Origin of the sequence: Aequorivita vladivostokensis, assembly GCF_000952855.1 — a bacterium.
Lineage (GTDB): Bacteria > Bacteroidota > Bacteroidia > Flavobacteriales > Flavobacteriaceae > Aequorivita > Aequorivita vladivostokensis.
The window spans coordinates 1-57,671 of record NZ_JSVU01000012.1; the positions used below are offsets into that span (position 1 = coordinate 1).

Genomic DNA, 57,671 nt, shown 5'->3' on the forward strand with positions numbered 1-57,671 from the left:
TTTAATTTGCGGGAACGAAAAAGCGGTCTATATTTGCACCCGCTTAGCAGGACAGATAGAGAAGTCCGGAAAGGCAAAAGCGACGCTCTTAAAAATTTTTGAAATATTTTTTTAAAAAAGTATTGCGGGATTAAAAAAGAGTTGTACATTTGCACCCGCTTAGACAATGAGTGACTACAGAACACGATCTGTCGGCGAGCAAAAGAGAGACAAAAAGTTCATTGAGATATTGAAATTGACAGCGTAGGTCGCCACCTGGAGAGGTGGTCGACCGACAGAGAAAACTAAACTAAGTGAGAATTCCTGAATTTTTTTGAGAGTCGGGCTCTTTTGGTGTATGGTCGCAATATTATTGAAGATTATACGATGAAGAGTTTGATCCTGGCTCAGGATGAACGCTAGCGGCAGGCCTAACACATGCAAGTCGAGGGGTAGAGGGTGCTTGCACCCTTGAGACCGGCGCACGGGTGCGTAACGCGTATGCAACCTACCTATTGCAGGGGAATAGCCCAGGGAAACTTGGATTAATGCCCCATAGTCCATATTGAGAGCATTTGAGATATGGTAAAGATTTATCGGCAATAGATGGGCATGCGTCCCATTAGCTAGTTGGTATGGTAACGGCATACCAAGGCTACGATGGGTAGGGGCCCTGAGAGGGGGATCCCCCACACTGGTACTGAGACACGGACCAGACTCCTACGGGAGGCAGCAGTGAGGAATATTGGACAATGGGCGGGAGCCTGATCCAGCCATGCCGCGTGCAGGAAGACTGCCCTATGGGTTGTAAACTGCTTTTTTACGGGAAGAAACACCCCCACGTGTGGGGGCTTGACGGTACCGTACGAATAAGGACCGGCTAACTCCGTGCCAGCAGCCGCGGTAATACGGAGGGTCCGAGCGTTATCCGGAATCATTGGGTTTAAAGGGTCCGTAGGCGGGCGTCTAAGTCAGTGGTGAAATCTCGCGGCTCAACCGTGAAATTGCCATTGATACTGGTCGCCTTGAATTAGTGTGAAGTGGCTAGAATATGTAGTGTAGCGGTGAAATGCTTAGATATTACATAGAATACCGATTGCGAAGGCAGGTCACTAACACTATATTGACGCTGATGGACGAAAGCGTGGGGAGCGAACAGGATTAGATACCCTGGTAGTCCACGCCGTAAACGATGGATACTAGCTGTCCGGCCTGCATTGGTAGGCTGGGTGGCCAAGCGAAAGTGATAAGTATCCCACCTGGGGAGTACGTTCGCAAGAATGAAACTCAAAGGAATTGACGGGGGCCCGCACAAGCGGTGGAGCATGTGGTTTAATTCGATGATACGCGAGGAACCTTACCAGGGCTTAAATGTAGTCTGACAGGGGTGGAAACACCCCCTTCTTCGGACAGACTGCAAGGTGCTGCATGGTTGTCGTCAGCTCGTGCCGTGAGGTGTCAGGTTAAGTCCTATAACGAGCGCAACCCCTGTCGTTAGTTGCCAGCATGTAAAGATGGGAACTCTAACGAGACTGCCGGTGCAAACCGTGAGGAAGGTGGGGATGACGTCAAATCATCACGGCCCTTACGTCCTGGGCCACACACGTGCTACAATGGCAGGTACAATGGGCAGCCACGCCGCAAGGCGGAGCGAATCCACAAAACCTGTCTCAGTTCGGATCGGGGTCTGCAACTCGACCCCGTGAAGCTGGAATCGCTAGTAATCGGATATCAGCCATGATCCGGTGAATACGTTCCCGGGCCTTGTACACACCGCCCGTCAAGCCATGGAAGCTGGAAGCACCTGAAGTCCGTCACCGCGAGGAGCGGCCTAGGGTGAAGCTGGTAACTGGGGCTAAGTCGTAACAAGGTAGCCGTACCGGAAGGTGCGGCTGGAACACCTCCTTTCTAGAGAAAGACGACCGAAATTCAACAAGAGAAGGCTCTTAGTATGAAAAAAGAAGGGGTCTTGCTTGGTTTAGCTGTCAATTTTATAATACTATGGTCAACAGGTTAAGTCTCAGTACATCAAAACTGAATGCTGAACACTGAACATTGGGGCCAATTACAGAGTCCCATAGCTCAGCTGGTTAGAGCGCTACACTGATAATGTAGAGGTCGGCAGTTCGAGTCTGCCTGGGACTACGATCGAAATCGATGCAGATCCCGATAGCTATCGGGGCGAAATCAAAGTTTGAAAAAAATATTTCTTCGGGAATATAAGTTCATAAACACATATTGAAAGGAAATTTTAGAAGTTGGGTATCCCAAGTTGACGTATAAGTCATCAATTAACTGATAACTGTTAACTGATAACTGGCAACTGAAACAAATGGGGGATTAGCTCAGCTGGCTAGAGCGCCTGCCTTGCACGCAGGAGGTCATCGGTTCGACTCCGATATTCTCCACCAGGGACAACAACCGTCGTCCTCCATTAGCTGCCCGTTATCCGGGCCTGGGGGGTGCGGGGATCCGGACAGTTCATTGACATATTGGAAACAAAGAATACGAGAAAAGTAATAATTAAAGAAGTTTGCAGTCTCAGTATACAGTTCGCAGTTTTGCTGCCTACTGGCACTGGACACTGTTTACTTAAATTTTGAACAACTCATTAAAAGAGCAAAAAGTACAATAAGCAAAATAAGGGCGTATGGGGAATGCCTAGGCTCTCAGAGGCGAAGAAGGACGTGATAAGCTGCGAAAAGCTGCGGGGATTGGCACATACAAGTTGATCCGCAGGTATCCGAATGGGGCAACCCAGTACATTGAAGATGTACTACCGCGCAAGCGGGGCAAACCCGGGGAACTGAAACATCTAAGTACCCGGAGGAAGAGAAAACAATAGTGATTCCGATAGTAGCGGCGAGCGAAATCGGATTAGCCCAAACCGTACAGTTCACGGACTGTGCGGGGTTGTAGGACCACGATATTTGGTGCTTTATGAATAAGAACACGTTGGAAAGCGTGGCCATAGACGGTGATAGCCCGGTATTAGTAAAGACAGTTACCGATAGTGGTATCCTGAGTAGTGCGGGGCACGTGAAACCCTGTATGAATCCGGCGGGACCATCCGCCAAGGCTAAATACTCCTGAGAGACCGATAGTGAACCAGTACCGTGAGGGAAAGGTGAAAAGAACCGTGAACAACGGAGTGAAATAGAACCTGAAACCATACGCCTACAAGCGGTCGGAGCCAGTTTACTGGTGACGGCGTGCCTTTTGCATAATGAGCCTACGAGTTACTGTTGCCAGCGAGGTTAAGGTCCTTAGGACCGGAGCCGCAGCGAAAGCGAGTCTGAATAGGGCGCCATAGTTGGTAGTAGTAGACGCGAAACCGTGTGATCTACCCTTGGGCAGGCTGAAGTTTGGGTAACACCAAATGGAGGGCCGAACCCGTTGACGTTGAAAAGTCTTGGGATGACCTGAGGGTAGGGGTGAAAGGCCAATCAAACTCGGAAATAGCTCGTACTCCCCGAAATGCATTTAGGTGCAGCGTTGACATATAGTTTTATAGAGGTAGAGCTACTGATTGGATGCGGGGGCTTCACCGCCTACCAATTCCTGACAAACTCCGAATGCTATAAAATGTTGGTCAGCAGTGAGGGCATGGGTGCTAAGGTCCATGTCCGAGAGGGAAAGAACCCAGACCATCAGCTAAGGTCCCCAAATGATAGTTAAGTTGAAAAAACGAGGTTGGACTGCACAGACAGCTAGGATGTTGGCTTGGAAGCAGCCATTCATTTAAAGAGTGCGTAACAGCTCACTAGTCGAGCGGTCCGGCATGGATAATAATCGGGCATAAACTATCTACCGAAGCTATGGACTTGAATTTATTCAAGTGGTAGGGGAGCATTCTGTTTGCGTCGAAGGTGTACCGCGAGGTATGCTGGAGCGTACAGAAAAGAAAATGTAGGCATAAGTAACGATAATGCGGGCGAGAAACCCGCACTCCGAAAGACTAAGGTTTCCCCAGCTATGCTAATCAGCTGGGGGTTAGTCGGGACCTAACGCGAACCCGAAAGGGGTAGTGGATGGACAACGGGTTAATATTCCCGTACCTGCCCGCGCCAAAAGCGACGGAGGCGTAAATTTGGTGCGCACTGACGGAATAGTGCGTTGAAGCCAGTGGCAACACGGCGATAGTACACTGAGGCTCCGGCCAAGGTGATAATCCAGAGTAGCGACTTCCAAGAAAAGCGAGCGAGGCAGCCCGTACCCTAAACCGACACAGGTGGTTGGGATGAGAATTCTAAGGAGCTCGAGAGATTCATGGCTAAGGAACTAGGCAAAATGGACGCGTAACTTCGGGAGAAGCGTCGCCCCCCTCCGGGGGGGCCGCAGTGAAAGAGTCCAGGCGACTGTTTATCAAAAACACAGGGCTCTGCAAAATCGAAAGATGAAGTATAGGGCCTGACACCTGCCCGGTGCTGGAAGGTTAAGAGGAGATGTCATCCGCCTCGGCGGAGAAGCATTGAATTGAAGCCCCAGTAAACGGCGGCCGTAACTATAACGGTCCTAAGGTAGCGAAATTCCTTGTCGGGTAAGTTCCGACCTGCACGAATGGTGTAACGATCTGGACACTGTCTCAGCCATGAGCTCGGTGAAATTGTAGTATCGGTGAAGATGCCGATTACCCGCTGTGGGACGAAAAGACCCCGTGCACCTTTACTATAGCTTAGTATTGGTTTTGGACAAGTAATGTGTAGGATAGGTGGGAGACTTTGAAGCCGCGTCGCCAGGCGTGGTGGAGTCATTGTTGAAATACCACCCTTTGCTTGTCTAGAGTCTAACCCTTCACAAAAGGGGACAGTGCTTGGTGGGTAGTTTGACTGGGGTGGTCGCCTCCAAAAGAGTAACGGAGGCTTCTAAAGGTTCCCTCAATACGGTTGGCAATCGTGTGTAGAGTGCAATGGCATAAGGGAGCTTGACTGAGAGACCTACAAGTCGATCAGGTACGAAAGTAGAGCATAGTGATCCGGTGGTTCCGCATGGAAGGGCCATCGCTCAAAGGATAAAAGGTACGCCGGGGATAACAGGCTGATCTCCCCCAAGAGCTCACATCGACGGGGGGGTTTGGCACCTCGATGTCGGCTCGTCACATCCTGGGGCTGGAGAAGGTCCCAAGGGTTGGGCTGTTCGCCCATTAAAGTGGCACGCGAGCTGGGTTCAGAACGTCGTGAGACAGTTCGGTCTCTATCTACAGTGGGCGCAAGAAATTTGAGTGGATCTGATCCTAGTACGAGAGGACCGGATTGGACCGACCGCTGGTGCACCAGTTGTCCCGCCAGGGGCACCGCTGGGTAGCTACGTCGGGAAGGGATAAGCGCTGAAAGCATATAAGCGCGAAACCCACCACAAGATGAGATTTCTTTAAAGGGCCGTGGGAGACTACCACGTTGATAGGCCGTAGGTGCAGGGGCAGCAATGTCCGTAGCCGAGCGGTACTAATAGCCCGTAAGCTTATGTACGCCGCCTTCCCGCCCGCAAGGGCGGGAGCGCAACTCTTTTTTTAGGGAAGTCCGCTTTTCCCCTATACTTTGTTTCCCTTATGTCACGATATTAATCCCCGCGGGTGCGGGGATCTTTTCCCAGCTTAGGCTACGGATACTCAACAGAGATTCCCGCCTTCGCGGGAATTGAAAAATTAAGGTGGTTATAGCGACGGGGCTCACCTCTTACCATTCCGAACAGAGAAGTTAAGCCCGTTTGCGCCGATGGTACTGCAATCCTGTGGGAGAGTAGGTCGCCGCCTTCCTTTAAAGACCCGATCTTGCGATCGGGTCTTTTTTTTTGGGATAGATTGAATTCTCTCCCACTGCCGTTTTTACCTCTAAAGACGCCTTACTAAATCTTGTGATTTGGTCTTTTTTTTGGGACAAAATGAAAAAGAATGGATTCTTATACAAGCTGGTGTGTATAGATGACGAATATCTTCTAAATATTATCGGCATCTTTAATATCCTTTCTGTCACTTATCTCGCAAAAGTGGTTCTCTAAAATACCCAATCAATTTATAGTGTATATTTTTGGCTTAAGCTCCAATAATTTCTTGAATCCATAGCGCAGTAAGGGTGATCTGTAAAGAGAATTTTTCAGAAGTGGATGTATAAACTGCCATAACATATCTGGAATATTGGCCATCTTTCCTAAACCTTAGATCTGTCTGATAATTGGGAATTCATTTTTAAAGTGAGAGATCCCTTAATATGCATTCAATGCAAATCATAAAAGATAAGCAACTACAATTCCAATAATTACTGCGGTCATTTTAGACAATTGAAACTTATGATTTTTGGAACTTTCAAAAAGAATAGTCGTGGAAACGTGCAGAAAAATACCGATTACCACTGCTGTGAGTTGGGTTTCGTACCTATGGATTCCTTCATAATTGGAGGCGAGATAACTTCCCAAGGGTGTGAGTAGCGCAAAGAAAAACAGAAAGAGCAGGGTAGTAGTCCTCTTATAACCTGCCGTTATAAAAAAGAAAGAGAGAATAATGGCCACGGGTATTTTATGGATGATAATGGCCAACAACAGATTGTTTTCTTCTGAAATGGGAAAACCTTCCAAAAACGCATGGATACCCAAACTTAAAAAGAGAATCCACGGAAAATGCTTGTGCTGGGCATGCAAATGTACGTGCCCGTGTTCTGCTCCCTTTGAAAAGAATTCCAAAAATATTTGAAGCAAAATACCCAACATTATATAAACGCCAATACTTTTTGAAGGGGTTTCAAAAACGTGGGGAAGTAGTTCAAAAACGGTAATGGAGAGCAGGAAAGCGCCGCTGAATGCCAAAAAGACTTCCATATTGCGCAATTCTTTTTTCTTTAAGAACAACGCCACAAAATAGCCTATTGCCACTGCCAAAAAGAGCAATAAATAATTCATCACTTGAAAATTAATATAAGGCGTTCGGAATTATTTTTATCAAATCGGTTTAACTGATAATCGCCGAACGTATGTTTTAGTTCAACTTCTGCTGCTTCAAAATATGCGTTGAAATCTTCCAAAGTAAGGGCTTTTACCCTTTCCGTGAAAAAGTAGTCCTCACCTTCCTCCTTAAAACGGATGTTTTTGATGATGTATCCATCTTCCACATATTTTTCAAGGCGAAAAACGATATTGCCTATCTTTTTCCTTTCTGAGGGAATCATGTTTTTGATTGCGAGCTCAACATTTAGAAAATCTATCACACCGTGGCCCTCAGGTTTTAGTTCAGCTTTGATTGCCTTTATGGTGCGCAGGTTGTCTTCTTCATTTTCGAAATAGCCAAAACTGGTAAAAAGATTGAAGACTGCGTCAAACTGTTTTGGATAGGGCAAACACATATCGTGGACCTCAAAATGAAGCCCTGGCTTTTCGTATTGTTTTGCATATTGAATACTTTCCTCGGAAAGATCTACGCCAGTAACGTCAAAGCCCTGTTTGTAAAGATATTTGGAGTGGCGTCCGCGGCCACAGGCCAAATCCAATATGGAATCCTTCGGTTTCAGATTTAAAAATGCGGTAAGCTGATTCATAAAAAGTGCCGCTTCCCGGTGGTTTCGATCCTTGTAAAGAATGTGGTAATAAGGGGTGTTGAACCACGAAGCGTACCAATTGTCTTTTTCTTTTTGCATAGTTCTCGTTTCGCCCTGCTAAAATACTGTATTTTTGTGGCCTTATTAAACTGAAGTTTTTTAATTTCATCAAAATAGACAATTAATCAAAAATTACCTGCCTTTGCGGGCATCACTTATGACAAAGAATTTTAAAATGGTAGCGAAAACCCTTTTTGGGATGGAAGAACTGCTTGCGCAAGAACTTCGACAATTGGGCGCCTCGGCTATTGAAATAGGTACCCGAAATGTTTCCTTTGAAGGCGATACGGGATTTATGTACAAGGCCAATCTCTGCTGCCGGACGGCTATCAAAATACTTAAGCCCATTACCGCTTTCAATATTTTTACTGAAGAAGATCTTTATAAGAAAATTTATGAAATGCCCTGGGAAAATTATATGGACGTAAAAGGTACGCTGGCCGTTAATGCTACCGTCTTTTCTGATGTGTTCACGCATTCACAGTACATTGCTCTTAAAACGAAAGATGCAATTGTGGACAGGTTTCGCGATAGGGAAGGGGAGCGGCCCGATGTAGATTTGGACCATCCTACGCTTCGGATAAATATCCATATTGACAGAAACATTTGTACAGTTTCCTTGGATAGTTCTGGGGAATCGTTGCACAAACGGGGTTATAAGGTGGAAAGCACCCTTGCCCCCATAAATGAAGTACTTGCGGCAGGAATGCTAATGCTTGCGGGCTGGCAGGGGCAATGTGATTTTCTGGATCCGATGTGCGGCGGAGGAACCCTTCTAACGGAGGCAGCAATGATAGCCTGCAATATCCCGCCGAACCTGAACCGTGAGGAATTTGGTTTTGAAACCTGGCCTGACTTTGATGTTGACCTTTATGAAAAGATTGAAGAGGCGGCCCTGAAAAAAGTTCGCGACTTTCCGCATAAAATCTATGGTTTTGATACCGACCCGGCAGCAATACATAAGGCTAAGGAAAACATTAAAAGTGCCAATTTGCAGGATTTTATTGAAGTGAAACAACAGGATTTCTTTGAAAGTGAAAAGCAAAATGAAAAACCCTTGTATATCGTTTTTAATCCTCCGTATGACGAGCGAATCTCGGTGAAGGACGTGGAAGAATTTTACAGCGCCATCGGAAATACCTTGAAGCGCGGTTATCCGGGAACGCAGGCGTGGATGATTACTTCAAATATGGAAGCCTTGAAATTTGTAGGTCTTCGTCCTTCAAAGAAGATAAAACTCTTCAACGGAAAGCTGGAGTCTAAACTGGTGCGGTACGAAATGTATGAGGGGAGTAGAAAAGCGAGTAAGCAGTAGAACAGTATTCAGTCGCGGTTTTCAGTCGCAGTTTTCAGTTGCAGTTTTCAATTGCGGTTTTCAGTTGGAAGAAATTACTCCACCTTTGAGAGCTGTGGGGCTGTTTTCTTAAATATAGGAATCAAATAAGAAATGGAATACCCATACCCAACACCAAACTCACTATAATCATAGGTTCTGTTGAAACCGGGAATGTAAAGGTTTGCGAAGTTCTCGGGTTCGGTTTCTGAAATCTTCCTTTTTAGCTGCACGTTTATTGACAAATAAAGATTGTTCAGGATTTCAGTTTTTATTCCCAAGATAAATTCGGCCCAATGGGCGTTCAGGCCGCTGTATTCCTGGGGTGCAAAAATGGTTTCTGTTGGAAAGGCGGGATTGTCTGTGTAAATTCTATAACTGAGCAATTCCTGTTTAAAGGTTGAAAAACCATAACGTAAACCCAGCGTGATGGCGTTTTCCATACCGAGCCAGTTATCATAGGCATTGTAATCAAAACCAATTTTGGCATAGCTGCCGCTGGTCTTTGCGGAAATATAAGGTTCATTCCAGTTCTTTTTTTCATTGCCCAATTCCACGGCGGCGTAAAACTTTTTGGCAACCCGGAAATCGCCCATCACTTCAAATCCGGAATAGCCGTCTTCAATCAACGTTCGTAAAGGCTTGGCCAAATCAACACCAACCCGCAATCCAAATTTCTCAATTTTTGGAACGGTATCGGTCTTGGTATTTTCCTGCGCCACAAATTTTTGCGTGCCGCACAAAAGACTAATGCAGCACAGTAATATGGGCGCTATTTTCATCATTTACGGTATCTCTTTTTACTATAATTTCCTGAATCCAGTTTTCTGCTCCTTCGTTTTCAAGGCTTGCTTCCAAATTAAAATATTCAACCTTAAAGCCACAGGCACGGTTTACGTAATCTTCCTTTCTCTGGTAAACAAAGGTCAATTTATCGATGTTGTTGATGGTATCTGTACTTGAGATAATACTTCGCTTGAAAAGATATTTGGTAGTATCGGAAGCCGAATTAAGCGGAATGGCAATTTCATTGGTGTTTTCAAACGAAACTACCGCCGTGGAATCAATATTATCTGTCAAAACGCTCAATACCGTAACGTTTTTGGTATTGGTGGGATTTGAAATATCGTTAAATGCAATTACCAAATTTGCCGTGGTTGCGGTATCGGGCGGGCAAATATCATCTTTGGTACAACCCTTAAAGGCGAAGACTATCAGTATTGCTATACTTATTTTTCTAATCATTTTTTGATTTTCGTTTTTTTGGAAGAAATCAGCGTTTTTCCAAAAGTACAACATTTTCCACGTGGTGCGTCTGCGGAAACATATCTACGGGCTGCACCTTGGTCACTTTATATTTCGCATCTAAAAGTGCCAAATCGCGGGCTTGGGTTGCGCTGTTGCAACTTACGTACACAATTTTATCAGCACCAAGATTCAAAAGTTGGGCTACAACATCTCCGTGCATGCCGTCCCGCGGAGGATCTGTGATAACAACATCTGGTCTGCCGTGTGCCGATATAAATTCTTGATTGAAGACTTTTTTCATATCTCCTACATAGAATTCCACGTTTTCAATATTGTTCAATTTCGCGTTTTCCTTTGCTGCGGAAATCGCGTCCGGCACGGCTTCAACGCCAATTACCTTTTTCGCTTTTTTAGCTACAAATTGGGCAATGGTTCCCGTTCCCGTGTAAAGATCATAAATCAATTCGTTGCCTGTAAGTCCCGCAAAATCACGGGTTATTTTGTAAAGTTCGTAGGCTTGCTCACTGTTGGTTTGGTAAAAGGATTTGGCATTTATCTTAAACTTCAAACCTTCCATTTCCTCAAAAATATGATCCCTTCCGTGGAAAAGTTCAATTTCCTGATCGTAGAGCGTATCGTTTCCTTTGGAATTGATTACGTATAAAAGTGAAGTAATCTGCGGAAATGCCTCGACAATGGCATTTAACAGCATATTTCTATTTTCTTCATCTTCGTGAAAAAACTGAAGCAACACCATAATTTCTCCGGTGGAAGAAGTGCGGATCATTAAGGTCCTTAAAAAACCTTCCTGCTTTCTCGTGTTGAAAAAAGTTAAATTCAATTCCTCCGCTTTCGCTTTTACAAAATCACGAATGGCATTGCTCGGGTCGGCTTGTAGGTAACAAATTTCTAGATCCAAAATCTTGTCCCACATACCGGGAATGTGGAACCCAAGGGCATTCCGATTCTCTATTATTTTGTCGCTCTTTATCTGCTCCAGCGTTAGCCATTTGTTATCGCTGAAGGAGAATTCCATCTTATTGCGATAAAAGTATTGTTTTTCGGAACCCAGAATAGGCTGAATATCGGGTAATTCAACCTTGCCTATGCGTTTCAGGTTTTGCTCGATTTCCTTTTGTTTAAAGAAGAGCTGATGCTCATAGCCCATGTCCTGCCACTTGCAGCCGCCACAAGTTCCAAAATGCGGACAAACGGGCTCGACTCTTTTCTCGGAATATTTTGAAAACGAAATGGCAGAACCTTCATAAAAAGCCTTTTTCTTTTTAAAGGTTTGTACGGTAACCACATCGCCAGGCACGGCATTATCTATAAAAACTACCCTTCCGTCCGGGGCTTTGGCAACGGCTTTGCCCTTTGCGCCTGCATCGATCACTTCAAGGTCTTCTAGTATTATTCGCTTATTTTTTCTCGCCATAGGCGCAAAAATAGCACAATTGTTAGGTTTAAATCCTGTTAAGCCTTCAAAAAATGTGGGATATATTTAGTAATTTGCAGCCCACGGAGGATTCCGCTCCGAAAAGCAGGAATCGCAACTTTTTTACTTCAAAATTATTACAATCTTATGTCAGTTTTAGAGCACACAGCTTCCCAAAAAGCTATCGATTTAGAAAACAAGTATGGAGCCCACAATTACCATCCGCTTCCCGTGGTTTTGAACAGGGGAGAGGGTGTATATGTTTGGGATGTGGAAGGCAAGAAATATTACGACTTTCTTTCGGCCTATTCCGCGGTAAACCAAGGCCATTGCCACCCGAAAATAATTGGGGCAATGACCGAACAGGCAAAAACATTGACCCTTACTTCGCGAGCGTTTTATAACGATATGCTTGGGAAATATGAAAAATTTGCCTGCGAGTTTTTCAATTTCGACAAATTGTTACCCATGAATACGGGCGCTGAAGCCGTGGAAACCGCTTTAAAAATTTGTAGAAAGTGGGCGTATGAAAAGAAGGGCATCGATGAAAATGAAGCCGAAATAGTCGTTTGTGAGAATAACTTCCACGGAAGAACCACTACTATTATTTCCTTTAGCAACGATCCCGTGGCCCGAAAGCATTTTGGTCCTTACACCAAAGGGTTTATAAAAATTGAATACGACAATCTGGAGCAATTGGAAAAACATCTGGAAAGCAATAAGAACATTGCCGGTTTCTTGGTGGAGCCTATCCAAGGCGAAGCGGGAGTTTATGTGCCTTCGGAAGGCTATTTGCGCAAAGCAAAAGCCTTATGTGAAAAACACAACGTACTTTTTATTGCGGACGAAGTGCAAACGGGAATCGCCCGTACCGGAAAGCTTTTGGCCTGCGACCATGAAAATGTAAAGCCTGATCTGTTGATCCTAGGAAAAGCGTTAAGTGGCGGCGCCTATCCGGTTTCTGCGGTTTTGGCAAATGATGATATTATGGGCGTTATAAAGCCCGGAAACCACGGTTCCACGTTTGGCGGAAACCCTGTGGCCGCTGCGGTTGCCATTGCGGCGTTGAGTGTGGTTAAAGATGAAAAGCTCGCAGAAAATTCCGAAAGACTGGGCAAAATTTTCAGGAGCGAACTGAACAAGTATATTGAAAACAGCAACATTTGTAAGCTGGTTCGCGGCAAGGGACTTTTAAACGCAATTGTAATAAACGATTCGGAAGATAGCGATACCGCATGGAACATTTGTTTAAAGCTTCGCGACAATGGGCTGCTGGCCAAGCCTACCCACGGAAATATTATTCGTTTTGCACCTCCTTTAGTGATGAATGAAGAACAATTGAGAGATTGTCTTTCCATTATTATTGAAACATTAAAAACATTTGAATAATTGTTTTTAAAAACTATCGAATTAAAAAAGCGGCCGAATTTGGCCGCTTTTTCATTTTAGAGCAAAACAATGATTTTACATTCCGTATTCCTTCATAAGCTCTTCATTCATATTCATTATGCCGTCCATTCCCAAGGTAGAGAAAAGATAGATTACGTAGATTAAATAGATAGCGCTGAGAACGATCCCTATTATAGAAAGGATTTTTCCCGTTTTTACATTTTGATAGCCTGAATAAAGTTCGGGATTTGCCATATAAATCTTGGTGGCGTTATTTGCCATAACGATGGCCACAATTCCGAAAATAAGCCCCAGGCCATAGCAGCAACAAGTTACTATTGAGATTATTCCGAAAACGAGAATGAGCGTTGCGTTGGGTAGTTTTTGTTGTTCCATAATTTTTTTATTTTTTGGTTGTGCATTAAATGTACCCAAAAATTTTAAAACTGAATGACACAGCGATTAAATAAATTGCTCCATTTTAATAAAATAACTCACCACCATGACTATGGCGTTCAGTAAAATGAGACCAATCTTTATTTGATAGTCAAATTTAAACTTTACAAAGAAGTTTACAAGAACAACTGCCAACAATAGGAAGATAGTGTAAATGGCAGGATAGATTCTAAAGGCTGCCTCAAAGTGCCCCGAAAAAAGAAGGGCCGTGGCACGTTGCATACCACAGCCCAAACATTCTACGCCGAAGATTTTCTTGTTTATACAAGGAATCATATAATCTTCAACGCCCTTTAGGAACATAAAGGTTATATTTTATTTATTGTGAACGATTGCTTTATAGTCTATGGCAATATCATCTGCCGTCATAAGTTTTACCAAATAAACGCCGTCGCTCAAATTACCGGTGTAAAAGCTATATTTAGTTTGGTCACCTAAGTTTTTCTCCTGGATTACCAGTTTACCGTTCATATCATAAACTAAAGCAGATTTAATAACATACCCTTCAGGATTGTTTATTTCCAATTGTTTTTGTGGGTTGTTTTGGAAGAAAGAAACATTATCTAACACCATTTGTCTTCCATTCAGCACTGTTTGGGAAATGTCGCCCTTTACATTAGGATTCCGGAAAACGATAAAAAATCGATTGTCGTAGGTACCAGTTGGGAGGTTAAAAGTGGCACTCATACCACGATTGATTTGCTGATAGGTATTTTCAACCCGGTCATAAATGTAAGCATTGGTATATGGTCTTTTTACTTCCTCTACAACCTTAATGTCCAATTTGGACTGGTTTTTTATCTTAAAGGCAATTGGCACCTGCTTGTTACGGTCAAATTTAATTCCATTGATTACATATGGTTTACGATCGCTGTCCTCGCCTATGGGGAAATATGCGTCGGTTTTCAAGTCCTGCGCGCTAAGGCCATCAAGACCGCGGTCATAGCCATCAGTAGCCTGGTCATAGAAAGCAAGCACCATATCTCGGGTTACAGCTTCATCAAAGATAGACCAAATACGCATTATGGGCGTACGATAATCAGGCTGCACAGTTCCGTCAGAAGTGGAAAATGTTGACCCATCATTTAGCGAATGTTCTGAAACGGCATTCTCTTCTATTGGTCTTTGAAAAACGGAGCCTGGATTACCTTCTTTATAAAATAATCGTTGATTGTTTCTTATATTAATCCAACCATCTCCAGCATTACTGTTTCCGACAAACATAAACCCTTGTCCGATAGGAGCATACCTTTTTCTATTAAGTGTATTCCCCGTTCCTTGTTGAGTTCCTCCATGCCCTCCGCCTGCATTATAATAATAGAATGGAGCTGCTACATATTGTCCTTGTGGCCAGTTGTCAGAAAGATTTCCATCATTATCTAAAGTTTCTGGAGTCCATACCCCATAACCATAAGGTTTTTGCGAATAATAGTGACTGTTAACGTTTCTATCTTCATCGTAAAACCATAGAGCTCCTAATTCTTCATTTCCGCTATCATAAAACAATTGATTTAAGTCCAGTGCCGAGGGATACGGATTTCCAGAGAGGGTCATTAATTGATCTGCTACGGGAATCATAATCGTACCAGTATTTGGTCTTCCTCTAAATTCATAAGTCTGATCGTGACCTGGGGTTACGAGTCCCACACCTTTCATCGTAAAGCCATATCCTGCTGGCGCAGCGTTGTTGCTGTTCATTCTTTGGTAGTTTCCTTCTGCTTCGGTTCCCGGGTTCATGTGAGTATACAACCATCTAGTAGAAATTGTCATTCTAGGGATTATTGTTCCATCACGCCCTGTGGTGGTTAGCGCTGGTTGGGCTGCCGTTACGCCAAAAGCTGGCAAGGGTTCGTATAAATGTTGAACTCCAAAATTTCGATTCCCAGCCGCAACCGCTGGATGAGTAACAGGCGAACACCAGTAGTAGTACGCCCACGCATTTGTTTCCGGCGTATTTTGTTGAACGGAAAGTTGTCCATCTCCACTATTGGTAGATGTGGTTCCGCCCTGTATTAACTGGCCATTATTTCGGAGATAGATACTTGCCTCAGTATTGGCAGGGCCACTAATATTCCTAGTAAGGTTAATCTCTTGGGTTACAAAAACCACTTCGTCGTTAACATAGATATATGAATCTGCACCTCCCGAAGTAGGTTTGACAGTTAGCTGCGCAAAAACGCCAGTAGTTGATAGAAGTAAAGTTGAAAAGAGTAGTAGGTTTTTCATATTTTTACGGTTTTAAAAGCTTTGCTATGGGGGTGACAAAGCTTTTTTTGACGGTTTAAATTTAAAAATTATATTCAATATATGGCGCACATTGCCATAAAATACATAAATTTTTCGTTTTGAGACCATTAAGCGGGTAAGTTCTCGCATTTTCTGAGTGAAAAATCCTATAACAATTAAATGCTTGTAAAATGATAATTGGTGATAAAGTAGCGGTTTTGGATGACGCAATCTCCGGAGTGGTTACGGCTATAAAAGGTGCAGAGGTGACTATATTGACTACAGATGGGTTTGAATTGGATTTTCTGGAAAAGGAATTAATCGTTTTGGATGGATCTCTTTCCAAAAAAGCTTTAACAAGTATGGATATTTCCGAAGTAATTGCAGAAAAGAGCCATAAAAAACCTGGAAAAACCAAACGTATTAAACCGAAGGAGCGCAATTTACCGCCTATGGAAGTAGATTTGCACATCAATCAACTCGTGCCAAAAACGCGTGGACTAAATAATTATGAAATGCTTACCATACAGTTGGACGCCGCCAAAAGACAATTGGATTTTGCTATATCAAAACGTATCCAAAAAGTTGTTTTCATTCATGGCGTAGGCGAGGGCGTGCTCCGAACGGAACTCGAATTTCTATTCAATCGCTATGATAATGTAAAATTCTATGATGCCGACTATCAAAAATATGGTCGCGGAGCTACTGAGGTTTATATTTTTCAGAATGCCAAATAGAATATATACTGCTTAGTTTCCCAGTTTCAATAAATTTTAGGGGGTAGAAATTATGTTATTCTGAAATTTATTCCTTGTTGGATTTTGTTTCAGAAGGAAACGACGGTTTAATGCTTTTTTCTATTTCCTCCACATTAAGTATAGTGCCCATTGTAAGTGATTCTTGGATAATCTCTTCTTCACCACTAATTAAAACCAGGTCTTTCAATACTATTTTCACATCTTTTGTAATGGTATATTCGTGCAAATAATATTCATTCACAAGGTAGGTGTCGGCCACATCATTGTTTAAATAGTTCGCTCCTACGTTGGGGTCTGATACATCGTTTCGCGGGTTCAAATCCATATTTGCGTCTTCGTAGCGGGTGAATACCTCGTCCCCATCATCATCAACGTCCAGATAATCCGGCGTTCCGTCGTTGTCAGTGTCCAGCGCGTTGGTAAGTGGATTGTTATCGCCATCCAGATTTAGGATGTCCAGTTCCAATGCGGTAGGCACGTTATCGCCGTCATCATCCTCATCATACATATTGGGAATTCCGTCGCCATCTGTATCGCCGTCCAATTCATCTTCGGCAGGAACCCCGTCGTTGTCGTCATAAATGTAAGTTGTAGTAAATTCAGCAGTACCCGAGGCTGCCAAGTAATCTACGGTCACAATGGGCGCCGTAGGGGGAACACTGCTGCAAAAGTAACTCGCGTCCAATTCGCCATTATAGGTTCGGTAGTTCACAAAATTATTGGTACCGTCCAAAGTATATGGTTTTGTACCCTCTTCATTATAGAGACTGTCTGAAATTCCCAACTTTAAGGATAAACTTTCCTGTGCATCTGGATTGATTTTGTAAAAAACAAAATTTCCCAATTGTCCACAGGATTTTAGTTCAGCGTCCTCAAAGTTGAAGGTGGTTATAATGATATCGCCATCATCACAACTTTGAAATAAAGAGCAACCAATAAGAAAAATTAGAATTTTTTTCATTTGAAATTTTAAAATCGTCATTGGTTACAAAGTAACGCATTTCTTTTTAACTGAAATGGCGGCAAAACTCATTTAATATGTATTTTTGCGAACCGATATAAAAATAGAGTCCAGGCTCGAGATAGAATTCGGTTACAGCCGATTTTTATAAAAATATTATCCAATGAAAAAAGTATATTTTGATAGTGCCGCAACCACACAACTGCGGGACGACGTTATAACCTGCATTACCGAAGTTTTAAAAACAGAATACGGAAACCCTTCATCCACACATTCTTATGGAAGGTCATCAAAATCATTACTTGAGAATGCCCGTAAGGAAATAGCCAAATTTTTTAATGTGGCTGCAAGTGAAATAATCTTTACTTCCGGAGGTACCGAAGCGGATAATTTAATACTTAGCAGTGCCGTTCGCGATCTGGGCGTAAAACGTATTATATCCAGCCGAATAGAACATCACGCAGTTTTACATACATTGGAGTGGCTCCAAAAAGAGCATGACATTCAGCTGGATTTTGTAAAACTGGACGAATGTGGCCACGTAGATTATGATCACCTGGAAAAGCTTTTGAAGGATACCTCGCAAAAAACCTTAGTTAGCTTAATGCACGTCAATAATGAAATAGGCAATCTGCTGGACTTAAAAAAAGTAGCGCTAATGTGCAAGGAACATAATGCACTCTTCCATAGCGATACCGTGCAGTCCGTTGGGCATTTCGAACTTGATTTTAAGGAAATCCCGATTGATTTCGCTACTGCCGCTGCACATAAATTTCACGGTCCGAAAGGCGCGGGCTTTGCTTTTATAAGAAAGAACTCCGGATTGCGTTCGTTGATTCACGGAGGCGAGCAGGAGCGCGGACTGCGTGCCGGTACCGAAGCTGTTTATGCTATTGCGGGCATGGCGGAGGCCCTGAAACTATCGTACCACAAACTCGAAAAGGAACGCAAATACATAACCGAACTAAAGGAATATTTTAAGGAACAGCTTATTGCGAACATTCCCGGCGTAAAATTCAACGGGGGCTGCGATGATAACGAACGCAGCACCTATACGTTGTTGAATGTTTGTTTGCCCATTTCTGCGGAAAAAGCGATGTTGCTTTTGTTTCAGTTGGATTTAAAGGGAATAGCCTGCTCCAAGGGAAGCGCCTGCCAAAGCGGAAGTGAGGGGGGATCTCACGTTTTGAACGAAATTCTTTCCGACGAGGATTTGAGCAAACCTTCTATCCGTTTTTCCTTTTCCAGTTTCAATAAAAAGGAGGAAGTAGATTATGTGGTGGATGTTTTAAAGGAGTTTATTGATAATGGGATTGGTTAGTTATTCTGCCAGTTGATGACTCTGAATAATAGGCAATGAAAACTCGCTAATTCACGATCCGTGGTTACGTCATTAAATAATGATAACCTACACAATCTTGAATCTTGAATTTTAAATCTTGAATCAATTAAAACTTCGCAGTTAGCCGAACGTTGAAAACACGCGGCGTAAGATAATTTGGGATTGCATATTGAACCTTGGTGTAAACATCTCTTACAAACGTATTGGTAATTGAGTTTTGTACGTCAAAAATGTTGAAGATTTCGGCACCTACCGTAAATTCCTTAAATGGTTTTAACCAGCCGCTGTCCCGTAACTTGGTGTCGTCCACGATTACATAACTTACGCCCAGATCGGCGCGTTTGTAGTCTGGCAATCGCACCTGATATTTGTAAGGATCGGCATAGCTCGGCGAACCACCTGGAAGCCCAGTATTGTATGTTAAATTGAGATACATTTTTAGGGAAGGGATCACTTTTACATAATCCTGGAAGAGCATTCCAAATTTCAGCCGTTGGTCCGTTGGGCGGAAAATATAGCCACGATCGTCGATGTTTTCCTCAGTTTTCAAATATCCAAAACTCAACCAGCTTTCCGTGCCGGGAACAAATTCGCCCGCCAGACGCAAATCAAGCCCATAGGCATAAGCCACGGCATTATTGGTTGCACGGTACCGAATGCGGACGTTTTCTAACGTATAGGGGTTTACATCGGTCATGTGCTTGTAGTAAATTTCTGAATTGAGCCTAAACGCCCTGTCCCACATTTTAAAACTGTAATCATTTCCAAAGACTATATGAATGGATTTCTGCGCTTTCACACCGGGGCGAACGGTACCCGAAGAATCACGCAACTCCCTGTAAAACGGAGGCTGATGGTACGCTCCTCCCGAAAGACGGAAGAGCATGTCCATTTCCCAATCGGGTTTTAGGGCCACCTGCGCCCGTGGACTGAAAACGGTTTGTGTGGTACTTGTTATGTTTTTGCCGCTCACCGTCCAGTTGTGTGCCCGCACCCCTGCGTTCAGCCATAGTTCGCTGTTGCCAAGGTTGGTCTTTCTGCTCCATTGCGCATATCCTGAAATACGGTCAATCTGGGTGTCATTTTGGGCACGCACGTTTGTATAGGGTACAATCGGCGAGATGTCGGGTTCGTAAGGTTGGTTGTTCGGCGGAAATATGGGCGGACGGATGGAAAACCCTGCCGAGTCAATAATTTCATATTCCTGTACGCGATCGCGTATGTCCTCGCGGGTGTATTTTATGCCGTACTCGATATTGTTTTCCTCAAGGGAAAGATTTCCCTTGTGCTCTACATTAAGAATCAGGGCATCCAGATCATTGCGCGCGTGTGTCAATTGCCCGCCAATACCACGCGTAAATTCTACCTCGCCCAAATCTTCGCTGCCTATTTCTGTATTCACTTCGCCTAAACGATATTCGGCAAGAATATCATAATATTCCTGCTCTGTGGTCTGGTAAAGCGAACCGATGAATTTTGCGGTATAATTGTCTGAAACCACCCAAGTAGATTTTAAGGCGCCAAAATAGGTATTGTACCGGTCTTCCTCCCGACCTTCATAAAATACGAGGAGAGCAATGGGGTCTGTAATGGTTCCAAAATTTGTCTGTCGTGTTAAAGGCCTGTAATTGTATTCGTTTATGGAAACATTGCCCAAAAAGCTCAATTCAAATTTATTGGTGAATTTATACGTGAGGTAGGTCTGTGCATCCGCAAACTTGGGACGATAATTGGTCTCAGTCTGTTTTGCATCCACAAAAAGGCTGTTGTCACGATAGCGAATGCCCAAGATCCCCGAGAGCCGGCCGTTTTTTGAGATACCCTCCACAGAGCCGCTGGCGCCAAGAAGACTTAGGTCTACCGACGCTCCAAAATCAACGGGTCGGCGATAGGTAATATCCAGAACCGAAGAAAGCTTATCGCCATATTTGGCCTGAAAACCTCCCGCAGAAAAATCGACATTGCTTGTTAGTTCGCTATTCACGAAGCTAAGTCCTTCCTGCTGCCCGCTCCGTATTAAAAACGGACGGTACACTTCTATCTCGTTTACATATACCAGGTTTTCGTCATAATTTCCGCCCCGCACGGCGTACTGGGTGCTCAATTCGTCATTGCCGCTTACTCCGGGCAAGGACTTTAATAGGTTTTCAACCCCGGCATTGGCACCAACCATTTTCCGGATTACTTCTGGCGAAATGGTCGTTACCCCTTTAACTCTTTTGTTTTCGCGGCCCGAGATGACTACTTCGGGAATTTGCTCCACGTCAATTTTCAGTACGGGGTTCAATTCATAATCCTCATTCGGACTTAAATTGAATCGAAGGGTTGCATTTTTATGCCCTACGTGCGAAAATGTTACGACAACTTCTTGGTCTGAAGGAATTTCCAACAAATAGTAACCATTAAAGTCTGAGATGGTTCCGTTATCTTCATAAGTTACATTTACGCCAGACAGCGGCATGTTATTTTCGTCCAAAATAACTCCTCGTATCGTTGCCTTTTGGGCAAATACAACAGTTGCGAAAAAAATGAATAGGAGTGTAAGCGGTAGTTTAATTGTTTTCAAAAGCAAGGGTTAGGGTTGTTTTCTGAAAAATTTTGCTTCAAATGTAGCACTATTTCCCACATTATCTATAACAATAACTTTCAAATTATTCTCTGTTTCCAGATTTACATTATCATTGAAATTATAAGTTAGAACGTCTTTTTTGTAATCATATTCCATCAAAATGAATTTTTCGTTGATGGTGGCGCGGTACGAACTTATACCACTAAGATCATCGGTAATTTTCACTTTTAGAAAATTCTGGTTGCTTATCCATTTTCCTTCTGAAAAATTAACGGGCTTTATGGTAGGAGGAGTCGTGTCTGAAGCTATAGTGTAACTTCCAAAGGTGGGCGTCTTGGCAGTAAGCTTGTCTCCGTTGCGGGTGGTGGAGTTGTAATAGGGGAGTCCGCGATAGTTCAATCTTCCAATATAGAGTTTATCCCGATCGGCTTCATTGTATGTTGAAATATCTGCCGTTATTGAAATATTGCTATGTATGGGAATTAAATCTTCGTGAAATTTCAAAACGTCGCCTTCATCCTTTATATCTAAATAGGTGTCCTCATATAAACTGTTGGCAGGAATATAAATGCTCCATTTGCCCTTGGTAATTGAGGTGGCGTGGTCTGCATAAATATAATCGTCCGTTTTTTCAACCTTTTTTTGTTCCAAGATTTCTAACTTTGCGCCTTCAATGGGAACGGTAATATACATTCTGTTGCCTTTAAAATCGTTCACTTCTACCGTATAAATGGACTGCAGGCTGTCCTTGACAGTAATGTAACCGTTTTCATCTTCCTCGGTAATGATGCTCAAGGGGTTGTTGGTTTCACGGAACAGCTTTTGGACCATACTTTTGTTGGTTTCATAATAATTGTAATCGGTATATCGGTTCAGGTAGCGTGTTTCAGAAAATGAAAACTTATTGAAAAGCACTTCAAACTTCTTGGTTCCATTAAACCGTGTTTCAATTCTATAGGCGCCATTCTTATTGGAGGCACCATCCTGCTGGTCATAAGTAGTAATGCCGAAGCCCATCTTGCCAAAAGCCTTTATGTCTTCGGTTTTATAATTACCGTCGCGTTGTTTTATGAGCCGCAATTTTGTGCGGTTCTGGCTCTGGTTTACGTGTGCATCTTCGCCAACGGGATAGGCGAATATCGCGCTTACTATGGGTTCCTTAGAATCGGGAATCTCTATTCCAAATAGTAACGGGTTCATAGGGCGTTGTGCGGAATCGCGTATTTCAAAATGCAAATGTGGCCCACCGCTACCGCCTGTATTGCCGGTATAGGCAATCAAATCACCTTTTTTAACGGGAAGTAGGGTGTTGTCGGGAAAAAGCTCAACTTCAAAAGTTTCTTTGGTATATTGGGTATCTTTTACATATTTCTCAATATCTCCGGCAAAGCTTCGCAAATGTCCATAGACGGTAGTGTAGCCATTGGGATGTAGAATATAGAGCGCTTTTCCGTAGCCGTAGTGCTGAACATTTATACGGCTCACATAGCCATCGGCGGGGGCATAGACGGGCAGGCCTTCCCGCTGTTCCGTTTTTAGGTCCAGCCCGCTGTGGAAATGGTTGGCCCGCATTTCACCAAAATTGCCTGAAAGCACCAAATTTATATCCAGCGGATTGGAAAAATAATCTGTGGGAATGTCGTTCTGTCCAAACGCACACCCGCCAAAAAACAGGAGCATTGCTAAAATTTTCTTCATAGGGTAAAAATAAGAATACACTATTATAAAAGAGGGGAGAGTTGGATTATTGTACTATTCTTCAATAATACAAAAAATAATGGAAAACTGTTTGCTTATTAACGATGGTATGCTAACTTTGTGAAAGAAGTATTGAACACAGATTTTAATGAGTAATCTTTCTGAAATAGTTGATTCTCTTGAAAATAGAATTGACAAGCTGCTCAAAAGGCACGAAAAATTAAAACAGGCCAACGCAGCATTAGAGGAAGAACTTAAGGTTTTACAATCAAAACAGCAGCAATTTGAAAATGAAATTGAAGCTTGGACCGAAAAATGTAACTCATTAAAAATGGCAAATTCAATGCTTGGCAGCGACCAGCATAAACGAGAAACTAAACTCAAGATAAACGCTCTCATTCGGGAAATTGACCATTGCGTAAACCAACTTTCCGAATAAAATATAACAATGGCCGAACCATTAAAAATAAAACTATCAATTGCAGACAGGGTGTATCCCTTAACGATCAACCCCTCCCAAGAAGAGGGATTGCGGTCGGCGGCGAAAAAGATAGAAGAAATGATTAAGAAGTTTGAGCAAAGTTATGCCGTACGCGATAAACAGGATGTTTTGGCCATGTGCGCCCTCCAGTTTGCCGCTCAGGTGGAGCAAAAGCAAATTGATAATTCCAGTGATACGCAGGAAACAGAGACAAGGCTAAAGGCTTTGGACCGTTTGCTGCAGGAGCAGGTATTATAACGTTCTTTAAATTAAATAAGGTTACTGCCTACATTAATACTAATTTTTGGTAAACTCAACACGAATTCTTTAAAAAGGGTGAGTTGAAGTTGTAAAAGCGAGCCGTCTTTGAGCGGATACTTGACCAGCTTGTTAGCCCTAAACATTCATTTTAAGGAGTTTATTCAAAATAATAATATTGATGTAGGCTTTTTTTATACATATAAATCAACGAAAAATGGACATCATACCTATTGTAATTAGTGCCATCGTTGGTATTGCGATTGGCTTTTTTATTGCAAAACTATTGGAGCGCAACAATGCATCCCAACTTATAACGAGAGCAAAAAAAAGCGCTTCGGCGATACTGAAAGAGGCCAAATCTGAAGCCGAAACGATAAAGAAAGATAAAATTCTCCAGGCAAAAGAAAAGTTCCTGGAATTGAAATCGGAGCATGAGAAAGTAATACTCAACCGTGACAAAAAGATTTCAGAAGCCGAAAAAAGGGCACGCGATAAAGAATCACAGGTTTCCAGTGAGCTTGCGAAATCCAAAAAATTAAATGCAGAACTGGAAGAGAAAAAAGCTGAATATGACGAGCGCATTTCAGTTCTGGATAAAAAGCAGGCAGAAGTAGATAAACTTCACCGAAGTCAAGTAGAGCAATTGGAGGTAATCAGCAGTCTTTCTGCTGAAGATGCCAAAACCCAATTAATGGAAAGTCTTAAGGATGAAGCCAAAACGCAGGCGATGGCTTATGTGCAGTCCTCTATGGAAGAAGCCAAGATGACTGCCCAGCAAGAAGCCAAAAAAATTATAATTAACACCATTCAGCGGATAGGGACCGAAGAGGCCGTAGAAAACTGCGTATCGGTTTTCAATCTTGAAAGCGATGATGTAAAGGGTAGAATCATTGGCCGCGAGGGTAGAAACATCCGCGCCATTGAAGCTGCTACAGGTGTTGAAATTATAGTGGACGATACACCGGAGGCTATTATTCTATCGTGTTTTGATTCCGTAAGAAGAGAGATTGCGCGCTTGTCCCTTCACAAATTGGTTACCGATGGACGTATTCACCCAGCACGTATTGAAGAGGTTGTTCAAAAAACTACCAAACAAATTGAAGAGGAAATTATTGAAGTGGGAAAAAGAACCGTTATCGATTTAGGTATTCACGGCTTGCATCCTGAACTTATAAAAGCGGTGGGGCGTATGAAGTACCGTTCGTCCTACGGCCAAAATCTTTTGCACCACTCGCGCGAGGTTGCAAGGCTTTGCGGAGTAATGGCTGCGGAATTAGGATTGAATGCAAAACTGGCCAAAAGAGCTGGACTGCTTCACGATATAGGAAAAGTTCCCGAAACCGAGACCGAGATGCCACACGCACTTTTGGGAATGCAGTGGGCAGAGAAATATGGTGAAAAACCTGAAGTTTGCAACGCAATAGGCGCCCACCACGACGAAATTGAAATGACGGGACTGCTGTCCCCAATCGTACAGGTATGCGATGCTATCAGCGGCGCAAGACCTGGTGCGAGACGTCAAGTACTGGATAGTTACATCCAGCGATTGAAAGATCTGGAAGATATAGCGTTCGGATTTGGCGGTGTGAATAAGGCGTATGCCATCCAAGCGGGGCGTGAGCTTCGAGTAATGGTAGAAAGTGAGAAGGTGAGCGATGAGAAAGCTGCGCAACTCTCTTTTGAAATTTCACAAAAAATTCAGACAGATATGACATATCCAGGGCAGGTAAAAGTTACGGTTATACGGGAAACAAGAGCCGTGAATATTGCCAAATAAGAGGCTCACTAACCCCCGAAAGGGGAACTTCACTGTTATAATTAAAAAAAGCTCCTTTTGGAGCTTTTTTTAATCTGATATTCTAATCTATAGCAAGTAAATTCTCTAAAAAAGATTTTTCACCTTTTGGATGCCTTTTTTTACGCCTTCCACAATTGGTGAATTTTCATCATAAATATCCTTATATCCTTTGCTCGGTTCTTCAAAGAACTTACCTGTAATGAAACGATAGTGTTCATCCAACTTTGCAATGGCCTTCATATCGGTCTCGTCCAGTTCTATTGAGGCAGCTTTAAAATTCTCTTTTATGTGTTCTTTGCTTGTTGATTTCGGAATGGCGGCGTTACCCCGATGGTTGTGCCAACTTATCAAGATTTGCCCTGCGGAGGCATTGTGCTTTTTGGCAATATCTTTTATAGTATCTATTTCCAAAAGGTTGGGTTCATTCTCTCCTTTCATACTGTCAGACCGATCCCCGGATCCCAAGGGAGAATAGGCCGTAACCAATACATTTTCCGACTTACAATAAGCCAGAAGATCATCCTGTTGCAATAAAGGATGAAGTTCCACTTGGTTCATTTCAGGTTTTACGGAGGCCTTCACAATGAGTTCCTTCAATTTTACATCACTGAAATTGGACACGCCAATATGCTTTGCCAGCCCGTCCTTTTTTGCTTTTTCCATCTGTTTCCACGTTTCGATTATGGGCGCTTCTTCGGGAGTCAGATAGTCTTCGGGTTTTTTTGGGAAATCTACACCGTTTCTAAAGGCTACGGGCCAGTGGATCAAATAAAGATCTAAATAGTCCAATTGCAATTTTTTGAGGGAATCCTGTAAGGCAGGGATAACTTGACCTTCGGCGTGGGAATCGTTCCATAATTTTGACGTTATAAACACATCTTCCCTAAAGATTTTTCCTTCTGCGAATATTTCCGATAGGGCTTCACCTATCACTTCTTCATTGCCATAGGCAGCCGCAGTATCTATATGTCTATATCCAGCGTGAAGCGCATCCTTTACAGCTTTCTTTACGTCGGCTCCCGTAGATTTCCAGGTTCCGAGACCGATGGCGTGCATTGTATCTCCATTAGTGAATTTTAATGTTTTCATAGTTTCTTTGGTTTTTTAAAATCTCTTTTGAAAATACAAAAGGATGTGTGTTTTGTAAAGAAAAATGGCTGGTTTAGCTTTTATTTAACCTTGGCAGGGTTTAAACAAATATTTTTGAGCGTGATTTTTAGGATATGTCTTTGGGTACAGTTTAAAAAGGTATGCCTTTAATTATGCTCTTCAAGATTAAAATTTTAAGACGCTCATTTCCTCGGGTGGAACCGATTGATAATTTCGGTTAAATGCCTACGGTCAATATGTGTATAAATTTCGGTAGTAGTGATGCTCTCGTGACCTAGCATCTGCTGGATGGCGCGGAGATCGGCCCCGTTTTCAAGCAAATGGGTGGCAAAGGAATGGCGAAAGGTGTGCGGACTAATGGTCTTATGAATCCCTGCTTTTTCTGCTAAACGTTTTACAATGGTAAAGATCATTGCACGTGTTAATGGTCTTCCGTGTTGATTCAAGAAAACCGTATCCATAGCCGCGGGATGAATATTTTGGTGAATGCGCACCTCCTTCTTATAAATGTTAATATACTTTTCAGTGGTTGGTCCAATTGGTACCAGACGCTGCTTGTCGCCTTTTCCGGTAACCTTAATGAAACCTTCCTCAAAATAAAGATCTGAAATTTTAAGACTGGTAAGTTCTGAAACGCGCAGACCGCAGCCGTAAAGCGTCTCAATAATGGCACGGTTGCGCTCGCCTTGTTTCGAACTCAAATCTATAGCACTTATAATGGCATCTATTTCTTCCACGGCCAAAGTGTCGGGTAATTTTCGGCCTAACTTTGGAGCTTCAATAAGTTCTAGTGGGTTGGTTTTTCGATAATCCTCAAAAATTAGGTAATTAAAAAATCCTTTAAGCCCCGAAATCAATCGACTTTGGGTACGGGGATTTACTTTTTTTGCAACCTCATAAATGAACTCCTGCAAGATTTCCTCAGAAATATCTACGGGCGAAATCTCGATTTTATTGGTGTTCAGCCATTGGGCAAGTTTCTTTATGTCCAATGAATAATTGAGGATGGAATTTTCGGAGAGTCCACGTTCCAATCGGAGATAATTTTGATAATCCTTTAAAACTTGAAGCCACTTCATTCCGCTATATTACTACTAAAAACAATAGTTAACAAAAAACTAAATGTATTTTTAGGCATAACATTAAGGGTATCTTTGCGTTTTAATTGAAACCTCAAAAAAAATAATATCATGAAAAAATTAATTGTAGCAGTCATTACATTATTTATTGGAACCACCGCATTTTCGCAGGAAATAGATCTTGGAATTAAAGCGGGCGCCAACTTTGCTAATATTTCGGATGCCTCCGGACTTTCAAACAAAACGGGCTTTCAAGCGGGTATTTTTGGCGGTGTGAAATTTACGGATAAGGTGGGTATTCAAGCCGATTTACTATACTCACAGCAGGGAGCGGAGTTTGATGCAGGAGAATTTGATCTAAGCTATGTGAATATTCCTGTAGTATTGAAATATTATTTGGTTCAAGGGCTTAATATTCAAGCTGGACCACAGTTTGGATTTGTGGTAGATGACAAAATTTCAATTGGTGTTTTTGAAGATATTGCCGAAGCTGAAACCACAGATGTTTCCGGAATAGTGGGAGCGGGTTACGATTTTCCATTTGGAGTGCGTTTAGATGCACGATATAACTTTGGCTTAACCGATGTGTCAAAAGATATTGATGGCAAAAACAGAAATAGTGTGTTCTCCCTTGCTTTAGGATATTCATTTTTATAAACAATGCAAAAAGGTCGGAAGATCATAGAAATTTGACAGTTTTCTTATAAAATTTTTAAGACCAATTGCTAAAAAGCCCCTAAAACCGAGGCTTTTTTCGTTAAAAGAAGGTAAAAACCATGGCGATTCACTGAATAATTGTTTCATTTGAACCGTTAACTAAAAAAATCACAGATATGAAAAAGCTAGTAATTATTGCTGCAATCGCAGTGTTTGGTATTACCTCTGCCAATGCCCAAGAAGTACGTATAGGTGCAAAGGGAGGTGTAAATTTGGCAACCTTAGGGGGTGATGTGGAAAACGCAGATCACAGAACGGCCTTCCACCTTGGTGGTTTGGTAGAAATCCCCTTAAGCGAAAGATTTGCCATCCAACCAGAGATATTATATTCGGCACAAGGTGCAGAATATGAAGATTCGGGCTCCTTTGCAGGGGTACCTTATGATTATACTGTTACTACCAAATTAGATTATATTCAAGTTCCAGTTATGGCCAAGGTTTATTTGGTTGAAGGACTTGCCCTGGAAGCCGGGCCACAGGTGGCATTTTTGGTAAATGATAAATATGAATATGACGGAGATTTAGGTCCATTTGGAGATAGCGGCGAAGGCGATTTAAATGAAAACGACCTTTCCTCCATAGATGTTTCACTTGGTGCCGGAGCTTCCTATAGACTCCCTATGGGTTTGTTTTTCGGAGCTCGTTATAATTTTGGACTGGGTAATGTAAATGATGGTGCCGATAAGGATGACTATAAAATCCATAATAATGTGCTGCAGGCATCTGTTGGATATTCATTCTAATTTTTGAAGTGAAAAAATTCTGAAAACTAAAACCGTCCCAATTTGGGACGGTTTTTTGATTTAATTGTTATCGATAGTTGTACAAAGAGCTTTTTTACAAAATATATCATAGAATATGTTAGGATTGCTGATAATGAGAATCATAGAGTTTTGTGAGATGAAATTTTGGTTACATTTATTCTACATAATGTTACATATGAAACATCAGGGTATTAAAAACTTTTAGTATTTTTAATGAGACAATATTGTCGTTTTAATTAATTTAAAATTTATTCATTATGAAAAAACTTTTACTTTTTATTGCAGTCATGTTATTCACATTAACGTCTGTACAATCGCAGGAATTCAGAATGGGTGCGAAAGCTGGATTAAACGTCGCTTCTTTGGGAGGTGATAGCTACTATGGTGGCTTAGGAAGTCTTGGCTCACGCACAAGTTTTCACATTGGTGGTCTGGTTGAAATTCCTTTGATGGGAAAATTTTCCATACAGCCTGAATTATTGTACTCTTCAGAGGGTTTGGATTGGAGTTTCGGCACTTTAGGAGAAGATACAAAATTGGATTTTGTTCGGGTACCTGTAATGGTAAAGTTCTATGTTATTGAAGGCTTAAGTGCTGAGGCCGGACCTGTATTTGGTGTTTTGGTTAATGCTGAAGGAACCTATTACGATAATAATGGCGACTTGGTAAATGGTGATGCTAAAGATTATTATAGAAGTTTTGATGCCCAATTTGGCATTGGAGCTTCATATCGATTGAACATGGGTGTTTTCTTCAGCCTACGTTATAACAAAGGATTGTTGAATGTAAATGAAGAATATAGAGTTTTAGGTACGACCTACAATTCCGGTAAAAATCAAAGTAACGTTTTCCAAGTTTCCGCGGGATATTCATTCTAAATTTCAAATTTTCATATTTCAAAAAAGCAGGGCAAGGTTCCTGCTTTTTTTATTTATGTTCAGTTTTGTTTGTTTTTTTTAAGTTTTAGTTATCTTTAATGAGATAACCTTTAAAATCTTTAATTATGAAAAAACTCTTACTTTTTGTGGCAATTGCCGTAATGACTATTAGCAATGCCCAATCCCAGGAATTGCGGATAGGTGCAAAAGCTGGTGTGAATTTCGCCTCGGTAGGCGGGGACTTTACAGATAATTATGATGGGCGTACAAGCTTCCACATAGGTGGTTTGGTTGAAATTCCCATCTCCGAAAAATTTTCCATTCAACCTGAACTTTTATATTCCGGACAAGGTGCAAAATCTGAATATGATAACAGTTTTGGAGATAGTTTGGTGATCGGGAAGGAAAAATTAAAATTGGATTATATAAATATTCCCATTATGGCGAAATATTATATTATTGAAGGTTTGAGTGTGGAGGCGGGCCCACAATTTGGAATTTTAGTTTCTGCTAAAAATGAATACGAGGAGTCCGGCTTTAGAGGAGAGATATCTGGTGAGGAAGATGTAAAGGATTTTTATAATACGTTAGATATTGGCTTTGGATTGGGTACATCTTATCGATTGAACAACGGGGTATTTTTCAGTGGACGTTATGTGATTGGTCTTACAGATATTACTGATGACGACGACGTTGATTTTGGCCCTTTGGATATTGATGGATATAAACAACGAAATGGGGTATTACAGTTTTCTGTGGGATTCTCTTTTTAGATTGTAATTATATATTCATAAAATGGTTGGGACTAGGTATCTGCTTTTTATTTACAGAATGCCGTTTAAAACAAATGGGAATTAGTATTATATTTAATACTGATTGAAAATCCTGTTTACTATGATAAAAAATATTCTTTTTATACTTGCTATTGTTTTTTTTGCGCAAAGTAACGCACAAAGCCTCAATTTAGGCGGAAAGACAGGTGTTAACTTTGTTGTTTTGAACACTGACAATTCTAGAAACTATGTAAATATTTTCAATTACCATATTGGTGCGGTCGGCCGGGTTAGAATTACTGAAAAGTTTTCCGTATAGCCCGAGCTTTTGTATTCCACCCAGCGTTATTCCTATGAAACCCTTAGATATTATATGGATTATATAAACCTTCCGATACTGGCAGATTACAAAGTTGTCCGAGGATTAAGTTTACAGGGGGGACCACAATTTGGTTTTAATGTGAAGAAACGTGTAAAAATGAAAGCTGGGGATGATACTGCTGGGATGGACAGAAATTTGGAAAACGTTGAAGCGCTAAATATCGGCCTAGATTTTGGAGCGCAATATAAGCTGCCCATAAATCTCTTCTTTCAAGCTCGATATACTTGCGGCCTGACACGTATATATGATGATTCCGATTTGAAAAATGGAGTTTTTAGCCTTTCTGTAGGTTATTTTGTTTTTAAGTAAATTTTGACCGCCTTCTTTTGCTGCAATTTATATTTTCTATATTTATAAAATGAAAATCATCATAATAAACGGCCCAAACCTGAACCTGCTCGGTAAGCGCGAGAACGATATTTACGGCAACGAGACCTTCAATGATTTTTTTGAAAAATTAAAAACGAAATACGCAAACCAGGAACTTTCCTATTTTCAATCAAATATTGAAGGGGAACTGATAGATAAACTCCAAGAAGTAGGGTATGACTATGATGGGATAATTCTAAATGCCGCTGCTTATACACATACTTCCGTAGGCATCGCAGATGCTGTTAAAGCAATAACTACGCCTGTGGTGGAAGTACATATTTCAAACACTTTTTCAAGAGAGGATTTTAGACACAAAAGCTACATTTCGCCAAATGCGAAAGGGGTAATTGTTGGCTTTGGCTTGCAGAGTTATGAGTTGGCTTTGCAAAGTTTTTTAAAATAAAGCGAAGAGGAATTAGCGATGAGCGAAAAATTTCCCTAAAATATGGCAAATAAAAAAACCGCAACATTGCGGTTTTTTTATTTTTCTAACGTCTAACGTCTAACGTCTAACGTCTAACGTCTAACGTCTAACGTCTAACGTCTAACGTCTAACGTCTAACGTCTATAAGTGAATCACTTCCCCATAAGCATCGGCGACCGCTTCCATCACAGCCTCGCTCATAGTAGGGTGCGGGTGGATCGCTTTTAATACTTCGTGGCCAGTGGTTTCAAGTTTTCTTCCCAACACGGCTTCCGCAATCATATCGGTTACGCCGGCACCAATCATATGGCAACCCAGCCATTCGCCGTATTTGGCATCAAAAATCACTTTTACAAAACCGTCCTTTTCACCCGAAGCACTTGCCTTTCCGCTCGCACTGAAGGGGAATTTTCCAACTTTCAGTTCATATCCAGCTTCCTTGGCCTGCTTTTCGGTCATTCCAACACTTGCTATTTCAGGACTCGCATAAGTACAGCCCGGAACGTTTCCATAATCAATCGGTTCTACGTTTAAACCGGCAATTTTTTCCACACAGGTTATTCCTTCTGCGGAAGCAACGTGGGCTAGGGCAGGACCCGGAACCACATCGCCAATGGCATAGTAGCCGGGAATATTGGTTTGGTACCAATCATTTACCATAATTTTTCCTTTATCGGTAACGATGCCAACTTCCTCCAATCCTATATTTTCAAGGTTTGAGGCGATTCCCACTGCAGATAGTACAATTTCGGCTTCCAGCGTTTCTTCGCCTTTTGAAGTCTTTACTGTAGCTTTTACCAGTTTTCCAGAGGTATCCAATTTTTCTACGGAAGAATTGGTCATCACTTTAATTCCTGCTTTTTTGAAGGAACGCTCAAATTGTTTTGAAACGTCCTCATCTTCCAAAGGCACTAGGTTTGGCAAAAATTCAACGATTGTGACTTCCGTTCCCATAGAGTTGTAGAAATGGGCAAACTCAACGCCTATGGCGCCACTGCCCACAACTATCATGCTTTTTGGCTGTTTCTTTAGCGTCATTGCCTCTCGGTAGCCAATTACTTTTTTGCCGTCCTGTTTTAGGTTTGGCAGTTCGCGGGAACGCGCCCCAGTTGCAATGATTATATGGTCTGCGGAATATTCCTTTCCGTCAACATCTACCTTTTTTCCGGGTTTTAATTTTCCAAAACCATTAATGACTTCAATTTTGTTCTTCTTCATCAAAAACTGAACGCCCTTGCTCATTCCCTCAGCTACGCCGCGGCTTCGCTCGATAACCTTTCCGAAGTCCTTGTCAAATTCCTTTACGGTTAGCCCGTAACTGTCAGCGTGTTTCAGATAATCAAAGACTTGGGCACTCTTTAAAAGTGCTTTGGTAGGAATACATCCCCAGTTCAGACAAACGCCGCCAAGGCTTTCTTTTTCAATAATGGCGGTCTTTAAACCTAATTGTGAAGCCCTAATGGCGGTAACATATCCGCCCGGACCGCTTCCTAAAACTATTACGTCGTATTTACTCATTATGTAATTTTAAGTGTATTTCTTTTGAAGCAACGAATTTACGAAATCCAAAGGGAAAAAATCCAAATAACAAATTTCAAATCCCAAATAAATTACGAATATGAATATTCAAAAAACAAAAAATTCCAAAAGATTGCTCCTTTGGAATTTTATTTTTTGGGTTTTCAACTTTATTTCTTTTGAAAATTAAGTGAAAGTGAATTCACACAATACCGCTGTCCCGTTTCTGTAGGGCCATCATTAAAGATATGCCCTAAATGGCTACCGCAATTAGAACAAAGAATTTCAGTACGAAGCATGCCGTGCGAAGTGTCTTTCACATATTCTACTGCGCCTTCAATTGAATCGTCAAAGGAAGGCCAGCCACAGCTGCTTTCAAACTTGTTCTCGCTTGTAAAAAGCGGGGTATGGCAAGCGCCACAAACGTAGGTGCCGTTTTCAAAATGCAGGTTATACTCCCCCGTGCGGGGAAATTCGGTACCCTTCTCACGAAGAATGTGGTAGCGCTTTTCGCCCAGTTCCTCGCGCCATTCGGCTTCCGATTTTGTAATGGGATATTTATTTGGATTCTCCATTGTCTGGTATAAACTTTAAGGCCACGCCGTTAATACAGTGTCTTTTTCCTGTGGTTTCCTTTGGACCGTCGTTAAACATGTGTCCCAAATGCCCGCCGCAGGTAGCGCAGTGCTCCTCCGTTCTTGTGTAACCAAGTTTATTATCGGTGGAAAATGCGACATTTCCTTCAATCACCCGATCAAAACTTGGCCAGCCGGTACCACTGTCAAACTTATGTTCACTTTCGTAAAGTGGCGTGCCGCAACCAGCGCACACATAAGTTCCTTTTTGGTGATTGTCGTTCAACGGACTTGAGAAAGCGGGTTCTGTAGCCTCATGGCGCAAGACCTGATACGCCTCCGGGGATAGCTGCGCCGTCCATTCGGCATCGGTCTTGGTTACTTCAAAAGTTTTGTTTTCGGTAGTGTTGCTCTTTTGGGCTGGCGAATTGCAGCTAAAAAATAAGAGCCCCACTAGTAATAGACTGAAAGATTTCATAGGTTTCAATTGATTTTTTTAAAATTTTAGATATACAACTTTGTCTGTGGAAATGTGGTTAACTTACATTTCACAAAAATGCTGTCACTAAAGTTCTATCTTTTCAATCTGGGATCCATCGGCCTGCATTACTTCCAAAATATCGCGCATGGACGGATTGGTTTTCGCAAATTCGGCAGGAACTACAGCTACTCTGAAGGTTTGTCCATTCAAATCCTTCGGATCAATATTGGTCAAATCGAAATTTCCTTCAATAGTGAATTGCACACTTATAAAGGTGCTATTGTAATTATACTGAATAAAATCACCGGTTCCATCTTGATAGAACTTATTTTGGGGAAGTTGTGTCCAAATATCGGCAGGAGGAGATACGGTATCATCTAGGCCCGACAAACGATATACAAGGACTACATCGCTTTCAAACACTTCAAAGGGATAATTATAAACCGATGTAAAGTAAAGGTTTTCCGGATAGTCGCTGTAACTGAAAGCAGGGCTTACTTCGAAAACGTTGGCATATACCAAACCACCATCAAGACCGGGAGGCCCTGGATCGCCTTCGCAGGAAGTAAATAAAATGGTTGATGAAAGAGCGAGAAATAGAAGTATGTTTTTCATAATTGTTGTTTTTAAGATTTATAGTAGTAGATGTTTCAAAAGTCGTTCCAACTTTTAAAAGTGAATAAATTTAAGGGCTTCGGGAACATTTCACTATTAAAGAAACACTAAAGTTTAGCTTACAAGCAATGATTGCTGAAATTAATTTTACAATAATTTTAATACGGTCCTAAATTTTATATTTCTAATTTTAACATTCAAACAAAACCATCATTTATGAAATATTTAAAATCACTATCTATTTTAATCCTGGGAGCAGTTGTGGTTGCCTGTAGCACAAACCCTTTCACGGGAAAACAAACCTTGGCGCTCGTACCGAATTCGCAAATTCTACCGATGGCATTCCAACAATATGAAGAATTTTTATCTGAGCACAAGGTAATCAATAACACTGCCGATGCCCGGATGGTAAAAAGTGTAGGACAAAAGATTGCCGCCGCAGCTGAACGTTATTTGACCGCCAATGGATACGCCGGATATTTAACCGATTATCGATGGGAATATAACCTTGTGGCAAGTAAGGATGTTAATGCTTGGTGTATGCCCGGCGGAAAAATAGTGGTTTATACCGGGATTCTTCCGATTACGAAAAATGAGGCCGGACTGGCTGCCGTTATGGGTCACGAGGTGGCACATGCCCTCGCCAATCACGGGCAGCAACGGATGAGTGCTTCTCAACTGCAGCAACTTGGGGCCGTAGCCGGAAATATAGCTCTTTCAAATGATCCCGAATATCAAAATATATTTAATACCGCTTATGGCGTAGGCACCAGTGTAGGTGTGATGCTTCCTTTTAGCAGAAGCCATGAAACGGAGGCCGACCACATAGGTTTAATTTTAATGGCGATAGCGGGCTATGAGCCAGCCGTTGCCGCAGAACTTTGGCAGCGTATGCAAGCGCAGGAGCAGGGTGCGCCGCCAGAATTTTTAAGCACACACCCTTCAAGTAGCACCAGAATTCAAAATATCCAAGCTTGGGCGCCAGAGGTAAGGGCAGAGGCCAGAAAGTTTGGCGTTACCTCCTTTAAAAGGTAAGTAGTAAGAGATAAAATTTGAAAAATCCCGCGGCAAGCGGGATTTTTTATTAGATTAGTGGCCTTAAAAAAACTGCCGATACACCATGCCCAATTTACCCAAAGGAAGTAAAAAACTGCTAAATGCTTGGGCTTTTTATGATTGGGCAAATTCGGTTTACAGCCTCGTGATTGCTTCGGCTATCTTTCCTATCTTTTATCAGGCATTATTTAAAACGGCGGGAGTAACTTCCGTTCAGGTTTTTGGGGGAGCAATCAGGAGCACTCCGTTGATTAGCTATACCACCGCGGCCGCATTTTTATTGGTTGCTATTATTTCACCTTTGCTTTCGGGAATTGCCGATTATGTGGGAAACAAAAAGAATTTTATGAAATTCTTCTGTTACCTCGGCGCCCTGTCGTGTATGGGGCTTTATTTTTTCAGTATTGAAAATATTCACATTAGTCTTCTGTTTTACTTCTTTGGGTTGATCGGCTTTTGGGGAAGCCTGGTTTTTTACAACTCCTATTTGCCCGATGTGGCCTTCCCGGAGCAGCAGGATAGGGTGAGCGCGCGGGGCTATTCCTTGGGATATATAGGTAGTGTGGTTTTGCTCCTTTTCAATTTGGCCATGGTGATGAAGCCCGAAGCCTTCGGTTTTGGGGAAGGAGGCGCCGCAAGTGTGAAAGCCATGCGCTGGTCGTTCGTTACCGTTGGAATATGGTGGATTCTCTTTAGCCAATATTCCTTCTATTTTCTTCCGAAGGGAAACAAGTCCGGAAAAAAAGTAAGTACAAAAATACTGTTGAACGGTTTCCGCGAATTGAAAGGTGTTTACAATTCGCTTTCTGAAAATTTACAGTTAAAAAGGTATTTGGCGGCGTTTTTTGTTTACAGCATGGCGGTGCAGACGGTGATGCTTGTGGCTACTTATTTTGGAGAACAGGAAATTAATTGGGGCGGCGATGACGCCAAGACAATGGGTCTTATCGTGAGTATCCTCATTATTCAGCTTGTGGCGGTCGGGGGTGCGATTCTAACCTCCCGCGCCTCAGAAAAGTTCGGAAATATTCCCGTGCTCATTGCAATTAATATTGTTTGGGTGGGTATTTGTATCGTTGCGTTTTTTATAGTGGAACCTATTCAATTTTATATAACGGCTGGGGTGGTAGGCCTTGTAATGGGCGGAATCCAGTCCCTTTCACGTTCAACGTATTCAAAATTTTTACCCGACACCAAGGACACTACTTCCTATTTCAGTTTTTATGATGTTGCCGAAAAGATTGGGATCGTAATAGGAATGTTGATTTATGGATTTATAGACCAAATTACGGGAAGTATGCGAAATTCCATATTGTTCCTGGTGCTATTTTTTATGACCGGAGTATTTTTATTGGCAAGAGTGCCACGAAATAAAAACCGTTAAACAATTTTTGTTTAAGTTTGCGATTATTACCTACAAACTACTTATTTTATGAAGAAAATGTATTTTTTAAAAGGAATGCTCTTGGCATTTCTGGCATTTCAATTTTTATCCTGTGATAACGAGCCCCTTACAGGTGAATTTATCCAAGACGAACAGAATGATGCAGCGGAGGGACAATTTAGGGCACAGGTTGAGGGAGAGGAGTTTATAGCAAACTCGGTTTCCGCCACACTTACTACAGATAATCAATTGGTAATCACGGGTTCCAAACCTGGAGGTGAAAATATAACTCTTGCCGTTGTGGATGCTGCGGTGGGCTCTTTTGATCTATCATTGGGAGGAACGATTAACAATTCTGGTTCATATTTCGATGGATCGAACAATCCGCTTCCTTATATTTCTGCAGATGCATTGGGAGGATATGGCTTAATGAATATTACCGCCCTGGATACCAGTGCTGAAACAGTTACTGGAACTTTCAGTTTTGTAGGGCTGCGTATTAAGATTGATGGCGACGGCAACCCCATCCTTGATGGTGATGGAAATCCCGTTTTGGAGGAAATTGCGATAACCAGTGGGTCGTTCAACGCTATTCCTTATATTATCGATGATACCGGCGGCGGTGGCACAGGAAGCGATCCCAACAATGAATTTTTCGCCAAGATTGACGGCGTTGATTTTGTGGCCGATTCCATTTTCGTTACCGAGCCGATAGTTGCTGACGTACATATGATAAGCATTAAAGCCAATTCCAATACCGGAGCGCAAATGCGAATTGATGTGCCACGTTCGCTGGGCGTGGGCACTTTTGACATGGTCCAAATTTCAGATGGTACCAAATTAATTGGAGTTTACAACGCAGGCAATGGTGCCGATAATCTCACCTCAAACCCCGGAACCATGACCATTTCAGAATTTGATTTGGAGTTGGGTATTTTAAAGGCAACCTTTGCCTTCACCGCAACCGACCCTTTAAATCAAGTGCCGGACGTGGTCGAGGTTACTGAAGGAAATTTTACCGTATATTTTGAAGGTGTGCCCGGTGCAAATAATATGTTCACCGCAAACGTGGACGGAACCACTTACACTCCCGACGACATTACCATAACTACCGATGGCTTTAATCAATACCCTACCATAACCATCACAACTACCTTGGGCGACCAAAGAATGAAACTTACATTTCCTGCCACGATTACCGAAGGTTCTTTTGAAATGAGCACTGAAGTTATTGTAGGAGATGAAATAGTGGGAACTTACACTCCCGAAATAGGCACCTCGATAACCTACGTTTCCAGCCCGGGAACCATTGTTATTACCAACTATGATCTTGCCAACGGAATTATTGAAGGCCTCTTCAACTTTAGCGCTGTGGATGCCACGGGGCAGGACCCAACAGTTTATCAAATAACCGGAGGGGAATTTTTGGCAGTTCTTCCTTAAAAAATTTAATTTACTTTTTAAAAGCCGTTTTTGGAAACTCCGAAAACGGCTTTTCTAATGGAATTTAGCTTTATTGACCCTTTAAAATTTCACAATAAATAGCTTGCGCTCCATAAAATTGGAACTGGCACAACTCTTGAATTATTAAGAAGTGAACCTTCAAAACGATTGAAAATCAAGGTTCTTTTGCGAAGAAAAATATAAATTATAATTAAAACGGCTTGTGCTCACTACATTTGTGACACAATGTCTTAAAAAGATATATGGCGAATTCAAAATTAACATCATTAGACAAGTTGTCATTTCAAGATTTAAAGGAAGATGCAGAGTTTATTCCGCTAATGTCCGCCGAGGATGAGGATGCGATGCACAAAGAGGAGCTTCCGGAAATATTGCCCATTCTACCGCTGCGAAATACCGTCCTTTTTCCGGGAGTGGTTATTCCCATTACGGCTGGGCGCGACAAATCCATCAAGCTTATCAATGAAACCAATAAAGGCAATAAGGTAATCGGGGTTGTTTCCCAGATAGATGAAAACGAGGAGGAACCCGGAATCGAGGATATCAACACCATCGGTACCGTGGCCCAGATACTCCGCGTCCTGAAAATGCCTGATGGCAATACCACGGTTATAATCCAAGGAAAAAAACGCTTTGAAGTTGCCGAGGTAATCACTACGAGCCCATATATGACGGCCACTATAAGGGAAGTTGCCGAGGCACGTCCCGAAAAAGAAAGCGAGGAGTTCAGGGCGATTATCGACTCTATAAAGGAGATGGCGCTTCGGATTATAAAGGAAAGCCCCAATATTCCATCGGAAGCAGCCTTTGCCATAAAGAATATTGAAAGCTCCAGCTTTCTGATAAACTTTGTTTCGTCAAATTTGAATATTGAAGTTGAGGAAAAGCAGACGTTATTGGAAATTAACAATCTAAAAGACCGTGCGCTGGAAACACTTCGTTATATGAATATGGAAATCCAGAAGCTTTCGCTTCGCAATGATATCCAGTCCAAGGTGCAAAGCGATATCAACCAGCAACAGCGCGAATATTTTCTTCAGCAGCAGATGAAGACCATCCAAGAGGAATTGGGTGGCTCTTCCATGGAGGAGGAAATAGACGAAATGCGCGAACGCGCCAAGACCAAAAAATGGAGCAAGGAGGTTGACAAGCACTTCCACAAGGAATTGTCAAAACTGCAACGGATGAATCCGCAGGTATCTGAATTCAGCATTCAGCGAAATTATCTGGACCTGCTTTTGGACCTTCCGTGGAATAAGTATAGCAAGGATAAATTCGATTTAAAGCGCGCCCGAAAAATTCTGGACCGCGACCATTACGGACTTGACGATGTTAAGAAACGCATCATAGAATATTTGGCCGTTCTAAAACTTCGAAATGATATGAAATCGCCCATTCTCTGTCTTTATGGGCCTCCGGGCGTGGGTAAGACTTCCTTGGGAAAATCCATCGCGGAAGCCCTGGGCAGAAAATATGTACGTATGAGCTTGGGCGGATTGCGTGATGAAGCTGAGATTCGCGGGCACCGAAAAACCTATATAGGCGCCATGCCGGGTCGTATTGTGCAGAGCATAAAAAAGGCCGAGACGAGCAATCCGGTTTTTGTTTTGGATGAAATTGATAAAATTTCAGCAAGCAATCAGGGCGATCCTTCTTCGGCAATGCTTGAGGTTTTGGACCCGGAGCAAAACAATTCCTTTTACGACAACTTTTTGGAACTGGGCTATGACCTTTCCAAAGTAATGTTTATAGCAACCTCAAACAGTTTGAGCACTATTCAGCCCGCATTGCGCGACCGTATGGAAATTATAAACGTTACGGGCTATACCGTTGAGGAAAAGGTGGAAATCGCAAAGCGCCATTTGCTTCCCAAGCAATTGAAGGAGCACGGAATGGACAGCGATGCGTTGAAGATAGCCAAGCCCCAACTTGAAAAAATTGTGGAAGGCTATACCCGCGAAAGTGGAGTACGCGGTTTGGAGAAACAAATCGCAAAAATGGTGCGCTATGCGGCCATGAAAATTGCGATGGAAGAGGAATACGAAATAAAAGTAACTAATGACATCATAATTGAAGTTTTGGGCGCCCCAAAAATGGAGCGCGACAAATATGAAAATAATGATGTAGCAGGCGTGGTAACGGGTCTTGCCTGGACAAAAGTTGGCGGTGATATCCTCTTTATTGAATCAGCGCTTTCCAAAGGAAAAGGAACTCTGAATATGACAGGAAACCTGGGCAAGGTAATGAAGGAATCTGCCACAATTGCCTTGGAATATATAAAGAGCAATGCCGAAAAATTAGGCATTGACCCGGATATATTCGACAAATATAACGTGCATATCCACGTGCCGGAAGGTGCCACGCCAAAGGATGGTCCAAGTGCCGGTATCACTATGCTGACCTCGCTTGTATCGCTCTTTACCCAACGCAAAGTGAAAAAATCCATTGCGATGACAGGTGAAATTACCTTGCGTGGAAAAGTGCTGCCGGTTGGCGGAATCAAGGAAAAAATCTTAGCGGCAAAGCGTGCTCGAATTAAGGAAATCCTGCTTTGTGAGGACAATAAGCGCGACATAGACGAGATAAAACCCGAATATCTAAAAGGGCTCACCTTTCATTACGTAAAGGATATGAGCGATGTTCTGGAGCTAGCGCTTACCAAGGAAAAGGTCAAAAACGCAAAGAAATTGTAATAGGAAATTTAAATGATGATTAATGTATCTTTGGCCGACCCATTGATGCATTAGTCATCAATTTTTTTATGATTTCCTAACCTCTTAAATTATTAGCAATAAAACCGTAATGAAGATTGCGAAACTCAATAAAAAATTAATCCTTGATGTTTCCCACCTTTGCAAAAATAAATTATACTTGCATTCGTTTAGTTGTTAGTTACGGTAACTCACGTCTATGGCCCAAAAGGTTTTCTTAGTTGTCTCCCTATTAATATCTCAGCTTTTGACGGCACAGATAGGAGGTAGGGCCACATATCAGTTTTTAAATCTTACCAATAGTCCAAGAATGGCTGCCCTTGGCGGAAAAGTAGTTACCAATTATGATTATGACCCCACACAGCCGCTTTTCAATCCGGCGAGCATTAACCCAGAAATGGACAACCAGCTATCGCTTAACTACACCAACTACATTGGCGACGTAAACTACGGAACGGCCACCTACGCCTATCTTTGGGATCGCAGGACCCAGGTGTTGCACGCAGGGGTAACTTACGTTAATTACGGGAAGTTTGATGGTTATGATGAATTGGGCAACCCTACAAATAGTTTCAGTGGTGGGGAAGTAGCCCTTTCCTTGGGCCATGCCCGCAATATTGCTTTTACGAATTTCCACGTAGGTGTAAACCTAAAGCTAATTTCATCAAAACTGGAGAATTATTCCTCGTTCGGAGGAGCTCTGGATATTGGGGTAATGTATGTTTACGAAGATTGGGACCTTCATATAACGGGAGTGGCCAGAAACTTGGGAACACAGTTCACGCCATATCACGAAGAATATGAGCCCCTGCCGTTTGAACTTATCTTCGGAATTTCGCAGACCCTTCAGAATGTGCCCATTCGGTGGCATTTCACTTTGGAAAACATGCAGCAATGGAACGTGGCCTTTTCAAATCCCTCAAGAGAGGAGACCGATTTGGAAGGAAACACAACCGAAGAGAACATAAACTTTATAGACAACGCCTTTCGGCATATGATTGCTGGAATAGAACTATTTCCCGAAAGCGGCTTCAACATTCGCCTGGGCTATAATTTTAGAAGGGGCGAAGAATTACGAATTGCCGAAAAGCGTGCTTTCGCAGGTCTTAGTGCCGGTTTTGGCATTAAACTGAACAAACTTAGATTGAGCTATTCCTATTCAAAATACAGCACTGCGGCTTCTTCCAGCTTTTTCGGCCTAAATATAGATCTTCAGTAATGGGTAGAATTACAATAGCTATTGACGGATATTCCTCTACCGGAAAAAGTACGGTAGCAAAGCAATTGGCAGACTATCTGGGCTATGTGTATGTGGACAGTGGCGCCATGTACCGTGCGGTTACGCTTTACGCAATGCAGCAAGGTATTATTTCCAAAGCACATTTTGATACTTCAAAGTTAATAGCCTCACTTCCAGAAATTCACCTGAAATTTTATAAGGAACCCTCGTGGAACAAGGCCCATATTTTTTTGAACGGAAAGGATGTGGAGGATAAAATACGCAATCTTGAAGTTTCCGAATTTGTGAGTCCTGTGGCCACCATTCACGAAGTTCGTGCAAAACTGGTTGCGCAACAGAAACAGATGGGCCTGGAAAAAGGTGTGGTAATGGATGGTCGTGATATTGGAACCGTTGTCTTTCCGAAAGCGGAACTCAAGATTTTTATGAACGCATCTGCCGAGGAGCGCGCCCAGAGAAGGTATAAAGAGCTGTTGGAGCGGGGAGAACAGATTAAATTTAGCGAGGTGCTGAAAAATATCCAGGCGCGGGACCATATTGACACTACGCGCGATGATTCTCCTTTGGTAAAAGCTGCCGACGCCATTGATATTGATAATTCCGAAATGAATCTGGAGGACCAATTCCACACCGTCCTGCAACTTGCCAAAGACCGAATTGCCGGCCGCGTATAATTTCCTTTAATTATTTCTAAAAACTTTGCTATTATTGAATTCTAATTCACATTAAAAAATCAGCATGGCCTCATTTTTACAAGAATTTAAAAACTTCGCCATTAAGGGCAATATGATCGATATGGCGGTAGGTATCGTTATTGGTGCAGCTTTCAACAACGTAATAAGCACCATTGTAAAAAAAGTGGTGATGCCGCCGCTCTCATTGCTTACCGATGGGGTACATCTGGCCAATAAAAAATATGTGCTACGTGCGGCAAGCGATACTTCTGAGGAAGTTGCGATCGGCTATGGCGAACTCTTGGAGGTGTTGATTGACTTCTTTATCATCGCCTTCACCATTTTTGTGGTAATTAAATTCATCAACCGCTTTAAGAGAAAGGCCGAGGATCCGCAGGACAAGACCGTAGAGACGCCAAAGGACATTCAGCTCCTCTCGAATATTGAAAAATTAATGGAAGAGCAAAATAGTATGCTGAAAAGCAAACGCGATTAGGGTTGCACTCTTTTGGCGGTAGCCTTGCTTTTCTTGGTTTTGCCCACTTCACTGAACTCAAAGGTATAGTTGTCGCCGTCGGTGGTCAAAATTTTTATGAGGATCGCTTTTTTCTCCGCCTGATTCTTTGGGTTTATTTTTTTCAGCACATATTCGCAATCGTTGATCCACCTAATGGAGGAGGAATCTGTCTTTCCTTGGAAATAATCCACTTCTATGGAATCATTACGCACTATGGTAGTCTTGAAGACTTCGGTGCCGGAAAGCGCTTCAAACTCGAAGGTTCCTGTTTTGAAATCGGCACAATTCCGTTCGGTTTCATAGCAGCCGGTCAAGAATAAAAATGTGAAGAAAGCTAATAAAAAGCGCATAGTAGAATTTTACGCGAATTTCCGAAAAAATTACCGAAACCGCTCAATTTTGGTACACATTAAAGCTGCCGTCTTTGTAAAAGATTACAATCCTTTCAATTTCCTTGATATTTTGATTTGAGGGCTCCATACTTTTTGTGCCAACGTTTTCCTGCGAAAACAGATCTGGTGACTTTTCTTCGGAAACGGATTTCTTTTGGTTTTCGTTTTTGGGCTCGATTATATTTTCCGAAGTAGAGGGGAAAGTTCCTTTTCCGAAAAGAAGCCAATCCATATCCACCTCCGGAAATTTTTGATACAGCTTCATCACAAATTCCAAACTCGGTTTATTCCTACCTGACAATAAATGCGAAATAGTGGAGCGGTTAAAATCTATTTCCTCAGCAAATGCAGCCGCGGAAAGAGCGTAATATTCCAGTATTTTTTCCAAGCGTTTCGTAAAGTCCGAAGTGTTTACCATTGTAACTTCTCTTGATGTTTAATAAGGTTTACAAATGTAAATCATTTCTATTAACCCACATAATTATTCGTCATAAAACATAAAATTGGTGGAATATTTACTTTAGTTGAAATATATTAACTCACTGATAGATAATAATTTAAAGTAACAAATATTACGTCAGTACGTTTATGCATTGTTTCATAGACATTAAACCTTAAATTTGTTTACCAATGTAATCAGAAACATCTCAAATACTTGGTTACAATTGTGAACAACCCTTTGTTTAACTTTGTAAACTATATATATTCTTATGAAAATTGAGGATTGGTACCACAGTCATTTTGAAACACAATTAAGGGGTCGTTATATTGCCATGGATCATATTTATCCACTTTTGGATATTTATAAAAGGAAATATGAAATCTCGGTTCCGGGACTATCGGAACAAAACCGGGATATACCTTTAATAAAAATTGGTTTGGGAGAAAAGGTTGTTCTTGGATGGTCCCAAATGCACGGAAATGAAACGACGACCACCAAGGCAATTTTTGATTTTATTCGTTTTATAAACCAAAGTGATCACTTTCGCGACGTGATTGATAAATTCCTCGAGGAGTATTCTTTCTACATATTTCCAATTCTCAATCCTGATGGCGCAAAGCTTTACACCAGGGAAAATGCAAATGGTATTGATCTCAATAGAGATGCACAAGAACTCTCACAGAAGGAAAGTCAATGTCTCCGCAAAATTTTTGACGAGATTAAACCATTATTGTGTCTCAATATGCACGATCAGCGTTCCATCTATGGTTTTGCAAATGGCTGCCCTGCCACGGTCTCCTTTTTATCGCCAGCGGCCGATAGGAGTAGAACCATCACATCTTCCCGAAAGATAGCGATGGAATTGATCGTAAAAATGGAGCGAACGCTTAAAAAATATATTCCAGGCCATATTGGTCGGTATGACGACAGTTTTAACAAAGCCTGTGTTGGCGATACCTTTCAGAATGCAGGCACGCCGACCATCTTGTTCGAGGCGGGTCAATTTAAGGGGGATTATCACAGGGAAAAAACGCGGGAATATATTTTTTATTCGCTTTTGGCTGTGTTCGATATAATTGGGGATCCAGCTCTTCCATTAAATTATAAGGAATATTTTAAAATTCCCGAAAATCTCAAAAATTACAACGATTTTATTCTGAGAAATGTAAAATTGACAGGAACCTCAAAACGCGTGTCCATCGCAATACAATATCGTGAAGTTTTAAAAAATGAAATAGTTGTTTTTGAGCCATTTATTGATGAAATCGGCTCTTTGGAAAATAAATTCGGCATTGTGGAGAAAGATGCCGAAGGGGCTGAGATTTTAACAATTCCACAAGATAATTTAACAGTGGGTGCCAATATTTCAGAAATAATTGATAAAAATGACGAATCGGTAATTTATTTTCAAAAAATAAATTCTATTATAGCTTAAAACTTCATAGTTTTGCAAAAAAAAATAGATTTTATGCCAAAGTTTAAATTAGACGATATCGATCACAAAATTCTTGATCTATTAATAGACAATACACGTATTCCTTTTACTGATATTGCCAAGAAGTTGGAAATTTCCGCAGGTACTGTCCACGTAAGAGTGAAAAAAATGGAGGAAGCTGGTATTATTACCGGTTCTTCGCTGCAAGTAGATTATAAAAAGTTAGGATATTCCTTTATTGCGTATGTGGGGGTTTTTATTTTTAAGACCTCTCAAACCCAATTTGTATTGGAGCGCATAAGTGAAATCCCCTTTGTTACGGTAGCCCACGTTACTACCGGAAAATTTAATATATTCTGTAAAATTAGGGCCAGAGATACTGCGCACGCCAAAGATATAATCTATCAAATTGATGATATTGAAGGGGTTAGCCGTACGGAAACCATGATTTCTATGGAAGAGAGCATCAATGATAAAAAGCGCTTGCTGCACTCCATATTTAACGAGATATAACTTTCCGGTTATAATTTTTCTAAAACCTTTGTTCTTCAGCAAAGGTTTTTTTTATCTTTAAAATAAAACTATGAGGCCTAGGCAAATTAATTCCAGCGAGCACAATTCTTATTACAGGCAATATATTGACTTGGTGGAGGATATTCCCTTATTAAGTGCTTTGGAATTATCAAAATCCCGTACCCAATCATTTTTCCAAAACATTCCAAAGCAAAAATTGGAATACCGCTATGCAGAGAACAAATGGACTCCAAAGGATATTTTACAGCATATCATTGATACCGAGCGGGTTTTCGGCTATAGGGCGCTCTACTTTTCAAGAGATCAAAGTGCAGATTTGAGAGGTTTTGATGAGAATCAATTCGCCGCCAACACTCACGCCAATACTCGAACTATCGATGATTTATTGAATGAATATTTGGTGGTGCGGAATGCCACAGTAAGCCTCTTTAAGAGCTTTGACGACAATCAGTTGAAATCTATTGGAATGGTCAATAATAGTAAAATGTCGGTACGTGCCGCAGGTTTTATAATTTGTGGCCACGAAATGCATCATTGCAATATTATTAACGAACGCTATCTTTAAATGACCATATTCAAATTATTAAAGGACACCTATTTAAGTTGGGACAAAAATGATCCGTGGGCCAAAAGTGCGGTAATCGCTTATTACGCTTTGTTTTCATTACCCTCCTTGTTAATAATCACCGTTCATTTTGCCGGAGTATTTTTTGGAAGGGAAGCGGTGGAAGGCAGGATCACTGGGGAAATTAGCGGCCTAATAGGTCAGGGGAGTGCCGAACTTATTCAAGCCATGATTATAAATTCGGCGTTATCTGAAAATTCAGTTCTATTTATAATTTTTGGAATAGGTGTACTAATTTTTGGAGCTACGGGTGTTTTCTTTCAGCTCCAAAAAGCTTTGAATGATATATGGAGCGTGCGCGCAAAGAAAAATACTTTTCTCGATACACTTAAAAGAAGAGCAGTCTCATTTGGAATGGTTTTGGCCATTGGGCTCCTGCTTCTAATCTCACTTATAATAACTACGGCCATAAATGCGCTGAGCGATCTTATCGGAAATTATTATACCGACCTTTCCAAACAGGTAGTGCAGCTATTGAATTTTTTATTTTCACAGATAATTATAACGGCGCTATTCGCAACAATTTTCACACTCCTGCCCGATGTGAAAGTAAAGTGGAGAACCAATCTTATTGGAGCCTTTATGACATCCCTCTTATTTTTGGCAGGAAAATACTTAATCGGGTTTTATTTTGCTACATCCGATCCTGCTTCGGTATATGGAGGCGCCGGTAGTTTAGTGCTCATTCTTCTCTGGGTTTACTATACTTGTCTCATTTTATTCTTCGGGGCAGAATTTACCGTGAATTGGGCACTGCACCGCAATATAAAAATTGAGCCTACAAGTAATGCAACGCTATCCTACGAACAGGAAATGCTCGAACTCAGGGAATACAAGCGCAAGGTAGAAGAAGATAAAAAAAAAGCGGAAGCCTTAGAGAATAACGGAAACCCTTAGTACTTATTAACAAAGATTAGTAAAAGATTAATATCGAAAAATTGATAAGCCAAATTGCGCATGCTATATTCACATCAAAATTAATTGTTTAACCAAAAAAAAGAAAAAGATATGAATAAGAGAATCGCAATTTTAGCAACAAACGGATTTGAGGAATCTGAATTGAAATCACCCAAAGAGGCGATGGAAAAAGAAGGTTTTACCGTGGAGATTATTAGCGAAGATGAAGGCAAGATAAAAGCTTGGGCAGACGGGAACTGGAGTAATGAATACACTGTGGACAAAACCATTGAAAATGCCAACGCATCAGATTATAATGCATTGGTTGTTCCTGGCGGGGTTATAAATCCCGATAAACTGCGTAGAAATGAAAATGCACTTAAATTTGTAAAGCACTTCTTTGAGCAGAAAAAACCTGTAGCGGCAATTTGCCACGGACCTCAGGTTCTAATTTCTGCAGGAGTAGTGAAAGGAAGAAAAATGACTTCCTTCAGCTCCATTAAAGATGATTTGATCAATGCTGGAGCCAATTGGGTCGATCAAGAAGTAGTTGTGGACGAAGGTTTTGTAACAAGCCGAAACCCAGATGATCTACCAGCCTTCAACTCAAAATTGATTGAGGAAATCAAAGAAGGAAAACACGAACTTCAACACGCATAAAACCTGTTGAAATAATTGATTAAAAAAAGAGGCCATCTGGCCTCTTTTTTTTTGGGAAAAAAATCTATTCTTCCTCGTCCATTTTTTTTCTGTCTGGAATCTCACTGATCGGCTCGTTAAAGTCTGCATCATCATAATCATCTTCGTCAAAATTGGCCATCGTTGTTTCCAGTCGCGAGCTTACCTTCACAAGATATATGGTATCGTCCGTTCTTACCTCTACGGCTTCCACGGTTTCGTTTTTGGCATTTTTAAAAGTTATAACATGGTCATCATCATATCCATCGGGATATTTTTCCACTAAAAGGGAAAGTATTTCTGGAGTCAGCTTTCGGTAATCTACAATTATGCGCTTCATTAAAAATTCAATCTTTTGGTTTGTGGTTATAAAACTATTCAAAAAATGAAGAGATAAAAATATTTTGAATGAAATTTTCAGAAATTTTTATAATATTCAAAAGCCTTGTAAATAAGGCTATTGGGCACTTCGCAGTCTGTTTTGTATTGGCCTATGTCTTTTAAAAGTACAAATAGCACTTTGCCGTTTCTATTTTTCTTGTCAAAAGCCAGTAACTTAATCACCGCTTCGATATCATTTTTGTTAAAATTTTTTTTTGAGAAGTACTTCAAAACCGTTGCAGTAATATCCTTTAATCTTTCTTTGGGGAAATCCAAAAGTTCGGCCGAAATGTGGGTCGCGAGGATAATCCCGATTGCCACGGCTTCCCCGTGGAGCAGGGTAGTTTTTTCTTCACTTTCCAAAAAATACGATTCTATGGCGTGCCCCAACGTATGCCCATAATTTAATGTTTTCCGAAGGTTGCGCTCATACGGATCTTGTTTTACAATCTCTTCTTTTATTGCAATGGAATCCCATATCAAATTTTCAAATTCGTTTTTTTCCGAAAAATTTACTTTTTTCACCCTTTCCCAGTATTCGGTACTGTGAATAAGCCCGTGTTTTAACATTTCGGCCAAGCCTGAAATAAGCTGCTCCTGCGGAAGTGTTTTCAGAAAATCGATATCCACAACTACACATTCCGGAAGATTGATTACGCCTATTTGATTTTTCAAATGGCCCAAATCCACGCCATTTTTACCGCCCACCGAGGCATCCACCATCGCGAGTAGGGAAGTGGGTATATTGATAAAAGGCAGTCCGCGTTTAAAGGTAGATGCTACAAATCCTCCCAGATCGGTTACCACGCCCCCGCCCAGATTGACAATCAAACTGTTTTTGTCTGCTCCTTTTTCAGAAAGTGTTTCCCAAACCCCGAGGGAGGTGGTTAAATTTTTATGTTTTTCACCCGCTGGAATAGTAATGTTCTCTACGGAAATATTAATTGCAATTTTTTCCGAAAACAGAGATAAACAATGTTCTTCGGTATTTTCATCGGTTATTACGAATAGGTGGGAAGGTTTTTCGGCTTCCATATATGTTGATAGTATTTCCCAGCCCCGTGTACTGCGGTAAACTTTGCCTTTTTCGTTTAAAATATTTCCCATTAATTAATTGATTTTTCTCATATATCCACAGTTCAAATCTAACTATATTTGCACACTTTATTATAATATTTATGGCATCAAATTCCCTTTTTGATAATACTGAAACCGCTTTTCAGTTAAAGAGCGATTCTGAATTGGAACGCGCATATTTTCTTTTTAAGATGATTTCCATGGAACCCTTGGTACGTATTGGTTCCGCCGTCACAAAATTTGCACTGAATGTAAACCTTCCAGTGGAAGGATTGATCCGTTCTACGGTGTTTGATCATTTTTGCGGGGGCGTGAATGAACGGGATTGTATGGGTACGGTAGATAAACTTTATGATGTGGGCGTTTCTTCGGTATTGGATTTTTCCGTGGAAGGCAAGGAAGAAGACTTGCAGTTTGATGCCACGGCACAAAAGGTTATAGAGCTCACCGAATTTGCGGAAAATAAGGAAGCAATGCCATTCTCTGTATTTAAGCCCACGGGGCTCGGCAGGTTTAAGATCTGGCAGAAAATTACCGAGAAAAAACCACTTACCGAGAGTGAACAAGTATATTGGGAAAATTTGCAGGCGAGATACGACACTGTTTCAAAAGCGGCCCACGACTGTGGAATAAGACTGCTGATAGATGCTGAGGAATCGTGGATGCAGGATGCCGCTGACGATCTCTGTGAAAAAATGATGGAAAAATATAATATCGATCGCCCCATTGTATTTAATACATTGCAATGCTACCGTTGGGATAGATTGGACTACTTAAAAAAACTGCATCAGCGTGCTAGGACTAAGGGCTACAAATTGGGCTTTAAAATTGTTCGCGGGGCTTATTTGGAAAAGGAAAATGAGCGTGCTATTGAGAATGGTTACAAATCGCCTATCTGTGAGAGCAAAAAGGCAACCGATGACAACTTCAATGAGATTATGAAGTACATTCTCGATAACATTGAAGACATTGAAATTTTTGTGGGTACCCACAATGAAACCAGTACCTATTTGTGTATGGATGTAATGAAAGAAAAGGGAATCGCAAAGAGTGACGATCGTGTTTGGTTCGGTCAACTTTATGGGATGAGCGATCATATTACATTTAATCTAGGAGCGGAAGGATATAATGTGGCAAAATACATTCCCTTTGGTCCCGTAAAAGATGTGATGCCCTATTTGATACGACGTGCAGAGGAAAATACCTCGGTAGCGGGGCAGACAAGTAGGGAACTTACCCTTTTGAAAAAAGAAAAGGCACGTAGGAAATTGTAAAAGCCTCCAATAGGATATTGCTTAAACGAAATCACTCATCAGTTTTGGATAACGGCCGCGTCCAGTACCGTTACCAGCTTTTCGCAATTCTCAACGGTAATTTTTAGGTTTTTTTCTAAAATTTCCCCTTCAATTACATAAAGTCTGCAGGAATCCAGGTCGGTATTGCTTTCAGAAAAAAGAACATCGCCATCTTCCAAGAGCATCGATACTGCCGAAGTATCCAATTTATGCTCACGAAGTATCTGCAGCGTGCTTTCTGAAAACGCGCGCTCCTTCAAACGTATATTTTTCAGTGTTCTCGCTTCCGGGCCATACGCGCAGGATGTTTTCTTTCCACTTAGAATAAAAAATAAGAGCGCGATTCCAATAATAAATCCACCGGAAAAATACGCCAATCGGTATGCTAATTTCATTGAATGTTTTTTTGGGATTTTGAATCCGACCGTTCCAAATTCTTGACTATTAAAAAATAAGAAGGTTGATATCGCTATAGGACATATTGAACCAATCCGCACAGGCTTTGTTGGTCAATATTCCGCGGTAAAAGTACAAACCATTTTTTAATCCATTGTCAAAGCGGATGGCATTTTCAAGTCCGCCACTTTCTGCAATTTCCAAAATATAGGGCGTAAAAATATTGCTGATTGAAATGGAAGCTGTTTTTGGATAGCGCGCCGGAATGTTCGGCACCCCATAGTGTATTACTTCGTGTTTTATAAATGTCGGCTGGTCGTGGCTGGTCATTTCGGTAGTTTCAAAACAGCCGCCCATATCTACACAAACGTCTATGATTACAGCTCCTTTTTTCATATTGCGGACCATTTCTTCCGTCACAATGATAGGGGCGCGATTATGGCCGCGCACGGCGCCGATTGCTACGTCACAGCGAAGGAGGGCTTTCATTAAATTTTTTGGTTGTACGGTAGAGGTGTATAAAATTCTGCCCACATTGGTCTGTATGGTTCTGAGTTTTGTAATAGAACTATCAAAAACCTTCACGCTTGCTCCCAAACCAAGTGCTGAGCGCACGGCAAATTCTCCAACGGTTCCGGCACCAATTACGACTACCTCAATAGGAGGTACACCGCTTATACTTCCGAATAGCAGCCCATTGCCTTTTTTTGCATTCACCATTAGTTCTGCCGCAATAAGGACTGAGGCCGTGCCCGCAATTTCACTCAGGGCTTTCACGGCAGGGTAGCTGTGGTCCTCGTCTTTTATAAATTCAAAAGCTAGGGCGGTGATTTTCTTTTTGGCCAGGGCTTCGAAGTATGATTTTTTTCTGGTCTTCAATTGAAGGGCAGAAATCAGGACTGTCTTGGGATTTATAAGTTCCAACTCTTCCAGGGTAGGAGGTTCTACTTTTAGAACCATAGGGCAGCCAAACACCTTTTTTTTATCACCGGTCAATTCTGCACCAGCCTCTGAGTAATCTTTATCTGAAAAACCAGCTTCATTGCCAGCTCCATTTTCAATAAGTACGCGGTGGCCATTGTTTACAATAGCATTTACCGCATCTGGGGTAAGGCATATTCGTTTTTCCTGAAAATAGGCTTCCTTGGGAATACCTATATAAAGCTCTCCCTTTTGTCTATCTACTTCAAGTGTTTCTTCCTGTGGAAGCAGTTGTGCTCTGGTAAATGGTGATTTTGGTTTTGTCATAATACAAGCTTGGCAGCTTCAATTTACGGAATAATTTTTACAATCACGATGCCAGAGATTATTGAAACAGATCTTTTATCTGCTGCCAAAATGAACGTTTATGTAGAAGTTCCTCTTCAAAAGATTTGAGGTCATTTTCCCGCATTTGACTAAAAAGTTTCGCACGAATCAAATAAACGAAGGGAACTAATACCATCATAATGGGGATTACATAAATTATTTCAACTTCATCTGCATTTAAATTCTGCTTGAGAATATTGAAGAGCTGAAAAACATACATCGATAAGGGTACTAGAATAATCCAATGCCACCAATGTTTGCAAGTAAAAAACCAGATTAGCAAAAGAATTACCGGAATTACTTTTCCCGCGAGAAACCAAGCATAATGATATAGGGAGCGATATTCTGTTTTAAAAGTAAAAAAAGAAGTTTCCCAAACTGCAGTATCAGCTGGGAAACTTTCGTAAGCATAGTATAAAAAAGGGGTACAGGCCAATATAAAAACTATAATGCCTCCCTGTATTAGACTTTTTCTATCCGGCTGGCGGAACGTCCACCGTCCTGACGTCGATTTGTTGTGGGGTTTGTTCATCCTGGATTCCTTCTGGGGTACAAGAAGCAAATAATCCTGCGGCAAAAATTGCGGCTACAATAATAACTTTTAAATTTTTCATAATAATATGTTTTTGTGAGGTTAATATGGGTCAAACTTACTATGAAAAAATTTAAATGTACTAATTATGTTAATTGTATCTTTACAGGTTATAATGCAATTAAATCCTTTGAAATTCATAAAAAGATTCAATTAAGTGTTAAATTTTAACAATTGTTATATAGCTGTAAATACTTTATTATTTCACCGGCAATATCGTATTGGGTTAAGGTTCGCTTCGTTTTTGAGTTAGTTTTTAGTTTTTTATTTCTTCGTTTGTGGAAAATAACCTTACCGCAATAAGATGTTTTTCTCCACTACTTATTAAGAAAATAGAGAGTACCAAGGTACTAATAAAATTTGATATTGATACAGCTGTCAGTAAATCAGAAAAGATCTTTTATTTGCTGCCATAATGATTTTTTGGAGCCCAGTTCCTCTTCAAAACTTCGCAAATCTTTTCCTAATAATTTATTTGAAAGCTGAGCTTTTATAAGATAAACAAATGGAACTATAACTAGCATTATAGGAAAGAGCCACCATATTTCAACTTCATCTGTTATCCCCACATCATCGTTAATAACACTAAACAGTTGAAACGCAAACATTCCGATTGGTATAAATATAACGTGGTACCACCAATGCTTGCATGTAATAAACCAGATAATTAAAAGTAGGAGTGGAACAAACTTTCCCATCATTGTCCAAGCAGATACTTTTACTTCTTGGTACCAATTAGCTTGGTATGTAAATAGAAAAGTTTCCCACGTTTTTGTTTGTGGAAAACTTTCATAACTATAAAAAATATATGGTGATGCAGCTATAATCAGCGCTATTATACTACCCGTTGCTAGGTATGATGATTTTGCTTTTTTCGATTTGTTGGGGTGTTTGTTCATCCTGGATGCTTTCTGGGGTGCAAGAAGCGAATGTTCCAATTGATAAGATTGCTGCGATAAAAAGAACTTTTAGAGTTTTCATAATATTAAGTTTTTGTGAGGTTAATAACACTTCAAACCTACTATGAAAAAAGAAAAAAAATCTAATTATTTTTGCTATATATTTATAAATTTTTTTAAAAATAAATCTCCATCTCTGTAATTTTTGCGATTTGGGGCAAACAACTAAAAAGTAATCTATAAATACTATATTTCTCGCTGCAATTTATTTCAGTGGCATAAATTTTAAGGTTCTACTTCCGTTATTGTTTATTTCCAAGGTAATTTTATTGGCGTCCAAAGGCAATAGCTGTTCAATTTTCTCGGGCCATTCTATAAAAATATAATCCCCGTTGTATAAATAATCTTCGAACCCTATATCAAAGGCCTCGGAAATATCGTTAATTCGATAAAAATCAAAATGGTAAACAGTGCCGTCCGGCGTGTCGTATTCATTTATAATTGAAAAGGAAGGACTGCTCGAGGGTTCCTTAACGCCAAGTTGAAGAGCCAATTCCTTGATTAAGGTAGTTTTTCCAACTCCCATTGAACCATAAAAAAGGAATACGTTCGACTCTGAATTCTTTAATAATGCTTCAGCTACTTTTCCAATTTCTTTTTGGGTATATGTAAATTCCATAACAAAAACGGGACGAATATAGATAATTTATCAATCAAAACCGAAAATATCTATTAATCCAGTAATATTCCTACATAAATAATTAAAAAAGAATTACTTGGGAGTAAATACCGAAAACGGTATCAGCATTTCCTCCAATGAAACCCCGCCGTGCTGGTAGGTATTTCGATAATAACTTACATAGTGGTTGTAATTATTGGGATATGCAAAGAAATAGTCGCCTTTTGCAAAAATAAAGGAGCTGCTCATATTTATTGTCGGCAAACTAATAGTCTTAGGCTCTTTTGCGGCTAAAACTTCCTTGTCCTCATAAGTGAGGCTCTTTCCGGTTTTGTACCGAAGGTTGAGACTTGTATTTTTATCGCCGATAACTTTTGACGGGTTTTTCACATTTATAGTGCCGTGGTCGGTGGTTATTATAAGCTTGAAACCCAATCGCGCAGCCTGCTGGATAATTTCCAATAAGGGTGAATTCTTAAACCAGCTTTGCGTTAGGGAACGGTATGATTTGTCATTGGAGGCCAATTCCTTTATTACCTCCATTTCTGTTTTTGAGTGGGAGAGCATATCCACAAAATTGTAAACCACAACCGTTAGATCTTCCTCTTTGTGGCTTTTGAAATTTTCAACCAATTTCTTTCCTTGCTTCAAACTCGAAATTTTGTGGTAGCTCCAGTTTAAATCCAATCTTAAACGCTTAAGTTGTGCTGCCAAAAATTCTTCTTCTTTCATGTTTTTGCCCCCATCCTCGGTATCGTTCAACCAAAGATCTGGATGAAATTTTTCCATATCGCTCGGCATTAGGCCTGAAAAAATTGCATTACGAGCATACTGCGTGGCTGTAGGTAGAATACTACAGAAAAGCTCCTCGCTCGTTTTTTTGTAAAGATTGGCTACGGTTGGTTCAAAGGCTTTCCATTGGTCAAATCTCAAATTGTCAATCACCACCAATAGCGTAGGCGTTCCTTGCTGCAATTGCGGCTGTACCCTTTCCTTAAAAAGCGTGTGCGACATGATGGGTGCCTCGCTTGGGTCTGCAAACCATTTTGGATAATTCTTATCTATAAACTTGCAGAACTGGCTATTGGCCTCTGTTTTTTGCGATTCCAAAATTTCAAACATCCCGGAATCTTCAATGTCTTCCAGCTCCAATTCCCAATAGACCAATTTTTGGTAGAGATCTTTCCACTCCTCAAAACTGTTTACCATGGAAAGATCCATCGCGATTTTCCGGAATTCCTGCTGGTAACTTGAAGTGGTCTTTTCTGAAACCAACCTGCTGTGGTCCAGGTTTTTCTTTAAACTCAATAGAATCTGGTTTGGATTTACCGGTTTTATAAGATAATCGGCAATTTTGGAGCCGATGGCTTCCTCCATTATGTATTCCTCTTCACTTTTGGTGATCATCACTACCGGTATGGAGGCTTGCTGCTCCTTGATTTCGGCAAGGGTTTCCAGCCCCGTTAGCCCGGGCATATTCTCATCCAGAAAAACAATATCGAAATTTTCCTTTTTAATCTCTTCCAAGGCTTCGGTACCGCTCTGCGCCGTTGTTACTTTATAATTTTTGTTTTCAAGAAAAAGAATGTGTGGTTTAAGCAAATCAATCTCATCATCTACCCATAGTACTTTTATGTCGCTCATATATGTATATTTGTCTTTGTGCTCCGAGGCTTTAGCCCAAGCGCATCGTTAATTTATATTTGTATGTAATTCTCGCTGCTTGAAGAATATTCTTCAAAAATAAACCTGAATTATTTCAAAAATTTTTTGCAGCTATTAATTTAAAG

At 41.2% G+C, this 57,671-nt stretch carries 53 protein-coding genes, 2 tRNA genes, 3 rRNA genes and 1 other RNA gene; 32 read left to right on the top strand and 27 right to left on the bottom strand.

Annotated features, from left to right (window positions below; genetic code table 11):
• The first annotated feature begins 363 nt into the window (after nt 1-363).
• From MB09_RS14215 to rrf, 5 genes are all read left to right on the top strand, one after another.
• Nucleotides 364-1,887 (top strand): 16S ribosomal RNA (locus MB09_RS14215).
• Nucleotides 1,888-2,050: 163 nt separating this feature from the next.
• Nucleotides 2,051-2,124: transfer RNA gene (locus MB09_RS14220), tRNA-Ile, on the top strand.
• A gap of 189 nt (nt 2,125-2,313) precedes the next feature.
• Nucleotides 2,314-2,390, top strand: a tRNA-Ala gene (locus tag MB09_RS14225).
• A gap of 218 nt (nt 2,391-2,608) precedes the next feature.
• A 23S ribosomal RNA gene (locus MB09_RS14230) occupies nt 2,609-5,447 on the top strand.
• A 177-nt stretch (nt 5,448-5,624) separates the two neighbouring features.
• Nucleotides 5,625-5,734 (top strand): 5S ribosomal RNA (gene rrf, locus MB09_RS14235).
• Together the 16S, 23S and 5S rRNA genes with 2 tRNA genes alongside form the textbook arrangement of a ribosomal RNA operon.
• Before the next feature lie 467 nt (nt 5,735-6,201).
• Here the strand turns inward: rrf and MB09_RS14240 are convergent.
• Both MB09_RS14240 and MB09_RS14245 read right to left on the bottom strand, forming a co-directional pair.
• Nucleotides 6,202-6,870: a ZIP family metal transporter gene (locus tag MB09_RS14240; RefSeq protein ID WP_045081595.1), complete on the bottom strand. Its 669-nt coding sequence runs from the start codon at nt 6,868-6,870 to the stop codon at nt 6,202-6,204.
• A complete protein-coding gene (locus MB09_RS14245) occupies nt 6,870-7,601 on the bottom strand; it encodes a class I SAM-dependent methyltransferase (protein WP_045081596.1) in 732 nt (243 codons plus the stop codon). Before MB09_RS14245 ends, MB09_RS14240 begins: the two co-directional genes overlap by 1 nt.
• Before the next feature lie 118 nt (nt 7,602-7,719).
• On the opposite strand from MB09_RS14245, the gene MB09_RS14250 reads away from it, so the two are divergent.
• A complete protein-coding gene (locus MB09_RS14250; RefSeq protein WP_045081597.1) occupies nt 7,720-8,877 on the top strand; it encodes a THUMP domain-containing class I SAM-dependent RNA methyltransferase in 1,158 nt (385 codons plus the stop codon).
• 74 nt (nt 8,878-8,951) lie between these two features.
• On the opposite strand, the gene MB09_RS14255 is transcribed toward MB09_RS14250, so the two are convergent.
• From MB09_RS14255 to rlmD, 3 genes are read right to left on the bottom strand one after another with little or no spacing between them, the layout of a single operon-like run.
• A complete protein-coding gene (locus MB09_RS14255; RefSeq protein WP_240484847.1) occupies nt 8,952-9,680 on the bottom strand; it encodes a DUF6048 family protein in 729 nt (242 codons plus the stop codon).
• Nucleotides 9,643-10,140 (bottom strand): DUF6452 family protein, encoded by a 498-nt coding sequence (locus tag MB09_RS14260; RefSeq protein WP_131459934.1) that lies wholly within the window; start codon nt 10,138-10,140, stop codon nt 9,643-9,645. Before MB09_RS14260 ends, MB09_RS14255 begins: the two co-directional genes overlap by 38 nt.
• Nucleotides 10,141-10,168: 28 nt before the next feature.
• A complete protein-coding gene (gene rlmD / locus MB09_RS14265) occupies nt 10,169-11,578 on the bottom strand; it encodes a 23S rRNA (uracil(1939)-C(5))-methyltransferase RlmD (protein WP_045081599.1) in 1,410 nt (469 codons plus the stop codon).
• Nucleotides 11,579-11,725: 147 nt separating this feature from the next.
• On the opposite strand from rlmD, the gene rocD reads away from it, so the two are divergent.
• Nucleotides 11,726-12,967, top strand: a complete 1,242-nt coding sequence (gene rocD, locus MB09_RS14270; RefSeq protein ID WP_045081600.1) for an ornithine--oxo-acid transaminase — start codon at nt 11,726-11,728, stop codon at nt 12,965-12,967.
• Between the two features lie 75 nt (nt 12,968-13,042).
• On the opposite strand, the gene MB09_RS14275 is transcribed toward rocD, so the two are convergent.
• The 3 genes from MB09_RS14275 to MB09_RS14285 all read right to left on the bottom strand — a co-directional run bounded on the left by MB09_RS14275 (nt 13,043) and on the right by MB09_RS14285 (nt 15,649).
• Nucleotides 13,043-13,363, bottom strand: a complete 321-nt coding sequence (locus MB09_RS14275) for a CCC motif membrane protein (protein WP_045081646.1) — start codon at nt 13,361-13,363, stop codon at nt 13,043-13,045.
• A gap of 66 nt (nt 13,364-13,429) precedes the next feature.
• Nucleotides 13,430-13,726 carry a DUF2752 domain-containing protein gene (locus MB09_RS14280; RefSeq protein WP_240484848.1) on the bottom strand — a complete coding sequence of 99 codons (297 nt, stop codon included), beginning with the start codon at nt 13,724-13,726 and terminating at the stop codon, nt 13,430-13,432.
• A 12-nt stretch (nt 13,727-13,738) separates the two neighbouring features.
• Entirely contained in the window at nt 13,739-15,649 is a 1,911-nt protein-coding gene (locus MB09_RS14285) for a T9SS type A sorting domain-containing protein (RefSeq protein ID WP_045081601.1), read from the bottom strand.
• 191 nt (nt 15,650-15,840) lie between these two features.
• On the opposite strand from MB09_RS14285, the gene MB09_RS14290 reads away from it, so the two are divergent.
• Nucleotides 15,841-16,386 (top strand): Smr/MutS family protein, encoded by a 546-nt coding sequence (locus MB09_RS14290; RefSeq protein WP_045081602.1) that lies wholly within the window; start codon nt 15,841-15,843, stop codon nt 16,384-16,386.
• A gap of 67 nt (nt 16,387-16,453) precedes the next feature.
• Here MB09_RS14290 and MB09_RS14295 read toward each other — a convergent pair whose 3' ends face one another.
• Entirely contained in the window at nt 16,454-17,368 is a 915-nt protein-coding gene (locus MB09_RS14295) for a hypothetical protein (protein ID WP_045081648.1), read from the bottom strand.
• A gap of 163 nt (nt 17,369-17,531) precedes the next feature.
• Here MB09_RS14295 and MB09_RS14300 point away from each other — a divergent pair, with 163 nt between their 5' ends.
• Nucleotides 17,532-18,689: a cysteine desulfurase family protein gene (locus tag MB09_RS14300; protein WP_045081603.1), complete on the top strand. Its 1,158-nt coding sequence runs from the start codon at nt 17,532-17,534 to the stop codon at nt 18,687-18,689.
• Nucleotides 18,690-18,816: 127 nt separating this feature from the next.
• Here MB09_RS14300 and MB09_RS14305 read toward each other — a convergent pair whose 3' ends face one another.
• Together MB09_RS14305 and MB09_RS14310 are read right to left on the bottom strand one after the other, a co-directional pair.
• Complete coding sequence (locus MB09_RS14305; RefSeq protein WP_045081649.1) at nt 18,817-21,276, bottom strand: TonB-dependent receptor; 2,460 nt, start codon at nt 21,274-21,276, stop codon at nt 18,817-18,819.
• A gap of 9 nt (nt 21,277-21,285) precedes the next feature.
• Nucleotides 21,286-22,977 (bottom strand): M23 family metallopeptidase, encoded by a 1,692-nt coding sequence (locus MB09_RS14310; RefSeq protein ID WP_045081604.1) that lies wholly within the window; start codon nt 22,975-22,977, stop codon nt 21,286-21,288.
• Nucleotides 22,978-23,125: 148 nt separating this feature from the next.
• Here MB09_RS14310 and MB09_RS14315 point away from each other — a divergent pair, with 148 nt between their 5' ends.
• The 4 genes from MB09_RS14315 to rny all read left to right on the top strand — a co-directional run bounded on the left by MB09_RS14315 (nt 23,126) and on the right by rny (nt 25,496).
• A complete protein-coding gene (locus MB09_RS14315) occupies nt 23,126-23,416 on the top strand; it encodes a hypothetical protein (RefSeq protein WP_045081605.1) in 291 nt (96 codons plus the stop codon).
• A gap of 9 nt (nt 23,417-23,425) precedes the next feature.
• Entirely contained in the window at nt 23,426-23,716 is a 291-nt protein-coding gene (locus tag MB09_RS14320; protein ID WP_045081606.1) for a cell division protein ZapA, read from the top strand.
• Nucleotides 23,717-23,769: 53 nt separating this feature from the next.
• Nucleotides 23,770-23,878, top strand: a non-coding RNA gene (gene ssrS, locus MB09_RS15840) — 6S RNA.
• 55 nt (nt 23,879-23,933) lie between these two features.
• Nucleotides 23,934-25,496 carry a ribonuclease Y gene (gene rny, locus MB09_RS14325; RefSeq protein WP_045081607.1) on the top strand — a complete coding sequence of 521 codons (1,563 nt, stop codon included), beginning with the start codon at nt 23,934-23,936 and terminating at the stop codon, nt 25,494-25,496.
• A gap of 105 nt (nt 25,497-25,601) precedes the next feature.
• On the opposite strand, the gene MB09_RS14330 is transcribed toward rny, so the two are convergent.
• On the bottom strand, nt 25,602-26,606 hold the full coding sequence (locus tag MB09_RS14330; protein ID WP_045081608.1) for an aldo/keto reductase: 1,005 nt from the start codon (nt 26,604-26,606) through the stop codon (nt 25,602-25,604).
• Between the two features lie 203 nt (nt 26,607-26,809).
• Entirely contained in the window at nt 26,810-27,706 is an 897-nt protein-coding gene (gene xerD, locus MB09_RS14335) for a site-specific tyrosine recombinase XerD (RefSeq protein ID WP_045081609.1), read from the bottom strand.
• A 111-nt stretch (nt 27,707-27,817) separates the two neighbouring features.
• On the opposite strand from xerD, the gene MB09_RS14340 reads away from it, so the two are divergent.
• From MB09_RS14340 to aroQ, 6 genes are all read left to right on the top strand, one after another.
• Complete coding sequence (locus MB09_RS14340) at nt 27,818-28,363, top strand: porin family protein (RefSeq protein ID WP_045081610.1); 546 nt, start codon at nt 27,818-27,820, stop codon at nt 28,361-28,363.
• 176 nt (nt 28,364-28,539) lie between these two features.
• Nucleotides 28,540-29,166 carry a porin family protein gene (locus tag MB09_RS14345; RefSeq protein WP_045081611.1) on the top strand — a complete coding sequence of 209 codons (627 nt, stop codon included), beginning with the start codon at nt 28,540-28,542 and terminating at the stop codon, nt 29,164-29,166.
• 278 nt (nt 29,167-29,444) lie between these two features.
• On the top strand, nt 29,445-30,065 hold the full coding sequence (locus MB09_RS14350; RefSeq protein ID WP_045081612.1) for a porin family protein: 621 nt from the start codon (nt 29,445-29,447) through the stop codon (nt 30,063-30,065).
• Nucleotides 30,066-30,190: 125 nt separating this feature from the next.
• Nucleotides 30,191-30,838 (top strand): porin family protein, encoded by a 648-nt coding sequence (locus MB09_RS14355; RefSeq protein WP_045081613.1) that lies wholly within the window; start codon nt 30,191-30,193, stop codon nt 30,836-30,838.
• Nucleotides 30,839-31,166: 328 nt separating this feature from the next.
• A complete protein-coding gene (locus MB09_RS14365) occupies nt 31,167-31,529 on the top strand; it encodes a porin family protein (protein ID WP_045081615.1) in 363 nt (120 codons plus the stop codon).
• 49 nt (nt 31,530-31,578) lie between these two features.
• Complete coding sequence (aroQ, locus tag MB09_RS14370; protein ID WP_045081616.1) at nt 31,579-31,995, top strand: type II 3-dehydroquinate dehydratase; 417 nt, start codon at nt 31,579-31,581, stop codon at nt 31,993-31,995.
• 162 nt (nt 31,996-32,157) lie between these two features.
• Here aroQ and lpdA read toward each other — a convergent pair whose 3' ends face one another.
• From lpdA to MB09_RS14390, 4 genes are all read right to left on the bottom strand, one after another.
• On the bottom strand, nt 32,158-33,534 hold the full coding sequence (lpdA, locus tag MB09_RS14375; RefSeq protein ID WP_045081617.1) for a dihydrolipoyl dehydrogenase: 1,377 nt from the start codon (nt 33,532-33,534) through the stop codon (nt 32,158-32,160).
• Nucleotides 33,535-33,704: 170 nt separating this feature from the next.
• On the bottom strand, nt 33,705-34,109 hold the full coding sequence (gene msrB, locus MB09_RS14380; RefSeq protein WP_045081618.1) for a peptide-methionine (R)-S-oxide reductase MsrB: 405 nt from the start codon (nt 34,107-34,109) through the stop codon (nt 33,705-33,707).
• A complete protein-coding gene (gene msrB, locus MB09_RS14385) occupies nt 34,093-34,587 on the bottom strand; it encodes a peptide-methionine (R)-S-oxide reductase MsrB (protein ID WP_045081619.1) in 495 nt (164 codons plus the stop codon). Before msrB (MB09_RS14385) ends, msrB (MB09_RS14380) begins: the two co-directional genes overlap by 17 nt.
• 87 nt (nt 34,588-34,674) lie before the next feature.
• Nucleotides 34,675-35,205, bottom strand: a complete 531-nt coding sequence (locus MB09_RS14390) for a hypothetical protein (protein ID WP_045081620.1) — start codon at nt 35,203-35,205, stop codon at nt 34,675-34,677.
• Between the two features lie 216 nt (nt 35,206-35,421).
• Here MB09_RS14390 and MB09_RS14395 point away from each other — a divergent pair, with 216 nt between their 5' ends.
• The 7 genes from MB09_RS14395 to mscL all read left to right on the top strand — a co-directional run bounded on the left by MB09_RS14395 (nt 35,422) and on the right by mscL (nt 44,230).
• Nucleotides 35,422-36,240 carry a M48 family metallopeptidase gene (locus MB09_RS14395; protein ID WP_045081621.1) on the top strand — a complete coding sequence of 273 codons (819 nt, stop codon included), beginning with the start codon at nt 35,422-35,424 and terminating at the stop codon, nt 36,238-36,240.
• An 85-nt stretch (nt 36,241-36,325) separates the two neighbouring features.
• On the top strand, nt 36,326-37,645 hold the full coding sequence (locus tag MB09_RS14400) for an MFS transporter (RefSeq protein WP_045081622.1): 1,320 nt from the start codon (nt 36,326-36,328) through the stop codon (nt 37,643-37,645).
• Between the two features lie 48 nt (nt 37,646-37,693).
• Nucleotides 37,694-39,088 (top strand): DUF6252 family protein, encoded by a 1,395-nt coding sequence (locus tag MB09_RS14405; protein WP_045081623.1) that lies wholly within the window; start codon nt 37,694-37,696, stop codon nt 39,086-39,088.
• 263 nt (nt 39,089-39,351) lie between these two features.
• Nucleotides 39,352-41,802, top strand: a complete 2,451-nt coding sequence (gene lon, locus MB09_RS14410) for an endopeptidase La (protein WP_045081624.1) — start codon at nt 39,352-39,354, stop codon at nt 41,800-41,802.
• A 217-nt stretch (nt 41,803-42,019) separates the two neighbouring features.
• Complete coding sequence (gene porQ / locus MB09_RS14415; protein ID WP_045081625.1) at nt 42,020-43,039, top strand: type IX secretion system protein PorQ; 1,020 nt, start codon at nt 42,020-42,022, stop codon at nt 43,037-43,039.
• On the top strand, nt 43,039-43,734 hold the full coding sequence (cmk, locus tag MB09_RS14420; RefSeq protein WP_045081626.1) for a (d)CMP kinase: 696 nt from the start codon (nt 43,039-43,041) through the stop codon (nt 43,732-43,734). Before porQ ends, cmk begins: the two co-directional genes overlap by 1 nt.
• 64 nt (nt 43,735-43,798) lie before the next feature.
• The gene (gene mscL / locus MB09_RS14425) at nt 43,799-44,230 is read left to right on the top strand and encodes a large-conductance mechanosensitive channel protein MscL (protein WP_045081627.1); all 432 of its coding nucleotides are present in this window, start codon (nt 43,799-43,801) and stop codon (nt 44,228-44,230) included.
• On the opposite strand, the gene MB09_RS14430 is transcribed toward mscL, so the two are convergent.
• Both MB09_RS14430 and MB09_RS14435 read right to left on the bottom strand, forming a co-directional pair.
• A complete protein-coding gene (locus tag MB09_RS14430; protein ID WP_045081628.1) occupies nt 44,227-44,601 on the bottom strand; it encodes a PH domain-containing protein in 375 nt (124 codons plus the stop codon). The two genes, mscL and MB09_RS14430, sit on opposite strands and share 4 nt — an antisense overlap.
• 43 nt (nt 44,602-44,644) lie before the next feature.
• On the bottom strand, nt 44,645-45,061 hold the full coding sequence (locus tag MB09_RS14435; protein WP_045081629.1) for a helix-turn-helix transcriptional regulator: 417 nt from the start codon (nt 45,059-45,061) through the stop codon (nt 44,645-44,647).
• Nucleotides 45,062-45,353: 292 nt separating this feature from the next.
• Here MB09_RS14435 and MB09_RS14440 point away from each other — a divergent pair, with 292 nt between their 5' ends.
• The 5 genes from MB09_RS14440 (at nt 45,354) to MB09_RS14460 (ending at nt 49,236) form a co-directional block, all read left to right on the top strand.
• The gene (locus tag MB09_RS14440) at nt 45,354-46,520 is read left to right on the top strand and encodes a M14 family zinc carboxypeptidase (RefSeq protein WP_045081630.1); all 1,167 of its coding nucleotides are present in this window, start codon (nt 45,354-45,356) and stop codon (nt 46,518-46,520) included.
• A gap of 33 nt (nt 46,521-46,553) precedes the next feature.
• A complete protein-coding gene (locus MB09_RS14445) occupies nt 46,554-47,033 on the top strand; it encodes an Lrp/AsnC family transcriptional regulator (protein WP_045081631.1) in 480 nt (159 codons plus the stop codon).
• Between the two features lie 70 nt (nt 47,034-47,103).
• Complete coding sequence (locus MB09_RS14450) at nt 47,104-47,619, top strand: DinB family protein (RefSeq protein WP_045081632.1); 516 nt, start codon at nt 47,104-47,106, stop codon at nt 47,617-47,619.
• On the top strand, nt 47,620-48,576 hold the full coding sequence (locus MB09_RS14455) for a YihY/virulence factor BrkB family protein (RefSeq protein ID WP_045081633.1): 957 nt from the start codon (nt 47,620-47,622) through the stop codon (nt 48,574-48,576). It abuts the gene before it with no gap.
• A gap of 111 nt (nt 48,577-48,687) precedes the next feature.
• Complete coding sequence (locus MB09_RS14460; RefSeq protein ID WP_045081650.1) at nt 48,688-49,236, top strand: type 1 glutamine amidotransferase domain-containing protein; 549 nt, start codon at nt 48,688-48,690, stop codon at nt 49,234-49,236.
• A 64-nt stretch (nt 49,237-49,300) separates the two neighbouring features.
• On the opposite strand, the gene MB09_RS14465 is transcribed toward MB09_RS14460, so the two are convergent.
• On the bottom strand, nt 49,301-49,594 hold the full coding sequence (locus tag MB09_RS14465; protein WP_045081651.1) for a hypothetical protein: 294 nt from the start codon (nt 49,592-49,594) through the stop codon (nt 49,301-49,303).
• 77 nt (nt 49,595-49,671) lie between these two features.
• A complete protein-coding gene (gene aroB / locus MB09_RS14470) occupies nt 49,672-50,742 on the bottom strand; it encodes a 3-dehydroquinate synthase (RefSeq protein WP_045081634.1) in 1,071 nt (356 codons plus the stop codon).
• A 71-nt stretch (nt 50,743-50,813) separates the two neighbouring features.
• On the opposite strand from aroB, the gene MB09_RS14475 reads away from it, so the two are divergent.
• Entirely contained in the window at nt 50,814-51,986 is a 1,173-nt protein-coding gene (locus tag MB09_RS14475; protein WP_045081635.1) for a proline dehydrogenase family protein, read from the top strand.
• A gap of 38 nt (nt 51,987-52,024) precedes the next feature.
• Here MB09_RS14475 and MB09_RS14480 read toward each other — a convergent pair whose 3' ends face one another.
• The 6 genes from MB09_RS14480 to porX form a co-directional block, all read right to left on the bottom strand.
• A complete protein-coding gene (locus MB09_RS14480; protein ID WP_045081636.1) occupies nt 52,025-52,402 on the bottom strand; it encodes a DUF4258 domain-containing protein in 378 nt (125 codons plus the stop codon).
• A 49-nt stretch (nt 52,403-52,451) separates the two neighbouring features.
• Nucleotides 52,452-53,651 carry an alanine dehydrogenase gene (locus MB09_RS14485; RefSeq protein WP_045081637.1) on the bottom strand — a complete coding sequence of 400 codons (1,200 nt, stop codon included), beginning with the start codon at nt 53,649-53,651 and terminating at the stop codon, nt 52,452-52,454.
• A 533-nt stretch (nt 53,652-54,184) separates the two neighbouring features.
• The gene (locus MB09_RS16230) at nt 54,185-54,325 is read right to left on the bottom strand and encodes a hypothetical protein (RefSeq protein WP_165586717.1); all 141 of its coding nucleotides are present in this window, start codon (nt 54,323-54,325) and stop codon (nt 54,185-54,187) included.
• Nucleotides 54,326-54,689: 364 nt separating this feature from the next.
• Entirely contained in the window at nt 54,690-55,202 is a 513-nt protein-coding gene (locus tag MB09_RS14495; RefSeq protein WP_045081653.1) for a hypothetical protein, read from the bottom strand.
• Between the two features lie 265 nt (nt 55,203-55,467).
• Nucleotides 55,468-55,881, bottom strand: a complete 414-nt coding sequence (gene tsaE, locus MB09_RS14500; RefSeq protein ID WP_045081638.1) for a tRNA (adenosine(37)-N6)-threonylcarbamoyltransferase complex ATPase subunit type 1 TsaE — start codon at nt 55,879-55,881, stop codon at nt 55,468-55,470.
• 93 nt (nt 55,882-55,974) lie between these two features.
• Nucleotides 55,975-57,525 carry a T9SS response regulator signal transducer PorX gene (porX, locus tag MB09_RS14505; RefSeq protein WP_045081639.1) on the bottom strand — a complete coding sequence of 517 codons (1,551 nt, stop codon included), beginning with the start codon at nt 57,523-57,525 and terminating at the stop codon, nt 55,975-55,977.
• Nucleotides 57,526-57,671 lie beyond the last annotated feature (146 nt).

Excerpts from the sequence above, each read along its gene's own strand:
- MB09_RS14240 (WP_045081595.1), bottom strand. The coding sequence starts at position 6,870 with ATGAATTATTTATTGCTCTTTTTGGCAGTGGCAATAGGCTATTTTGTG.
- MB09_RS14245 (WP_045081596.1), bottom strand. The coding sequence starts at position 7,601 with ATGCAAAAAGAAAAAGACAATTGGTACGCTTCGTGGTTCAACACCCCT.
- MB09_RS14250 (WP_045081597.1), top strand. The coding sequence starts at position 7,720 with ATGACAAAGAATTTTAAAATGGTAGCGAAAACCCTTTTTGGGATGGAA.
- MB09_RS14255 (WP_240484847.1), bottom strand. The coding sequence starts at position 9,680 with ATGATGAAAATAGCGCCCATATTACTGTGCTGCATTAGTCTTTTGTGC.
- MB09_RS14260 (WP_131459934.1), bottom strand. The coding sequence starts at position 10,140 with ATGATTAGAAAAATAAGTATAGCAATACTGATAGTCTTCGCCTTTAAG.
- rlmD (WP_045081599.1), bottom strand. The coding sequence starts at position 11,578 with ATGGCGAGAAAAAATAAGCGAATAATACTAGAAGACCTTGAAGTGATC.
- rocD (WP_045081600.1), top strand. The coding sequence starts at position 11,726 with ATGTCAGTTTTAGAGCACACAGCTTCCCAAAAAGCTATCGATTTAGAA.
- MB09_RS14275 (WP_045081646.1), bottom strand. The coding sequence starts at position 13,363 with ATGGAACAACAAAAACTACCCAACGCAACGCTCATTCTCGTTTTCGGA.
- MB09_RS14280 (WP_240484848.1), bottom strand. The coding sequence starts at position 13,726 with ATGTTCCTAAAGGGCGTTGAAGATTATATGATTCCTTGTATAAACAAG.
- MB09_RS14285 (WP_045081601.1), bottom strand. The coding sequence starts at position 15,649 with ATGAAAAACCTACTACTCTTTTCAACTTTACTTCTATCAACTACTGGC.
- MB09_RS14290 (WP_045081602.1), top strand. The coding sequence starts at position 15,841 with ATGATAATTGGTGATAAAGTAGCGGTTTTGGATGACGCAATCTCCGGA.
- MB09_RS14295 (WP_045081648.1), bottom strand. The coding sequence starts at position 17,368 with ATGAAAAAAATTCTAATTTTTCTTATTGGTTGCTCTTTATTTCAAAGT.
- MB09_RS14300 (WP_045081603.1), top strand. The coding sequence starts at position 17,532 with ATGAAAAAAGTATATTTTGATAGTGCCGCAACCACACAACTGCGGGAC.
- MB09_RS14310 (WP_045081604.1), bottom strand. The coding sequence starts at position 22,977 with ATGAAGAAAATTTTAGCAATGCTCCTGTTTTTTGGCGGGTGTGCGTTT.
- MB09_RS14315 (WP_045081605.1), top strand. The coding sequence starts at position 23,126 with ATGAGTAATCTTTCTGAAATAGTTGATTCTCTTGAAAATAGAATTGAC.
- MB09_RS14320 (WP_045081606.1), top strand. The coding sequence starts at position 23,426 with ATGGCCGAACCATTAAAAATAAAACTATCAATTGCAGACAGGGTGTAT.
- rny (WP_045081607.1), top strand. The coding sequence starts at position 23,934 with ATGGACATCATACCTATTGTAATTAGTGCCATCGTTGGTATTGCGATT.
- MB09_RS14330 (WP_045081608.1), bottom strand. The coding sequence starts at position 26,606 with ATGAAAACATTAAAATTCACTAATGGAGATACAATGCACGCCATCGGT.
- xerD (WP_045081609.1), bottom strand. The coding sequence starts at position 27,706 with ATGAAGTGGCTTCAAGTTTTAAAGGATTATCAAAATTATCTCCGATTG.
- MB09_RS14340 (WP_045081610.1), top strand. The coding sequence starts at position 27,818 with ATGAAAAAATTAATTGTAGCAGTCATTACATTATTTATTGGAACCACC.
- MB09_RS14345 (WP_045081611.1), top strand. The coding sequence starts at position 28,540 with ATGAAAAAGCTAGTAATTATTGCTGCAATCGCAGTGTTTGGTATTACC.
- MB09_RS14350 (WP_045081612.1), top strand. The coding sequence starts at position 29,445 with ATGAAAAAACTTTTACTTTTTATTGCAGTCATGTTATTCACATTAACG.
- MB09_RS14355 (WP_045081613.1), top strand. The coding sequence starts at position 30,191 with ATGAAAAAACTCTTACTTTTTGTGGCAATTGCCGTAATGACTATTAGC.
- aroQ (WP_045081616.1), top strand. The coding sequence starts at position 31,579 with ATGAAAATCATCATAATAAACGGCCCAAACCTGAACCTGCTCGGTAAG.
- lpdA (WP_045081617.1), bottom strand. The coding sequence starts at position 33,534 with ATGAGTAAATACGACGTAATAGTTTTAGGAAGCGGTCCGGGCGGATAT.
- msrB (WP_045081618.1), bottom strand. The coding sequence starts at position 34,109 with ATGGAGAATCCAAATAAATATCCCATTACAAAATCGGAAGCCGAATGG.
- msrB (WP_045081619.1), bottom strand. The coding sequence starts at position 34,587 with ATGAAATCTTTCAGTCTATTACTAGTGGGGCTCTTATTTTTTAGCTGC.
- MB09_RS14390 (WP_045081620.1), bottom strand. The coding sequence starts at position 35,205 with ATGAAAAACATACTTCTATTTCTCGCTCTTTCATCAACCATTTTATTT.
- MB09_RS14395 (WP_045081621.1), top strand. The coding sequence starts at position 35,422 with ATGAAATATTTAAAATCACTATCTATTTTAATCCTGGGAGCAGTTGTG.
- MB09_RS14400 (WP_045081622.1), top strand. The coding sequence starts at position 36,326 with ATGCCCAATTTACCCAAAGGAAGTAAAAAACTGCTAAATGCTTGGGCT.
- MB09_RS14405 (WP_045081623.1), top strand. The coding sequence starts at position 37,694 with ATGAAGAAAATGTATTTTTTAAAAGGAATGCTCTTGGCATTTCTGGCA.
- lon (WP_045081624.1), top strand. The coding sequence starts at position 39,352 with ATGGCGAATTCAAAATTAACATCATTAGACAAGTTGTCATTTCAAGAT.
- porQ (WP_045081625.1), top strand. The coding sequence starts at position 42,020 with ATGGCCCAAAAGGTTTTCTTAGTTGTCTCCCTATTAATATCTCAGCTT.
- cmk (WP_045081626.1), top strand. The coding sequence starts at position 43,039 with ATGGGTAGAATTACAATAGCTATTGACGGATATTCCTCTACCGGAAAA.
- mscL (WP_045081627.1), top strand. The coding sequence starts at position 43,799 with ATGGCCTCATTTTTACAAGAATTTAAAAACTTCGCCATTAAGGGCAAT.
- MB09_RS14430 (WP_045081628.1), bottom strand. The coding sequence starts at position 44,601 with ATGCGCTTTTTATTAGCTTTCTTCACATTTTTATTCTTGACCGGCTGC.
- MB09_RS14435 (WP_045081629.1), bottom strand. The coding sequence starts at position 45,061 with ATGGTAAACACTTCGGACTTTACGAAACGCTTGGAAAAAATACTGGAA.
- MB09_RS14440 (WP_045081630.1), top strand. The coding sequence starts at position 45,354 with ATGAAAATTGAGGATTGGTACCACAGTCATTTTGAAACACAATTAAGG.
- MB09_RS14445 (WP_045081631.1), top strand. The coding sequence starts at position 46,554 with ATGCCAAAGTTTAAATTAGACGATATCGATCACAAAATTCTTGATCTA.
- MB09_RS14450 (WP_045081632.1), top strand. The coding sequence starts at position 47,104 with ATGAGGCCTAGGCAAATTAATTCCAGCGAGCACAATTCTTATTACAGG.
- MB09_RS14455 (WP_045081633.1), top strand. The coding sequence starts at position 47,620 with ATGACCATATTCAAATTATTAAAGGACACCTATTTAAGTTGGGACAAA.
- MB09_RS14460 (WP_045081650.1), top strand. The coding sequence starts at position 48,688 with ATGAATAAGAGAATCGCAATTTTAGCAACAAACGGATTTGAGGAATCT.
- MB09_RS14465 (WP_045081651.1), bottom strand. The coding sequence starts at position 49,594 with ATGAAGCGCATAATTGTAGATTACCGAAAGCTGACTCCAGAAATACTT.
- aroB (WP_045081634.1), bottom strand. The coding sequence starts at position 50,742 with ATGGGAAATATTTTAAACGAAAAAGGCAAAGTTTACCGCAGTACACGG.
- MB09_RS14475 (WP_045081635.1), top strand. The coding sequence starts at position 50,814 with ATGGCATCAAATTCCCTTTTTGATAATACTGAAACCGCTTTTCAGTTA.
- MB09_RS14480 (WP_045081636.1), bottom strand. The coding sequence starts at position 52,402 with ATGAAATTAGCATACCGATTGGCGTATTTTTCCGGTGGATTTATTATT.
- MB09_RS14485 (WP_045081637.1), bottom strand. The coding sequence starts at position 53,651 with ATGACAAAACCAAAATCACCATTTACCAGAGCACAACTGCTTCCACAG.
- MB09_RS16230 (WP_165586717.1), bottom strand. The coding sequence starts at position 54,325 with ATGAAAAATTTAAAAGTTATTATTGTAGCCGCAATTTTTGCCGCAGGA.
- MB09_RS14495 (WP_045081653.1), bottom strand. The coding sequence starts at position 55,202 with ATGAACAAACACCCCAACAAATCGAAAAAAGCAAAATCATCATACCTA.
- tsaE (WP_045081638.1), bottom strand. The coding sequence starts at position 55,881 with ATGGAATTTACATATACCCAAAAAGAAATTGGAAAAGTAGCTGAAGCA.
- porX (WP_045081639.1), bottom strand. The coding sequence starts at position 57,525 with ATGAGCGACATAAAAGTACTATGGGTAGATGATGAGATTGATTTGCTT.